This window comes from Pigmentiphaga sp. YJ18 (assembly GCF_038066655.1).
Taxonomy (GTDB): domain Bacteria; phylum Pseudomonadota; class Gammaproteobacteria; order Burkholderiales; family Burkholderiaceae_B; genus Pigmentiphaga.
This window is the reverse complement of the sequence record NZ_JBBUKU010000004.1, coordinates 390,189-446,008: the sequence shown is the minus strand read 5'-3', so window position 1 is coordinate 446,008 and position 55,820 is coordinate 390,189. Positions and strand designations below refer to the sequence as shown.

General features: G+C 67.7%; 54 protein-coding genes (2 of these 54 cut by a window edge). 29 read left to right on the top strand and 25 right to left on the bottom strand.

From position 1 onward, the window contains the following. The 11 genes from WKR98_RS24585 to WKR98_RS24535 form a co-directional block, all read left to right on the top strand. Window positions 1–46: the 3' end of an NAD(P)-dependent oxidoreductase gene (locus WKR98_RS24585; RefSeq protein ID WP_341434908.1), read on the top strand. 566 nt of this gene lie to the left of the window's left edge; only the last 46 of its 612 coding nucleotides appear in the window; the start codon falls outside the window, past its left edge; its stop codon occupies window positions 44–46. Window positions 47–184: 138 nt separating this feature from the next. After that, on the top strand, window positions 185–496 hold the full coding sequence (locus WKR98_RS24580) for a hypothetical protein (protein WP_341434907.1): 312 nt from the start codon (window positions 185–187) through the stop codon (window positions 494–496). 147 nt (window positions 497–643) lie between these two features. Further along, a complete protein-coding gene (cydD, locus tag WKR98_RS24575; protein ID WP_341434953.1) occupies window positions 644–2,371 on the top strand; it encodes a thiol reductant ABC exporter subunit CydD in 1,728 nt (575 codons plus the stop codon). Continuing rightward, complete coding sequence (locus tag WKR98_RS24570) at window positions 2,368–4,053, top strand: amino acid ABC transporter ATP-binding/permease protein (protein ID WP_341434906.1); 1,686 nt, start codon at window positions 2,368–2,370, stop codon at window positions 4,051–4,053. Before cydD ends, WKR98_RS24570 begins: the two co-directional genes overlap by 4 nt. A gap of 16 nt (window positions 4,054–4,069) precedes the next feature. Further along, on the top strand, window positions 4,070–5,659 hold the full coding sequence (locus WKR98_RS24565; RefSeq protein ID WP_124690167.1) for a cytochrome ubiquinol oxidase subunit I: 1,590 nt from the start codon (window positions 4,070–4,072) through the stop codon (window positions 5,657–5,659). A gap of 3 nt (window positions 5,660–5,662) precedes the next feature. Then, the gene (gene cydB / locus WKR98_RS24560) at window positions 5,663–6,817 is read left to right on the top strand and encodes a cytochrome d ubiquinol oxidase subunit II (RefSeq protein ID WP_341434905.1); all 1,155 of its coding nucleotides are present in this window, start codon (window positions 5,663–5,665) and stop codon (window positions 6,815–6,817) included. A gap of 20 nt (window positions 6,818–6,837) precedes the next feature. Next, a complete protein-coding gene (cydX, locus tag WKR98_RS24555) occupies window positions 6,838–6,933 on the top strand; it encodes a cytochrome bd-I oxidase subunit CydX (protein ID WP_087841421.1) in 96 nt (31 codons plus the stop codon). 27 nt (window positions 6,934–6,960) lie between these two features. After that, a complete protein-coding gene (locus WKR98_RS24550; RefSeq protein WP_341434904.1) occupies window positions 6,961–7,566 on the top strand; it encodes a class I SAM-dependent methyltransferase in 606 nt (201 codons plus the stop codon). 95 nt (window positions 7,567–7,661) lie between these two features. After that, a complete protein-coding gene (locus WKR98_RS24545; protein WP_124690170.1) occupies window positions 7,662–7,874 on the top strand; it encodes a hypothetical protein in 213 nt (70 codons plus the stop codon). Window positions 7,875–7,915: 41 nt separating this feature from the next. Next, window positions 7,916–9,052 (top strand): PepSY-associated TM helix domain-containing protein, encoded by a 1,137-nt coding sequence (locus tag WKR98_RS24540; protein WP_124690171.1) that lies wholly within the window; start codon window positions 7,916–7,918, stop codon window positions 9,050–9,052. Between the two features lie 74 nt (window positions 9,053–9,126). Then, window positions 9,127–9,858: a GntR family transcriptional regulator gene (locus WKR98_RS24535; RefSeq protein ID WP_341434903.1), complete on the top strand. Its 732-nt coding sequence runs from the start codon at window positions 9,127–9,129 to the stop codon at window positions 9,856–9,858. Between the two features lie 20 nt (window positions 9,859–9,878). On the opposite strand, the gene WKR98_RS24530 is transcribed toward WKR98_RS24535, so the two are convergent. Genes WKR98_RS24530 through WKR98_RS24515 form a run of 4 tightly spaced genes read right to left on the bottom strand, consistent with a single transcriptional unit; the run spans window position 9,879 to window position 13,345 of the window. Continuing rightward, a complete protein-coding gene (locus tag WKR98_RS24530) occupies window positions 9,879–10,619 on the bottom strand; it encodes a maleate cis-trans isomerase family protein (protein WP_124690173.1) in 741 nt (246 codons plus the stop codon). Window positions 10,620–10,629: 10 nt separating this feature from the next. Further along, window positions 10,630–11,244, bottom strand: coding sequence for an isochorismatase family protein (locus WKR98_RS24525; RefSeq protein ID WP_124690174.1), 615 nt, complete (start codon window positions 11,242–11,244; stop codon window positions 10,630–10,632). Further along, window positions 11,241–12,152, bottom strand: coding sequence for an isocitrate lyase/PEP mutase family protein (locus WKR98_RS24520; protein ID WP_341434902.1), 912 nt, complete (start codon window positions 12,150–12,152; stop codon window positions 11,241–11,243). Before WKR98_RS24520 ends, WKR98_RS24525 begins: the two co-directional genes overlap by 4 nt. After that, a complete protein-coding gene (locus WKR98_RS24515; protein WP_124690175.1) occupies window positions 12,149–13,345 on the bottom strand; it encodes an FAD-dependent oxidoreductase in 1,197 nt (398 codons plus the stop codon). The genes WKR98_RS24520 and WKR98_RS24515 overlap by 4 nt, the downstream gene beginning before the upstream one ends. A gap of 310 nt (window positions 13,346–13,655) precedes the next feature. Here WKR98_RS24515 and WKR98_RS24510 point away from each other — a divergent pair, with 310 nt between their 5' ends. Beyond that, entirely contained in the window at window positions 13,656–14,630 is a 975-nt protein-coding gene (locus tag WKR98_RS24510; RefSeq protein ID WP_124690176.1) for a Bug family tripartite tricarboxylate transporter substrate binding protein, read from the top strand. 30 nt (window positions 14,631–14,660) lie between these two features. Here the strand turns inward: WKR98_RS24510 and icd are convergent, their stop codons facing one another. After that, complete coding sequence (icd, locus tag WKR98_RS24505) at window positions 14,661–15,923, bottom strand: NADP-dependent isocitrate dehydrogenase (protein ID WP_341434901.1); 1,263 nt, start codon at window positions 15,921–15,923, stop codon at window positions 14,661–14,663. Between the two features lie 140 nt (window positions 15,924–16,063). On the opposite strand from icd, the gene WKR98_RS24500 reads away from it, so the two are divergent. From WKR98_RS24500 to WKR98_RS24485, 4 genes are all read left to right on the top strand, one after another. Further along, the gene (locus WKR98_RS24500) at window positions 16,064–16,489 is read left to right on the top strand and encodes a DUF1841 family protein (RefSeq protein ID WP_341434952.1); all 426 of its coding nucleotides are present in this window, start codon (window positions 16,064–16,066) and stop codon (window positions 16,487–16,489) included. A 46-nt stretch (window positions 16,490–16,535) separates the two neighbouring features. Continuing rightward, window positions 16,536–17,423, top strand: coding sequence for a LysR family transcriptional regulator (locus tag WKR98_RS24495; protein WP_124690178.1), 888 nt, complete (start codon window positions 16,536–16,538; stop codon window positions 17,421–17,423). A 111-nt stretch (window positions 17,424–17,534) separates the two neighbouring features. Further along, entirely contained in the window at window positions 17,535–19,091 is a 1,557-nt protein-coding gene (locus WKR98_RS24490; protein WP_341434900.1) for a sulfatase family protein, read from the top strand. A gap of 27 nt (window positions 19,092–19,118) precedes the next feature. Continuing rightward, window positions 19,119–20,099 carry a Bug family tripartite tricarboxylate transporter substrate binding protein gene (locus WKR98_RS24485; protein ID WP_341434899.1) on the top strand — a complete coding sequence of 327 codons (981 nt, stop codon included), beginning with the start codon at window positions 19,119–19,121 and terminating at the stop codon, window positions 20,097–20,099. Window positions 20,100–20,287: 188 nt separating this feature from the next. Here the strand turns inward: WKR98_RS24485 and WKR98_RS24480 are convergent, their stop codons facing one another. Beyond that, a complete protein-coding gene (locus WKR98_RS24480) occupies window positions 20,288–20,656 on the bottom strand; it encodes a c-type cytochrome (RefSeq protein WP_124690181.1) in 369 nt (122 codons plus the stop codon). An 11-nt stretch (window positions 20,657–20,667) separates the two neighbouring features. After that, window positions 20,668–21,024 (bottom strand): c-type cytochrome, encoded by a 357-nt coding sequence (locus WKR98_RS24475; RefSeq protein ID WP_341434898.1) that lies wholly within the window; start codon window positions 21,022–21,024, stop codon window positions 20,668–20,670. A gap of 285 nt (window positions 21,025–21,309) precedes the next feature. Here WKR98_RS24475 and WKR98_RS24470 point away from each other — a divergent pair, with 285 nt between their 5' ends. The 3 genes from WKR98_RS24470 (at window position 21,310) to WKR98_RS24460 (ending at window position 26,311) form a co-directional block, all read left to right on the top strand. Further along, the gene (locus WKR98_RS24470) at window positions 21,310–22,173 is read left to right on the top strand and encodes an AAA family ATPase (protein WP_130361724.1); all 864 of its coding nucleotides are present in this window, start codon (window positions 21,310–21,312) and stop codon (window positions 22,171–22,173) included. A 111-nt stretch (window positions 22,174–22,284) separates the two neighbouring features. Beyond that, the gene (locus tag WKR98_RS24465; RefSeq protein ID WP_124690184.1) at window positions 22,285–23,457 is read left to right on the top strand and encodes a vWA domain-containing protein; all 1,173 of its coding nucleotides are present in this window, start codon (window positions 22,285–22,287) and stop codon (window positions 23,455–23,457) included. A 76-nt stretch (window positions 23,458–23,533) separates the two neighbouring features. Beyond that, complete coding sequence (locus tag WKR98_RS24460; protein WP_124690185.1) at window positions 23,534–26,311, top strand: M16 family metallopeptidase; 2,778 nt, start codon at window positions 23,534–23,536, stop codon at window positions 26,309–26,311. Here WKR98_RS24460 and WKR98_RS24455 read toward each other — a convergent pair. The 5 genes from WKR98_RS24455 to WKR98_RS24435 all read right to left on the bottom strand — a co-directional run bounded on the left by WKR98_RS24455 (window position 26,308) and on the right by WKR98_RS24435 (window position 31,675). After that, complete coding sequence (locus WKR98_RS24455) at window positions 26,308–26,892, bottom strand: DUF2889 domain-containing protein (protein WP_341434897.1); 585 nt, start codon at window positions 26,890–26,892, stop codon at window positions 26,308–26,310. The genes WKR98_RS24460 and WKR98_RS24455 overlap by 4 nt on opposite strands. Before the next feature lie 147 nt (window positions 26,893–27,039). Then, window positions 27,040–28,551, bottom strand: coding sequence for a tripartite tricarboxylate transporter permease (locus WKR98_RS24450; RefSeq protein ID WP_341434896.1), 1,512 nt, complete (start codon window positions 28,549–28,551; stop codon window positions 27,040–27,042). Between the two features lie 11 nt (window positions 28,552–28,562). Next, a complete protein-coding gene (locus WKR98_RS24445; RefSeq protein ID WP_124690188.1) occupies window positions 28,563–29,021 on the bottom strand; it encodes a tripartite tricarboxylate transporter TctB family protein in 459 nt (152 codons plus the stop codon). Window positions 29,022–29,075: 54 nt separating this feature from the next. Continuing rightward, on the bottom strand, window positions 29,076–30,080 hold the full coding sequence (locus WKR98_RS24440; RefSeq protein ID WP_192901760.1) for a Bug family tripartite tricarboxylate transporter substrate binding protein: 1,005 nt from the start codon (window positions 30,078–30,080) through the stop codon (window positions 29,076–29,078). Between the two features lie 17 nt (window positions 30,081–30,097). After that, the gene (locus tag WKR98_RS24435; RefSeq protein ID WP_341434895.1) at window positions 30,098–31,675 is read right to left on the bottom strand and encodes a rhodanese-like domain-containing protein; all 1,578 of its coding nucleotides are present in this window, start codon (window positions 31,673–31,675) and stop codon (window positions 30,098–30,100) included. Between the two features lie 165 nt (window positions 31,676–31,840). Between WKR98_RS24435 and WKR98_RS24430 the strand changes: the two genes are divergently transcribed. Continuing rightward, complete coding sequence (locus tag WKR98_RS24430; protein WP_124690190.1) at window positions 31,841–32,719, top strand: LysR substrate-binding domain-containing protein; 879 nt, start codon at window positions 31,841–31,843, stop codon at window positions 32,717–32,719. Here WKR98_RS24430 and WKR98_RS24425 read toward each other — a convergent pair. Beyond that, on the bottom strand, window positions 32,716–33,636 hold the full coding sequence (locus WKR98_RS24425; protein WP_341434894.1) for a LysR family transcriptional regulator: 921 nt from the start codon (window positions 33,634–33,636) through the stop codon (window positions 32,716–32,718). The two genes, WKR98_RS24430 and WKR98_RS24425, sit on opposite strands and share 4 nt — an antisense overlap. A 146-nt stretch (window positions 33,637–33,782) precedes the next feature. Between WKR98_RS24425 and WKR98_RS24420 the strand changes: the two genes are divergently transcribed. The 3 genes from WKR98_RS24420 (at window position 33,783) to WKR98_RS24410 (ending at window position 36,586) form a co-directional block, all read left to right on the top strand. Next, on the top strand, window positions 33,783–34,574 hold the full coding sequence (locus tag WKR98_RS24420) for a class II aldolase/adducin family protein (protein WP_341434893.1): 792 nt from the start codon (window positions 33,783–33,785) through the stop codon (window positions 34,572–34,574). 70 nt (window positions 34,575–34,644) lie between these two features. Further along, window positions 34,645–35,616: a Bug family tripartite tricarboxylate transporter substrate binding protein gene (locus WKR98_RS24415; RefSeq protein WP_341434892.1), complete on the top strand. Its 972-nt coding sequence runs from the start codon at window positions 34,645–34,647 to the stop codon at window positions 35,614–35,616. 4 nt (window positions 35,617–35,620) lie between these two features. After that, window positions 35,621–36,586, top strand: a complete 966-nt coding sequence (locus WKR98_RS24410) for a D-2-hydroxyacid dehydrogenase (protein WP_341434891.1) — start codon at window positions 35,621–35,623, stop codon at window positions 36,584–36,586. 30 nt (window positions 36,587–36,616) lie between these two features. Here WKR98_RS24410 and dnaJ read toward each other — a convergent pair whose 3' ends face one another. The 6 genes from dnaJ to hrcA all read right to left on the bottom strand — a co-directional run bounded on the left by dnaJ (window position 36,617) and on the right by hrcA (window position 43,484). Then, a complete protein-coding gene (dnaJ, locus tag WKR98_RS24405; RefSeq protein ID WP_124690195.1) occupies window positions 36,617–37,738 on the bottom strand; it encodes a molecular chaperone DnaJ in 1,122 nt (373 codons plus the stop codon). 215 nt (window positions 37,739–37,953) lie between these two features. Then, on the bottom strand, window positions 37,954–39,888 hold the full coding sequence (dnaK, locus tag WKR98_RS24400) for a molecular chaperone DnaK (RefSeq protein ID WP_124690196.1): 1,935 nt from the start codon (window positions 39,886–39,888) through the stop codon (window positions 37,954–37,956). A gap of 106 nt (window positions 39,889–39,994) precedes the next feature. Further along, window positions 39,995–40,561, bottom strand: a complete 567-nt coding sequence (gene grpE / locus WKR98_RS24395; protein ID WP_124690197.1) for a nucleotide exchange factor GrpE — start codon at window positions 40,559–40,561, stop codon at window positions 39,995–39,997. Window positions 40,562–40,904: 343 nt separating this feature from the next. Further along, complete coding sequence (locus WKR98_RS24390) at window positions 40,905–41,285, bottom strand: RNA-binding S4 domain-containing protein (RefSeq protein ID WP_341434890.1); 381 nt, start codon at window positions 41,283–41,285, stop codon at window positions 40,905–40,907. Between the two features lie 4 nt (window positions 41,286–41,289). Further along, entirely contained in the window at window positions 41,290–42,396 is a 1,107-nt protein-coding gene (gene hemH / locus WKR98_RS24385) for a ferrochelatase (protein WP_341434889.1), read from the bottom strand. An 83-nt stretch (window positions 42,397–42,479) separates the two neighbouring features. Beyond that, window positions 42,480–43,484 (bottom strand): heat-inducible transcriptional repressor HrcA, encoded by a 1,005-nt coding sequence (gene hrcA, locus WKR98_RS24380; RefSeq protein ID WP_124690200.1) that lies wholly within the window; start codon window positions 43,482–43,484, stop codon window positions 42,480–42,482. A 216-nt stretch (window positions 43,485–43,700) separates the two neighbouring features. Here hrcA and WKR98_RS24375 point away from each other — a divergent pair, with 216 nt between their 5' ends. Both WKR98_RS24375 and recN read left to right on the top strand, forming a co-directional pair. Continuing rightward, complete coding sequence (locus WKR98_RS24375; RefSeq protein ID WP_124690201.1) at window positions 43,701–44,597, top strand: NAD kinase; 897 nt, start codon at window positions 43,701–43,703, stop codon at window positions 44,595–44,597. A 33-nt stretch (window positions 44,598–44,630) separates the two neighbouring features. Then, complete coding sequence (recN, locus tag WKR98_RS24370) at window positions 44,631–46,274, top strand: DNA repair protein RecN (protein ID WP_341434888.1); 1,644 nt, start codon at window positions 44,631–44,633, stop codon at window positions 46,272–46,274. Between the two features lie 29 nt (window positions 46,275–46,303). Here recN and fur read toward each other — a convergent pair whose 3' ends face one another. Next, on the bottom strand, window positions 46,304–46,723 hold the full coding sequence (gene fur, locus WKR98_RS24365; protein WP_087841463.1) for a ferric iron uptake transcriptional regulator: 420 nt from the start codon (window positions 46,721–46,723) through the stop codon (window positions 46,304–46,306). A 276-nt stretch (window positions 46,724–46,999) separates the two neighbouring features. Here fur and WKR98_RS24360 point away from each other — a divergent pair, with 276 nt between their 5' ends. Beyond that, on the top strand, window positions 47,000–47,611 hold the full coding sequence (locus tag WKR98_RS24360; RefSeq protein ID WP_370282431.1) for an outer membrane protein assembly factor BamE: 612 nt from the start codon (window positions 47,000–47,002) through the stop codon (window positions 47,609–47,611). Between the two features lie 5 nt (window positions 47,612–47,616). Continuing rightward, a complete protein-coding gene (gene dapB / locus WKR98_RS24355) occupies window positions 47,617–48,426 on the top strand; it encodes a 4-hydroxy-tetrahydrodipicolinate reductase (RefSeq protein WP_341434951.1) in 810 nt (269 codons plus the stop codon). A gap of 179 nt (window positions 48,427–48,605) precedes the next feature. Here the strand turns inward: dapB and WKR98_RS24350 are convergent, their stop codons facing one another. Continuing rightward, the gene (locus WKR98_RS24350) at window positions 48,606–49,262 is read right to left on the bottom strand and encodes a CheB methylesterase domain-containing protein (RefSeq protein ID WP_445936156.1); all 657 of its coding nucleotides are present in this window, start codon (window positions 49,260–49,262) and stop codon (window positions 48,606–48,608) included. A gap of 8 nt (window positions 49,263–49,270) precedes the next feature. Next, window positions 49,271–50,149, bottom strand: a complete 879-nt coding sequence (locus WKR98_RS24345; RefSeq protein ID WP_238160077.1) for a CheR family methyltransferase — start codon at window positions 50,147–50,149, stop codon at window positions 49,271–49,273. Window positions 50,150–50,223: 74 nt separating this feature from the next. Between WKR98_RS24345 and WKR98_RS24340 the strand changes: the two genes are divergently transcribed. Together WKR98_RS24340 and WKR98_RS24335 are read left to right on the top strand one after the other, a co-directional pair. Beyond that, window positions 50,224–51,846 (top strand): sensor histidine kinase, encoded by a 1,623-nt coding sequence (locus WKR98_RS24340; RefSeq protein ID WP_124690204.1) that lies wholly within the window; start codon window positions 50,224–50,226, stop codon window positions 51,844–51,846. Then, window positions 51,843–52,475, top strand: a complete 633-nt coding sequence (locus tag WKR98_RS24335) for a response regulator (RefSeq protein WP_124690205.1) — start codon at window positions 51,843–51,845, stop codon at window positions 52,473–52,475. Before WKR98_RS24340 ends, WKR98_RS24335 begins: the two co-directional genes overlap by 4 nt. A gap of 264 nt (window positions 52,476–52,739) precedes the next feature. On the opposite strand, the gene WKR98_RS24330 is transcribed toward WKR98_RS24335, so the two are convergent. From WKR98_RS24330 to flgK, 3 genes are all read right to left on the bottom strand, one after another. Then, a complete protein-coding gene (locus WKR98_RS24330) occupies window positions 52,740–53,639 on the bottom strand; it encodes a response regulator (RefSeq protein WP_124690206.1) in 900 nt (299 codons plus the stop codon). Between the two features lie 72 nt (window positions 53,640–53,711). Further along, window positions 53,712–54,926, bottom strand: coding sequence for a flagellar hook-associated protein FlgL (flgL, locus tag WKR98_RS24325; RefSeq protein WP_124690207.1), 1,215 nt, complete (start codon window positions 54,924–54,926; stop codon window positions 53,712–53,714). A 20-nt stretch (window positions 54,927–54,946) separates the two neighbouring features. Beyond that, on the bottom strand, window positions 54,947–55,820 hold the end of the coding sequence (gene flgK / locus WKR98_RS24320; RefSeq protein WP_341434887.1) for a flagellar hook-associated protein FlgK. The gene runs 1,028 nt beyond the window's last position; 874 of the gene's 1,902 nt are visible here — the last part of the coding sequence; the start codon falls outside the window, past its right edge; the stop codon is at window positions 54,947–54,949.

The window sequence follows — 55,820 nt, the reverse complement described above, 5'->3', positions numbered from 1 at the left end:
GGAAAAGCCCGCGCACACGGGCCGGCGCTTCACCGTGGGCTACTGATCGCGTCGCGGGCGAACAACGCGAAGCGCGATGCCCGCCCCGGGGGCGTTACATGTGGCGACGATTGCAACAGCCCGCACAAACCGCCGGCCGGGAATCGCCCATACAGTGGGGGCATCGCAGTCTCGGAGAATCTGTATGAAACGGCTGGCAATGGCAGGGCTGGTGGGCGCGGCCCTGTTGGCCCTCAGTGCGACGGCCCAGGCCCGCGTGAGCGTATCCATAGGCATCGGCATACCCGGTATCGTCTATGGTCCGCCTCCGGTGTACATGGCTCCCGCTCCGGTCTATATGCCGCCTCCTCCCGTCATGGTGGTCCCGGGGCCGGTCGGCTACGTGCCTTATGACCCGTACTGGCGCGAGCGCCGATGGGAACAGGAGCGGCGCTGGGAGCGTGAACGGCGCTATCGGGAAGAACGCCACTATCGGCGCCACGGCTACCGCGACTGAACGACGGCCCCTTGCACGGGGCCGTTTCCTTTTGCCGCCGGCCGCCGGGGGGCGCGACCGAATGTCGCGAGTTGAGGCAGATCATTGTCACGTCCTACCGAGCACTGATACCTTAGGGGCAGCCCAACGTACAACGGGAGTACGCCCCTGTCCCGCCCCGCCCGCGCGCGCTCCGGCGACGCGCTCCGCCCTTCCCCCGGCGACTGGCTGCAACTGGCCGGATCGCTGACGTGGCTGGTCCAGGCCGGCATCCTGGCCTCGGCGGTGCAGCGCATGGCGGCGGATCCGGGCGACGTGGCCGCGGGCCTGATCGCCGCCGCCTGTTTCCTGCTTGCCGGCGTCCTGCGCGCGGGCTGCGATGCGTGGGGGGCGCGCCTGAGCTTCCAGGTCGCGCGGCGCCGCCTGTCGACACTGCGCGCCACCGCGGTCGATGCGCTGGCGAACGGCTCTCCGCTGGACAAGCGGCGCCCCGCCGCCGGCCACGCGGCCAGCGTGCTGGCCGAACAGGCCGATGCCGCGCTGCCCTATCTGGCCCGCTACCCCGCCATCCAGTTGAAGATCCTGGTCGTGCCGCTGGCCATCCTTGCGGCCGTCGCGCCGCTGTCGTGGGTCGCGGCGCTGGTCCTGCTGGCCTCGGCCCCGCTGATCCCGGTGTTCATGGCGCTGGTGGGCTGGCGCGCCCAGCGCGCCAGCCAGGCCCATCTGGCCGAGATGGGCACGCTGAACGCCTTCCTGCTGGATCGCCTGCGAGGCCTGGCCACGCTGCGGGCGCTGGATGCCGTCGACGCCACCACCGGACGGCTGGCATACGTTGCACAAACGCTGCGTACGCGTACCATGGCGGTACTGCGCATCGCCTTCCTGTCCTCGGCGGTGCTGGAATTGTTTTCCGCCATCGGGGTCGCCATGGTCGCGGTCTACGTAGGATTCCACCTGCTGGGCACCTTGCCCTTCGGCACCTGGGGCAGTCCGCTCGCTCTCGGCCAGGGCCTCTTCGTCCTGCTGCTGGCCCCAAGCTTCTTCGAGCCGCTGCGCGATCTTTCCACGGCCTGGCATGACCGGGCCGCGGGCCGGGCGGCGCTGGAGGCGCTGCGCGCGCTTTCCTCTGCGCCGTCGAAGCTGGTGGGCGGCGCCGCGCCCTTCCCGCCGTCCGGCAACGGACCCGCGCACCGTCCGCCCCCCGCCGTCGAACTCGTTCAACTGCGCTTCGCCCACGCCGATGCGGCGCCGTCGGTCATCGACGGCCTGGACCTGCGCGTGGCACCCGGCGAACGAGTGGCCATCATGGGGCCGAGCGGGGCGGGCAAGTCGACGCTGCTGGCGCTGATCGCCGGCCTCGTGCCCGCCCAGTCCGGGGCCGTCGTCATCGACGGCGTGGCGCTGGATGACCAGAGCGCGCCGCGACTGCGGGCACGCATGGCCTGGATCGGGCAGAAGCCGCATGTCTTCGCCGGCACGCTGGGCGCCAACGTCGCCCTGGGCCGCCCGGACGTCAGCGTCCAGGCCGTGGGCCGCGCCCTGGAGGCTGCGACGCTGGGGCAGTTGGCGGGGCGCGAAGCCGGTCGCCCGCTGGGCGAATCCGGCATCGGCCTGTCGGGCGGCGAATGCCTGCGCCTGGCGATGGCCAGGGCGGCCGCCGCGCCCGGCAGCGACTTGTGGCTGGCCGACGAACCCACCGCCCACCTGGACGCCGCCACGGCCCGGGAACTGACCCGCCGGCTGCTGGCCGAGTCCGCGGGCAGGACCCTGATCGTCGCCACGCACGACCCCGAGCTGGCCGCGCGCATGGACCGCGTGATCGACCTGGCCGCGCCGCGCCTTGCGCCGGCCGGCACGGAAATGGCCGGATTGGCCGCCCTGGGAGCCGCCTCATGAAGGCCTCCATCCATGCCGTGCTGCGGCTGTTCTTCGCCGATCGGCGTAGCCTGTTGTGGGGCGGCGTCGCGCTGGCCGCGCTGACGGTTTGCGCCGGCATGGGGCTGCTGGGCCTGTCCGGCTGGTTCATCACCGCCACCGCGCTGGCCGGACTGGCCGCCGGCACCGCCCTCGCCTTCGACGTGTTCACCCCCGGCGCCGGCATACGGCTGCTGGCCCTGGTCCGCACCGCGGCCCGCTACGGCGAGCGGGTCGTCACCCACGACGCGGCGCTCGCGGTCATCGCCGCGCTGCGTCCGCGCCTGTTCGCGGGCTGGGCCCGGCCCGAGGCCGCGCGCAGGCTGCTCGCGCGGCCGGCCCGGCTGCTGTTCCGCCTGACCGCCGACGCCGACGCGCTGGACGCCCTATACCTGCGCCTGCTGGTGCCGGCCGGCGCCGCCTGTGCCGCGATCGCCCTGGTCGGCGTCATGCTGGGCGTGGTCAGCCTGCCGCTGGGCGTGGCCATGGCCGGCTGGCTGCTGGCCACGGGCGCCGGCATCCTGGCCTGGACCGCGCGCCGCAGCCGCCGCGCCGCCTGTCGCCGCGCCCATGCGATCGAAGCCCTGCGCGCGCAGGCCATCGACCTCGTCTCCGGCCAGACCGAACTCGCCATGGCCGGCCGCCTGACGGCGCAATGCCGGATGCTGGCCCGGACCGAGCACCGGCTGGCCTCCGCCGACGACACCATCAACCGCGCCGACGCACAAGGCGGTTTCCTTCAGGCCGTGGCGGGCACCGCGGCCCTGGCCGCCACGCTCGCGGCCTGCGTCCTGCTGGTCGCCGGTTCGGCCATCGGCGCCCCCGTGGCGGCGCTGGCCCTGCTGCTCGTGCTGGCAAGCGCCGAACCGTTGACGCCGCTGCGGCGGGGGACGCTGGAGCTGGGCCGCACCCTGCTGGCCATCCGCCGCCTGGCGCCTCGGCTGGACGCGCCGGCAACGGCCCCGGTCCGCGCCGCCTCCGGCGACATCCTGGTCGAACATGCCAGCCTGCGCCACGACAGCCGGCCCGGCGTGCCCGCCAACGTGGCCCTGGAAAACATCACCCTGACGATCCGGCCCGGCGAACGCGTGGCCGTGATCGGCCCCAGCGGCGCCGGCAAGTCGACGCTGCTGGCCCTGGTGGCGGGCGAGCGGCTGCCCTCCACCGGACGAGTCCAGGCCCCCGCCTCCTGCCTGCTGACGCAACGTACCGAGCTGTTCCAGGACAGCGTGCGCGACAACCTGCGCCTGGCCCGACCCGACGCCGGCGACGACGCATTGTGGGCCGCGCTGCAGGCCGCCGGCCTGGACCAGGCCATCGCCGCCCTGCCCGCCGGCCTGGACACGCGCCTGGGCGAAGGCGGCCTGGGCCTGTCGGCGGGACAGGCCCGCAGGCTCGCGCTGGCACGGCTGTTCCTGCGCCCCACGCAGTTGTGGCTGCTGGACGAACCCACGGAAGGACTGGACGCGCCGACCGCGCGCGACGTGGTGGCCCGGCTGGCCGGGCAGGCGCGCGATCGTACCCTGCTCATCGCCACCCACATCCGGCGGGAAGCCGCCCTGGCGGACCGCATCGTCGTGCTGGCCGACGGCACCGTGGCCGCCGACCTGCGCCGCGGCACCCCCGCCTTCGATCATCGACTTCACACCCTGCGCCCGGACTGAGGAGGAAGCTGGCACCATGGACCTCGACATCGTTTCACTCTCGCGCCTGCAGTTCGCACTGACGGCGCTCTACCACTTCCTTTTCGTCCCGCTCACGCTGGGCCTGTCGGTCGTCATCGCCATCATGGAGACGGTCTACGTCATGACCGGGCGCAAGATCTGGCGCCAGATGACCAAGTTCTGGGGCACGCTGTTCGGCATCAACTTCGTGCTGGGCGTGGCCACCGGCCTGGTGATGGAATTCCAGTTCGGCATGAACTGGAGCTATTACAGCCACTACGTAGGCGACATCTTCGGCGCGCCGCTGGCCCTGGAAGGCCTGATGGCCTTCTTCCTGGAAGCGACCTTCGTCGGCCTGTTCTTCTTCGGCTGGAACAAGCTGTCGCGCGTCGGGCACCTGGTGGCGACCTGGTGCGTGGCGCTGGGCTCGAACTTCTCGGCGCTGTGGATCCTGATCGCCAACGGCTGGATGCAGAACCCCGTGGGCTCGGCCTTCAACCCCGAAACCATGCGTATGGAAGTCACCGACTTCTTCGCCGTACTGACGAACCCGGTGGCGCAGGCCAAGTTCGTGCACACGGTGTCGGCCGGCTACGTGACCGCGTCGGTGTTCGTACTGGGCGTGTCGGCCTGGTACCTGCTGAAGGGCCGGCACATCGACGTGGCCAAACGCTCGATGACGGTGGCCGCTTCGTTCGGCCTGGCCTCGGCGCTATCGGTGGTGGTCCTGGGCGATGAAAGCGGCTACCTGTCGACCGAGCACCAGAAGATGAAGCTGGCCGCCATCGAAGGCATGTGGGAAACCGAACCCGCGCCCGCGCCCTTCACCATCGTCGGCATTCCCGACCAGCAGGCCCGCGAGACCCACTACGCCGTCCGCGTCCCGGCCGTCATGGGCCTGATCGGCACGCGCTCGCTCACCACCGAGATTCCCGGCATCACCACGCTGGTCGATCACGCGCGCGAGCGCATAGGCAGCGGCATCATCGCTTTCGACGCCTTGCAGCGCATCCGCGCGGCGGGCAGCTCCGCCGCCATCGCGCCGGCCGACCGCGACGCCTTCGAGCAGCATGGCAGCGACCTCGGCTACGCCCTGCTGCTCAAGCGCTACCTGGACGACCCGCGCCAGGCCACGCCCCAGCAGATCGACCAGGCCGCCTGGGACACCGTGCCCATGGTCCTGCCGCTGTTCTGGGCGTTCCGCATCATGGTCGGACTGGGCTTCTTCTTCATCCTGCTGATGGCAACGTTCTTCATCCTGTCGGCCCGCCGCCGGCTCGATGCGCACCGCTGGCTGCTCAAGGTCGCGGTGTTCGCCATCCCGCTGCCCTGGATCGCCGCCGAAATGGGCTGGATCGTGGCCGAGTTCGGCCGCCAGCCCTGGGTGATCGAAGGCGTGCTGCCTACCGCCGCGGCCGTCTCCGACCTGGGCGCGGGAACGGTGCTGATGACCATACTGGGCTTCACCGCGCTCTACACCGTGCTGTTCATCGTCGAGATGGGCCTGATGCTGCGCGCCATCCGCAAGGGCGTGGAGCCCGACCCCGATCCGGAAGTCCGGCTCGTGGCCCCGCACCTGTCCCAACGTCTGACCGCCCAGGAGTAAGCCATGATTCTGCACACACTCATCGACTACGACGTGCTGCGCCTGATCTGGTGGGCGCTGCTGGGCATCCTGCTGATCGCGTTCGCGCTGACCGACGGCTTCGACCTGGGGACGGGCATGCTGCTGCCCTTCGTCGGCCGCACCGACGTCGAACGGCGCGTGGTCATCAACACCATCGGTCCCGTGTGGGAAGGCAACCAGGTCTGGCTGATCCTGGGCGGCGGCGCGATCTTCGCCGCCTGGCCGCCGCTGTACGCGGTGTCCTTCTCCAGCTTCTACCTCGCGATGTTCGCCATCCTGTTCGCGCTGATCCTGCGGCCGGTGGGCTTCAAGTACCGCAGCAAGCGCGAAAGCACGCGCTGGCGCACGACCTGGGACTGGGCGCTGTTCGCCGGCGGCCTGGTACCCTCGCTGATCCTGGGCGTGGCGATGGGCAACGTGCTGCTGGGCGTGCCGTTCCGGCTCGACGGCGACCTGCGCATTTTCTACGACGGCAGCTTCTTCGGACTGCTGTCCCCCTTCGCCCTACTGTGCGGCCTGGTGTCGGTCACGATGCTGCTCACGCAGGGCGCGTGCTGGCTGGTCCTGAAGACGCGTGGCGAGGTGGCCGAACGCGCCCGCGGCTACGGCAGCGTGGCGGCGTTCCTGACGCTGCTGCTGTTCGCGCTGGGCGGCATCGCGCTGTGGGCCTGGGTGGACGGCTACCGCATCACCAGCACCATCGACCCGCTGGGTTCGTCCAATCCGCTGCGCAAGACGGCCGAAATCGCCTCGGGTGCCTGGTTCGACAACTACGCGGCCCACCCGTGGCTGATGCTGGCGCCGGCCGCCGGCCTGGCGGGCTCGGCGCTGGCCCTGCTGCTGCTCCGGCTGCGCAGCGAGATCGGCGCGCTGCTGGCAAGTTCACTGGCCATCCTGGGCATCATCCTGAGCGTGGGCGTCTCGATCTTTCCGTTCCTGCTGCCCTCGTCCGCCGACCCGCGAGCCAGCCTGACGGTCTGGGATGCCTCGTCCAGCCACCTGACGCTGTTCATCATGCTGGTCGCATCGGGAATCTTCATCCCGCTCATCGTCGCCTACACGTCCTGGGTCTACCGGGTCCTGTGGGGCAAGGTCGACGAAGCGTCCGTGAAGGATCCCGGCAATCACGCCTACTGACGCACCTGGGAGGAACGAGCATGTGGTACTTTTCCTGGATACTGGGGTTGGGTCTGGCGGCGACGTTCGCCGTCCTGAACGCCATGTGGTACGAGCTCAGAGAGCAAGACGAGTAAGTCCTTCCATCGGAGATATCGAGCAGTATGAAGACTTGGGATCAACGCTTTTCCGAACCTGGCTACAAGTACGGAACCGCGCCCAACCGCTTCCTGGCCGAGCAGGAACCCCGCCTGCCGGCGGGCAGCCGGGTGCTATTGCCCGGCGACGGCGAGGGCCGCAACAGCGTGTGGCTGGCCGAGCGCGGGCATCAGGTGCTGGCGGTCGACAATTCGCAGGTCGGCCTGGACAAGGCGCTGGCCCTGGCGTCGAACCGGGGCGTCACCATCACCACGCTGAACGCGGACCTGGCGGCCTGGGCGCCGCCTCCCGCCACCTGTGCCGCGGTCGTGCTGGTCTACGTCCACCTGCCCAGCGCCTTCCGGGCCGACGCCCACCGGCGCCTGGCGGGCGCGCTGGCTCCCGGCGGCTGGCTGGTCCTGGAGTCCTTCCATCCCCGCCAACTGGCCTACCAGAGCGGCGGCCCCCGCGACGCCGACATGCTGAGCGACCTCGCCACGATACGCGCGGATTTCAGCGGCCTGCTCGAGGAAGTGCAGGGCTGGGAAGGCGAGGTGGAACTGGACGAAGGGGACGGGCACCGCGGGCCGGCCTTCGTGACCCGCTACGTGGGCCGCAAGCCCACCGTCTGAATCCCTTTCGGGTACCACCTGGGCGTATCCGGCATTTCCCTTCTAGAATAAGAATAGTTATTATTTGCCTTTTCCTTATTCAAGACGGGAAACCCATGTCCACCTCCACCCTCCGTATCTGGGGATGGCCGCTCGTGCTGGGCGCGCTGACCGCGACAGGACTCATTTCCGCCCTGGTTTCCGATAGCTGGGGCGACGCCTGGTCTTGGGCGGGACTGGGCGTCCCGGTCGCCACCATGCTGTGGTTCGGCCTGCGGCGCCAGCCCGACCGCCCGCGTTTCCACGCCTCGACCCGCAGGCGCGCATGACAGGCCGCGCGCTCTTCCCGCCCTTCCAGGAACCCTGACCCATGCCCTCCGCCCGTGCCCTGAAGACCTGGTCCTGGCTGCACAAATGGAGCAGCCTGATCTGCACGCTGTTCATGCTGCTGCTATGCCTGACCGGCTTGCCGCTGATCTTCCATCACGAACTGGGCCACCTGCTGGGCACCGAGGTCGAGGCGCCCGACCGGACGGACGACCGGGCCCGTGTCAGCCTGGACCGGGTGCTGGAGGTCGCGCAGGCACGCCATCCCGATCGCGTCATCCAGTTCGTCTCGCAGGACGAGGAAGACGACCGCGTCTGGTTCGTCACGCTCACCCCCACGCCCGCGCCCACCGACGACTTCCGCTCGGTGGCGGTGGATGCCCGCACCGGCGAAGTACTGGCCGAACCGCGCTTCGACGAAGGATTCATGTACGTCATGCTCAAGCTGCACGTGGACCTGTTCGCGGGGCTGGCGGGCAAGCTGTTCCTGGGCTTCATGGGGCTTCTGCTGCTGGTGGCCATCGTCACCGGCGCGGTGCTGTACGGGCCCTTCATGAAGAAACTGGAATTCGGCGACGTGCGGCGGCACCGCGCGCCCCGCGTCAAGTGGCTGGACCTGCACAACCTGCTGGGCGTGGTCACGCTGGTCTGGGCCTTCGTCGTGGGCGGCACCGGCATGATCAACACCTGGGCCGACCTGATGATCAAGTATTGGCAGTACGACCAGTTGAGCGCGCTGCTGGCGCCCTACCAGGGCCAGCCGGTCACGCCGCCCGCCCAGCGTGCCTCGCTGCAGAGCTCGATGGAAGCCGCGATGGCCGTCGCGCCGCACACCCGGCTGTCCTTCATCGCCTTCCCCGGCACGGCTTTCTCCAGTCCGCACCACAACACCTTCTTCCTGGCCGGCAACGAGCCGCTTACTTCCAAGCTGTTGCAGCCGGTGCTGATCGACGCCCAGACCGCCGAGGTCACCGCCTCGCCCAAGCTGCCCTGGTACCTGACGGCACTGCTGGTATCCCAGCCGCTGCACTTCGGCGACTACGGCGGCATGCCCATGAAGATCCTGTGGGCGCTGCTGGATCTGGCCACGATCATCGTGCTGGGCAGTGGGCTGTACCTGTGGGTGAAGAGGCGGCAACCGGCCGCCGCTACGGCCCGGAACACGCGCGCCACGGCCTAGCGACAGCCTCGGAACAGCCCGCGCGGGTGTGGCGATCCGCTATAGTAGCCACACCCAGCTTGGTTGCCGCGTGCATGTCCCACCCCGCACCTTCCCCCGACGCCCATCCGGCGATTTCGCCCGACATCTATTCGTTCTCGGACCTGTCCTCGCGGCCGGCCTCCGTGCAGCAGGCATACGCCCACGTGCGCAACGGCATCCTGGCCGGCCGCTATCCCGAGGGCGCGCGCATCACGGAAAAGGAAGTCGCTGAGGCGCTGGGGCTGTCGCGCACTCCTGTGCGCGAAGGCATACGGCTGCTGGTGGCCGATGGCTTCCTGGTGCTGCGACCCAACGCCGGCGCCACCGTGCGGATCTGGTCGGCTCCGGAAATCCGCGAGATCTATGCGGCGCGCATCCTAGTCGAATCGGAACTGGCCGCGCTGGCGGCCGAACGCATGGATGCGGCGACGCTGGCGGAACTGCGCGAGGTCCAGGACGAGATGGAATCGCGCGGGCCGGACGTCAGCCCCGTCAACCTCGACCGCATCAGCACCCTGAACCGGCGCTTCCATGCGCTGATCTACGATGCGGCCGGCAACCCACGCCTGCGCAGCATGCGCGCCAAGGCCGTCGAGATCAAGGTCATCCTGGGCACGCGGCGCAGCTATGACCGCGAGCGCCTGGCACGCACCTTCCAGCATCATCGCGAATTGCTCGACGCCTTCACGGCGCGCGATCCCGCGTGGGCGCGCGCCGTCATGCACTGCCATCTGCGGTCCGCGCAGTTCGCGCTGCTCGAACATCCCCACGCCGCCCAGGATTGAGCCCTGCGGCGCGCTCTGCGTCAGTAGTGCGACAACAGCCGGCCCAGCCCCTGGACCTTGTCGGGAATGCCGACCTGGCGCAGGGCATGCCAGTAAGTGGCGGCGTTGATCGCGATCACGGGCTTGTCCAGATACAGCTCGGCCGCCGCAGCCAGCCTCACCATGGACAGGTTGGTGCCAACCTGCACGATGGCATCGACGTCGTCGCCATCGAGTTCGCGTATCGCCTCGCGGCACATCTGGTCGGTGGTGTGCGCGATCAGGACCGGGCTGGGGCGACGCAGGCAGATATCGCGCACCACGGTGAAGCCGCAGTCTTCGAAGAAACGCCGCACCTCGGCATTGGCCACCGGAAAGTACGGCGACAGGAACGCCACGCGTCTGGCGCCGTAGGCGTGCAGCGCCGCCTCCAGCGCGAAAGAACCGCAGCTGACCTCGACGCCGGCGCGCTCGCGTATGCCCCGCAGGTAGTCCTCGGCGCCCTTGCGGCCGTTCCAGAAGGTCACGGCCGACATCCCCATGACGAGGTACTGCATCTCGCAGCTCTTGAGGACTTCCGCCGCATGCAGCGTGTTGGACGAAATCGCTTCCACCAGACGCAGGAAATCCTCGTTGTCGTCCACCCTCATGTCGGGGATCTCGATACGGCTGTAGTGATTGGTGACCCCGACCGGCCGCATATCATCGAAATCCGGCTGCACGATGGTATTCGTGGACGGTCCCAATACCCCGAACTTCATCCGGTAACCCAGGTGATCCATCTTGGACTCCTCAAGAAATGGCGGCAAGCAGCGCGTCGCGGTCCATCACGTCCGCGTACTTCTGCCGCAAGTCGAACAGGCTGGCCTGGTGCGGGCCCTGCGCGCGATCGCCCACGCAGTCCTCCACCACCACCGTCATGAAATCGTGCTGCATGGCGTCGATGGCCGTGGCGCGCACGCAGCCGCTGGTCGTGCAGCCCACCACCACGGCGGTATCCACGCCCCGTGCGCGCAGCCAGTCGGCCAGGCCCGTGGCGAAGAAGGCGGATGCGCTCTGCTTGCGCACGATACGCTCTCCAGGCTCGGGCGCGAGCAGGGACAGGATCTGCGAACACTCGGCGTTCTCGGTGAAGCGGGTCAGCGCGGGCGCCTTGCGGCAGAACACATTGTGGTCGCTGCCGTCGTCGGCGAACACCACGCGGCTGTGCGCCACGGGCAGTCCCAGGCCGCGGAAGGCCTGCAGCAGGGTCAGCGAGCGCTCGGCCGCATCGGCCACGTGGCGGCCGCCCAGCAGCGCTGGATCGACGAATCCGTTCACGAAATCGACCAGCACCAGCCCACAGCGCCGCCCCACACCCGACGGCCGGCCCAGCCCTTGCCGTTCATAGACGTCGATTTCGCTCATGCCTGTCCCTCTTCGTCGAGCGTACGATACCGGGCATCGAAACGTTCTACCCAGTCGAAACCCATCAGTCGGGAAAAATCGGCGAACGGATAGCAGGGCCCAATGGGCAGGCGGCCCTCGCCCAGCGCCCCGTACGCGTCGGCGCAGGCCTGCGCCGACGCCAGCAGCGCGGCCGTCGGATAGATGACGAGCCTGGCGCCCAGTTCATGGAGCTCGTCCGGAGTCATGAGCGGCAGCCGCGCGCCATGCCCCATGTTGACCATGAGAGGAACCCCCATGCAGCCGGCGAACGCGCGGATCTCGTCGCGCGACTCCGGCCCTTCGACGAACACCACGTCGGCGCCGGCGCGCGCGTAGCGCTCGGCGCGGCGCAGCGTCTCGTCCAGGCCCAGGCCCAGGCCGGTGCGCGCATCGGTGCGGGCGATAATCACCGTGCCAGCGTCCTCGCGCGTGTCCAGCGCCACCTTGATGCGCGCCTCCATCTCGGCGGCCGGCACCACCTTGCGGCCCCGCATGTGGCCGCAGCGCTTGGGATAGACCTGGTCTTCCAGCTGGATGGCCGCGGCGCCCGCGCGCTCGTAGCCGCGCACGGTATGCATGACGTTGATCAGCCCGCCGTAGCCGGTATCCGCGTCGCAGATCAACGCGGCCTCGCTGACCATCGCCATTTGCCGGACCCGGTCCAGCATGTCGGTGCCGTTGGCCAGGCCGGCATCCGGCAGGCCCAGGGCCGCCGCGACCACGCCGTAGCCGCTCATGAACAGCGCTTCGAATCCCGCCCGCTCCGCCAGCCGTACCGAGATCAGATCGTGGACGCCGGGCGCGACGATGGGCCCGGGGCCGGCCAGCGCCGCGCGCAGCCGCTGCCGTCGCGCCGAGGGCGGGCGCGTCGCATAGCCATTGTTCACGCGATGCTCCCGGCCCGCTCCAGCGCGTCGAACATCGACGTCTTGCGGATGTAGGCCAGCGCGGCCTCGGGGTCCGCGGCCGTGGCGCGCAATTCGGCATGAATGCGCGAACGGACGGACTCGTCGCGCTCTTCGATGAGCTGTTTGTTGCGGGCCGTGTTGGCGTTGATGTATTCGATGGCGACCGTGCGCCGCTGACGCTCGTACTGATCCAGCAGGCTGTCCGGCGCCCGTCCCGTGATGACCTCGATCAGCTTGGCGGCAAGATTGAAGGCGTCGTGCACGCCGCCGTTCATGCCCATGCCGCCCAGGGGATTGTTGATGTGCGCGGCATCGCCCGCCAGCAACACGCGTCCCAGCCGGAACCGGCTTGCCACGCGTTGATGCACCTTGTAGAGCGTGCGGTGGACGATCTCGTAGGCGCCGGCGCGGGGCAGGAGGCCCTGCAGACGGGCCTCGATGACCTCGTCCGACAGCACGTGCTCGTCCGACTCATGTTCGGCGGTGGGAAACAGCACCCGCCACAGCGATGGCACTTTCAACATCACGCACCACTCGTCGGGGTCCGACACATAGTTCACCCACGACAGGTTGTCGAAGTGCGACTCGAACGGGAAATCGGTGGAAACGACCAGGAAGCGCTCGGGATAGGTATAGCCCTCGAACTCGATGCCCAGGCTGCGGCGGACCGTGCTCCAGGCGCCATCCGCGCCGATCAGGTAGTCGCCGCGCACGTCTTCCATGCCGCCCGCCGTCCGGATCCGGATCGTGGCTGACTCCTCGTCCTGCCGCGCCGCCTCGACGGCGCAGCCGAAGCGCAGTGTCACACGGGGATGGTTTTCCAGCTTCCTGACCAGTTCGGCATTGAGCTTCCACTGCTCGCACTGCAGACGAAACGGATAGCGCGTGCTGCCGGCCAGGCGTTCCAGGTCGAACTCGGCGATCAGGCCCTTGCGCCGGTCGCGCTGCTGAGTCATCCGCGCCTTCAGGCCCGAGGCCACCAGCACGTCCGAGATACCGTAGGGCGCCAGCATGTCGAGGGTGGGAGGATGGAAGGTCGACGCCCGCAAATCCTCCATGACGTCGGCGTTGCGCTCGAACACTTCCACGTCCACGCCCGCCTCGGCCAGCACCATCGCGCTGACCAGCCCCACCGGGCCCGCCCCAGCCACCAGAACCTTTGCCTTAGCCATTTTCCGCTCATTTTGTACACAATCCATTCGAATAGTGATACGAACGAGCGAAAAAGTCCAGCCATTGCATTTGCCTCACCGACATGGAGAGAACTCGTCAAAATGCGCACAAAACAAGGGAAAACTGCACCAATCCTGGAACCTATAGAGAACGGACTCAAACTCTCCGACCCTATCGATCTTTAATCCCGGAATTACGGATTAACACCGATTGTGTACAAAAAGAGCCCTTCCTACCATGGACACACAGCTGCCTGGCACGCCTCGTGCCTGTACCGAACCGCTCCCCCACGTTTGAGGAATACGCACCATGCGCACCAAGCTTCTCAAGGCCTGCTGTCTCGCCCTGGCTACCGCGGCCCTCGGCGCCGGTCCCCTGGCCCACGCCGACGACGCCTACCCTTCCCGCCCGATCCGCATGATCATCGGCGGTGCCGCGGGCGGATCCTCGGATGTGTTCGCCCGCGCGATCAGCGAGCACATGAGCGTGACGCTGGGCCAGCCCATCGTCATCGAATACAAGCCGGGCGCGGGCACCAATATCGGCACGGAGTACGTGGCGCGCGCCAAGCCGGACGGCTACACCATTCTGCTCAACGGCCTGCCCATGGTGGCTAATCCGCACCTCTTCCCCGATCTGTCGTTCAACCCCGCCACCGATTTCATTCCTATCTCGGGAGTGTCGAAGATGACCAACGTCGTCACGGTCAATTCGACAGTGCCGGTCAAGACCCTGGCCGAGCTCATCGCCGCCGCCAAGAAGGCGCCCGACCGCTTCGTCTACGGATCCCCAGGCGAAGGCACCTCGACCCACATCGCCGGCGAAATGCTGTCGGCGCGCACGGGCGCGCGCTTCACCCATACCCCCTACCGCGGCAATGCCCAGGCCATGACCGACCTGTTGGGCGGCACGCTGCAGATGGGATTCGTCAATACGCCCGTGGCCGCCCCCTTCCTGAAGGAAGGCCGGCTGCGCGCGCTGGCCGTCACGTCCAAGGTCCGCTCGCCGCTACTGCCGGACGTGCCGACCGTGGCCGAGGCCCTGAACATGCCCGACTTCGACTTCAATGGATGGTTCGGGCTGTTCGCCCCCAAGGGCACGCCCGCAGCGGTAGTCGCCAAGCTGGAACAGGCCACGGCGCAGGCCCTGGCCGACCCCAAGGTCAATAAGATATTCGTCGACGGCGGCGCGGCGACCATGGAACCCGGCTCGGCCGCCTTCGCCAGCTTCCTGGCCGACGAACGGCGCCGCATCGATCCTCTGCTGGAAAAGCGCAACAAATGACCGCCGCCAAGGGGGCTCGCCCCCTTGGACTCAGGCCATGTTGGCGATGACCGATTCCCCGAATCCCGAGCACGACACCTGGGTCGCGCCTTCCATCTGCCGCGCGAAATCGTAGGTCACGCGCTTGGACTGGATGGTGCGCTCCATGGCCGGCAGGATCAGTTCGGCCGCCTCGTGCCAGCCCATGTGCTGCAGCATCATGCGGCCCGACAGGATCTCGGAGCTGGGATTGACGTAGTCCTTGCCGGCGTACTTCGCCGACGTGCCGTGGGTGGCTTCGAACACGGCCACCGAATCGCTCATGTTCGCGCCCGGGGCAATGCCGGCGCCCCCCACCTGCGCGGCCAGCGCCGACGAAAGATAGTCGCCGTTCAGGTTGGGCGTGGCGATCACGTCGAACTCGACCGGGCGCAGCAGCATGGTTTGCGAGAACGCGTCGATCAGGCAGTCCTTGATGAGGATGTCCCGGCCGGTGCGCGGGTTGCGGATGCGGCAGAACGGCCCCGCGTCGATGGTCTCGGCGGCGAATTCGCGGCGGGCGATCTCGTATCCCCAGTCGCGGAACGCGCCCTCGGTGTACTTCATGATGTTGCCCTTGTGCACCAGCGTGACCGAACGGCGGTCGTGGTCCAGGGCGTACTGGATGGCCTTGCGCACCAGGCGCTCGGTCCCCTCGCGCGACACGGGCTTGATGCCGATGCCCGAGGTGGCCGGGAAGCGCAGGTGCTTGGCTCCGAGCTTTTCCTCCAGCACCGTGATCAGCTCCACCGCCTCGGGCGAACCCGCGGCGTATTCGATCCCGGCGTAGATGTCCTCGGAGTTCTCGCGGAAGATGACCATGTTGGTCTTTTCCGGCTGCTTCAACGGCGACGGCACCCCGCGCAGGTACTGGATGGGCCGCAGGCAGACGTACAGGTCCAGCGCCTGCCGCATCATCACGTTCAAGGACCGGAAGCCGCCGCCCGGCGGCGTGCCCAGCGGCCCCTTGATCGCCACGACGAACTCGCGCAACGCGGCCACGGTCTCGTCGGGCAGCCAGCCGCCTTCGCCGTACAGCGTGGTGGCCTTGCGGCCGGCGTAGATTTCCACCCAGTGGATGCGGCGGGCCTCGCCGTAGGCCTTGGCCACGGCCGCGTCGATGACCTTGAGCGCCACCGGCGTGATATCGCGCCCGGTGCCGTCGCCTTCGATATAGGCGACGATGGGCTGGTCGGGCACGTTAAGGGAGAAATCCGCGTTGACGGTGATGCGGCTGCCCTGGACGGGCACCTGGATATGCTTGTAGGAAGACATGCGGCGTGTTTCCGGAACGATCGTTGAAGCAAGCCGCGTCGCGGCCCTGGCACAGGCCTGGAATTATCCCGTATTCGGCGGACCGGCGCCACGCGGGCAACGGCGGACCGGACAGGCTCGGCGGGTACAATGTTCCGATGATGTTCAACCCTACCCGAGACCAGGTCCGCCAGTTCTTCGCCGAGACGTGGCGCAAGCATCGCGCCGGCGAAGTCCTGACGCCGCTCGAGGCGACCGCGCTGGACTGGATCCTGGAACACCCGGAATACCACGGCGACCTGGAAAATCCCGAGGCTGCCCAGGCCGACTACAGCGTCGAAGCCGGCCGCACCAACCCTTTCCTGCACCTGTCCATGCACCTGGCGATCGCCGAACAATTGTCGATCGACCATCCGCCCGGCATCCGCGACGCCTACCAGCGGCTCGCCCAGCGCAAGGGCGCCCACGACGCCGCGCACGAAATCATGGAATGCCTGGGCCGCGTCGTGTGGGAAGCCCAGCGCCTGGGCACGCCGCTCGATACCGATGCCTATATCGAACTGATCCGCCAACGCGCCGGCTCGTAGGCCGCCGCATCCCCGCCACGCGGTCCTTCAGCAGGCCGGCCACGACATGGACGTCAAGCAGCTCCGATATTTCGTCGCCATTGCCCAGCAGGGCAGCCTTTCCGCGGCGGCGCGGCGCCTGCACGTGGTCCAGCCGGCCTTGAGCCAGGCCCTGGCGGCCCTGGAAACCGAACTCGGCACGCCTTTGTTCACCCGCGGCCCCACGGGCGTGGTCCCGACCACGTCGGGAACGGAACTGCTGCACCATGCGCTGGCCATCCTCAGGCAGATCGACCGGGCCAAGGCTGCCATCCAGTCCACCCTGGACACCGCCAGCGGCCCGGTGCGCATAGGCATCCTGCACAGCGCCGCGCCGGTCGCCTGCGCCCCGCTGTTCACCCGCCTGCGCCAGGAGGCCCCCGGCATCCAGCCCCAGTTGGTGGTGGGCTATTCCGACGCCCTGGCTCAGCGGCTGCGCCGCGGCGAACTGGACCTGGCCATGCTGGTGCTGGCCAGTGACGAGCGGGGAGAATCCGACGCGCATCTGTACGAGGAAAACATCTGCCTGGTGACGCCGGCCAGCCATGCCGGCGGAACCCCGCCGCTGGAACTGCCGAGCCTCCAGGACTTTCCCCTGCTGCTGTCCATGGCACAGCCCCTGCACCAGTCGCTGCTTGCCCTGGCCCAGGCCCGGAAACTCCGGCTGAACATCATGGGCGGCGTGGAGGACATTTCCTCCCTCCTCCTCTTGTGCGAAGCCGGCCAATTCTCCACCCTGCTGCCCGAAGGACTGGCGGGCACGCTGACGCGAGGCACGTCGCTGGTCGTCCGGCGCATCGCCCACCCCGCCTTCTCCCGCCGCGTCGTCGTGCGCGCCTGCCCCGACCTGCCCAAATCCCATGCCGTCATCGCGGCCGAGCGCATCATGAAGGCCACGCTGGCAAGCCAGGCTTGACTGCCCGCCATCACGCGGGGTGATGGCGCTCTCAAAACTTCCTATTACCGGCTCGCCGGCCCCAGCCGCTAGGATCTCGGCTCCGAGACCCTTCCTTCCACGAAGCTAAGCATGCGGCCCAATTTCCTGATGTTCATCGTCGACCAGCTGTGCGCCGATCACCTCGGCTGCTACGGCAACACCACGGTGCGGACCCCGAATATCGACCGGCTCGCCGAGCGGGGCTGGACCAGCTCGAACACCTACGTCGCCACGCCGATCTGCATGCCCAACCGCTCCAGCCTGATGACCGGCCGCATGCCTTCGGCCCACGGCGTCCGCCACAACGGCCTGCCGCTGGGGCTGGAAGCCGTAACCTTCCCGGAGTTGCTGCGCGAGGCCGGCTACGCCACGGCACTGATCGGCAAGTCGCATCTCCAGACCATGACGGACCATGCGCCGCTTCCCGATCCCAGGACGCCCCGCCGGGCCCGTGACGGCGCCCGGCATTACCCCGGGGACTATCTGCAGGAAAGCGTCGCCAGCTGGCGCGGCCACGAACACCCCATGAGCCTGCCCTACTACGGCTTCGGCCATGCGGAGATCGGCATCGAACATGGCGACGACATCAACGGCCACTACCGGCAATGGCTGCGCGGTAAGTGCGCCGACGCGGAAACATGGATCGGCCGGTCCAATGCCCTGCCCAGCGACTACGAACTGGCTGCGGTCGGCCAGGCCTGGCGCACGCGCGTACCCGAAGCCTTGCACCCCAGCGCGTGGGTAGCCGAGCGGACCTGCGACCGTCTGCGCGCCTATGCGCGGAACGATGCGCCGTTCTTCCTGTATGCCTCGTTTCCGGACCCGCACCATCCCTATACGCCGCCGGGCCGATACTGGGACATGTACCGTCCGGAGGACATGGCGCTGCCCGCCTCCTACCGCTCGGACACTCCGCCGCCCCACCTGGCGTGGCTGCGCCGGCAGCGCGACGCGGGGCGCGCCCACAAGACCTCCATGGCCTGCTTTGCCGCCACGGAACGGGAAGTCCGGGAAGCGACCGCGCTGAACTACGGCTCGATCAGCTTCATCGACGCGAACATCGGCCGCGTGCTGCAGACCCTGGAGGAATGCGGGCTGGCCGACAATACGGTGGTGATCTTCACGGCCGACCACGGCGAATACGGCGGCGATCATCAACTGCTGTTCAAGGGCTCGCTGCACTACCGCAGCCTGATACGCACGCCGCTCATCTGGTCCGGACCCAACGCCCGGCGCATCCGGGAAGACGGTCTGCTCTCGACCATCGACATCGCCCCCACGATCCTGAAGGCAGCGGGCGTCGAGGCCTGCAACGGCATGCAGGGCATGTCCTTCCTGCCCTCGATCCAGGCGCGGCCGTTCCAGGCCCGCGACGCGGTGCTGATCGAAGAGGAAGGCCAACGGACCTATTTCGGCTTCGACGCCCCCGTCCGGATGCGAACCCTGGTCCATCCCCGCTACCGGCTCAGCGTGTATGACGGCGTGGAATGGGGCGAACTCTACGACCGCCTGGACGATCCGCTCGAATGCGCCAACCTCTGGGACAGCGCCGCCCACCGCGACATCCGCGACGCCCTGATCCAGCAGTTGCTGCGCCAGGCCATGGCGCACCCGGACACCGCCCTGTCGCCGCTGGCCGTGGCGTGACGGACAAAATACTGACAAGGAGACAACATGCCCCGCTTCGCAACATCCTGGCTGCTTTGCGCAGGCCTTGCCCCGCTCGCCTGGCAATCACCCGCCCTGGGCGACGACTGGCCGACGCGGCCGGTCAAGCTGGTCGTCTCGCACGCGCCCGGCTCGAGCACCGACATCGTGGCGCGATACATCGCGACCCAGCTTGCCCGCGGCTGGGCCCAGCCGATCGTGATAGAAAACAAGCCCGGCGGCCAGAACATCATCGGCGCCCAGGCCGTCACCCGCGCCTCGCCTGATGGCTACACGCTGTTCTACGGCACCACCGGCGCCCTGGTCAGCAATCTTTATACGATCAAGGGACTGCCCTACGATCCCGTCAAGGACTTCATCCCCATCCGGTTCATCGGCTACAGCCCGTTCATGATCGCGGCCACCGCCGGGCTGAAGGCATCGACGCTGAAAGAGGCCTTGTCGGCCCCCGGCAAGGACGGCGCCGGCCCTCGGGTCGCGACCGAAGGCGCCAAGACCTTCTCGGGCATACTGGCCAACACACTGGAATCGATGTCAGGGGCCCGCTGGACCACGGTGCCTTATTCGAAATCCTCGGAAGCGCTGCAGGACACCATAGCCGGCCGGACCGACCTCGTCGTCCTGCCTGCCATCGTGGTGATGAATCATGTCGGGCAAGGCCGGTTGAAGGCCCTGGCGGTCAGCACCGCATCGCGGCTGCCGTCGATGCCGGACGTTCCGGCCCTGGGAGAAACTTTTCCCGGCTTCGGACTGGCCGGCTGGCACATGCTCGCGGCGCCCGCCGGCACGCCCGCTTCCATCGTGGCGCGCCTGAACCGGGAACTCGACACGCTGCTGGCCAAGCCGGAAATCGCCCGGCACCTGGCCTCCCTGGGCCTGGACACCGACCCGGCCCTGTCCACCGCCGACCAGAACCGCCAGTTCCTGCAACACGAACACGCCACCTGGCAACGCATCACCCGGCAAACCGGCCTGCTGCCCGAATAAGCAAGGCTCCACACAGGAGCGAAATGGAAGACCCAGGATGCGGTGGATCCGGCTCCGCCAGTCCACCCGCATCGCCCCTCGGGACCCGGCGCCGGGCCGCCCCAAGGCGGGGCCCGGCCCCTTGGGGGCTGCCGCATAGCGGCTGGGGCCCGCTATTCCGGGCGCGCGTCAGCGCGTAGGGGGTCCTATTACTTCCGTACAGCCAGGTTACCCGGCAGGCTGGACAGATACGCCGCCACATCCTCGATGTCCTTGTCGGACAGCTGGACGGCGAAGGCGCCCATGATGGGATTCTTGCGGATGTTGGCCGACGGCGCGGCATTGGACTGGCCACGGCGATACGCCTTCAGCGCATGCGCGAGGTAGTCGGAATGCTGGCCCGCCAGCTGGGGATAGCTGGGATCGATGGAGGTCTTGGCATCGGCACCATGGCACGAGGCGCAGTTGATGCGGTCGAACACCGCCTTGCCGGCGGCGATGTCGCCAGCGGCCTGGGCGGCCGACAGCGAGAGCAATGCGCTGCCGACGAGGAAGGAAAGGCGCAGGGTGGTCTTCATGGTCGGACGGCTCACTTCAGGCTGGAGTAATAGGCGGCCAGATCGGCGATGTCCTGCTCGGACAGGCTCTTGGCGATGCCAACCATGGAAGGATGCGTCCGGGCGCCGCTGGCGTATTCCTTCAGCGCCGCCTCGATGTACTTGGCGTTCTGCCCAGCAATCATCGGAACGTGATAGACCTCGGGAAAGCTGGACTTGTAGCCAGGAATGCCATGGCAGCCTATGCACATGGAATTCTTGTCACGGGCGGCATCGGCGTTGCCCGTGATGGTGGCCGGAGCCGATTGGGCCACGGCCGAGCCGACGACCGCACAGGCGGCCAGGGCGGCCAACGCGGGCAGCGCCCGCTTCGTTATGCTCAACTTCATTAGAACGCTCTATCAGAATCAAGGAAATCCCGATACCGGGCGGCGAAACGACTGAGCGGCAACGCCCGGCCCCCACAGGCCAACGAAGCGTCTCCGTTTTATTCCATCGGGAAACCGTATTGTTGTACTGAAGTCCGGTTTCCGTCTTTATTTAACCCCTAATGATACATCAGGAACAACCTCCGTCCGTCCCTTTGCGGGGACGGGCGCCGGCGCCCCCTGCCCGTCCGGACTTTTCTTATACTGGGTGCTTCGCCCCTGCGGGGCCCTACCGCCAGCCCGACCATGCCCCAGTCCGTCTCGCCGTCCGCCGCCCGCTTCCAGGGCACCGACACCTACGTCGCCACCGACGACCTGACGCTTGCCGTCAATGCCGCGCTCACGCTCGAGCGCCCGCTCCTGATCAAGGGCGAACCCGGCACCGGCAAGACCATGCTGGCCGAGGAAGTGGCCCGGGCGCTGGGGCGGCCGCTGCTGCAATGGCACATCAAGTCCACCACCAAGGCGCACCAGGGGCTGTACGAGTACGACGCGGTCTCGCGCCTGCGCGATTCGCAGCTGGGCGACGAGAAGGTGCGCGACATCACGAACTACATCGTGCGCGGAGTGCTGTGGCAGGCCTTCGCCTCGCCCGAGCCGGTGGTGCTGCTGATCGACGAGATCGACAAGGCCGACATCGAATTCCCCAACGACCTGCTGCGCGAGCTGGACCGCATGGAATTCCACGTGTACGAGACGCGGGAAACCGTGCGCGCCGTGCACCGGCCGCTGGTCATCATCACCTCCAACAACGAGAAGGACCTGCCGGACGCCTTCCTGCGGCGCTGTTTCTTCCACTACATCCGGTTTCCCGAGAAGGAAACCATGGAGCGCATCGTCGGGGTCCACTACCCCGGCCTGAAGAAGGAACTGCTGTCGGCGGCGCTGGACAGCTTCTTCCAGCTGCGCGAAACCCCGGGCCTGAAGAAGAAGCCGTCCACGTCCGAACTGCTGGACTGGCTCAAGGTCCTGCTGGCCGAGGACATCCCCCCGGAAGCCCTGAAAAGCAACGACCGCGAAGCCGCCGTACCCCCGCTGCACGGCGCGCTGCTGAAAAACGAACAAGACGTCCACCTTTTCGAACGCCTCGTTCTCATGGCTAGAAGATGAACCCACCCCCTACGCGCTTCGCGCGCCCCCTCAAGGGGGCGGCACTGGCGGACCGGCAAAGCCGGATCCGCTGTGCCCTGGATAGAAAAACACCGGCTTGGCGTCAAACCCATGCTCATTGATTTTTTTTACCATCTGCGCAAGCACCAGTTGCCGGTCTCCATCAACGAGTACCTGACGCTGCTGGAGGCGCTGTCGCGCCGGGTGATCGCGCCGTCGGTGGACGAGTTCTATCTGCTGGCCCGGATGACGCTGGTCAAGGACGAAAGCCAGTTCGACCGCTACGACCGGGCCTTCGCCAGCTACTACAAGGGCATCGAGGCGGCCTTCCCGCCGGGCAAGGAGATCCCGGCCGAATGGCTGGTGCAGCGCTTCATGCGCGAGCTGTCGGCCGAGGACAAGGCCGCGATCGAGAAGCTGGGCTGGGACAAGCTGATGGAACTGTTCCGCCAGCGGCTGGAGGAGCAGAAGGAACGCCACGAGGGCGGCAGCAAGTGGATAGGCACGGGGGGCACCTCGCCCTTCGGCAGCGGCGGCTACCACCCCGAGGGCATCCGCATCGGCCAGGACAGCGCCGGCAACCACAGCGCGGTCAAGGCCTGGGACATGCGCAGCTTCCGCGACTACGACGACCAGGTGGAGCTGGGCACGCGCAACATCAAGGTGGCCCTGCGGCGGCTGCGCCGCTTCGCCCGCGAAGGCGCCGACCTGGAACTGGACCTGGACGACACGATACGCAGCACCGCGCGCAACGCCGGGCACCTGGACATCCGCATGGTGCCCGAGCGGCACAACACGGTGAAGGTGCTGATGATGCTGGACGTGGGCGGCACGATGGACAGCCACATCCAGCGGATCGAGGAACTGTTCTCGGCCGCGCGCAGCGAGTTCAAGCACCTGGAAGTCTATTATTTCCACAACTGCCTGTACGACTGGGTCTGGCAAAGCAACCGCCGGCGCCACGCCGAGCGTGCCCACACCTGGGACGTACTGCGCAAGTACAACCCGGACTGGCGCCTGATCTTCGTCGGCGACGCCACCATGAGCCCCTACGAGATCCTGCAGCCGGGCGGCTCGGTGGAATACCACAACACCGAGGCCGGCGCGGTCTGGCTGCAGCGCATGGCCGCGGCCTTTCCCCGTTTCGCCTGGCTCAACCCCGAGCCGGAGGGCCTGTGGCCCTACCGCCAATCCACCGACATCATCCGGAAACTGATGCAGGGCCGCATGTATCCGGTCACGCTGAACGGCCTGGAACAGGCCATGCGGCTGTTGTCCAAGTAGCCCTCCGGGCCGCGCGGCGGGAACGTTGTCGCGGTCCGGCACTCCAATCCACTTCCTGAACGGTTCGAGTCCGCCCATGCCATCATCGCTCACCGCCAACCGCTCCGGCCCCCTGGGCCGGGCCTTCGCCTGCGTGGCCCTGTCCCTGGCCACCCTGCTGCCGCCGGCCACCCAGGCGGCGCAAGCGCAGGCCGCCGTGCCCGCCGGCGTACAGAAGCTCACCTCGGTCGAGGGCATCAACGAATACCGGCTGAACAACGGCCTGCGCGTCCTGCTGGCGCCCGACCAGTCCAAGCCGACCACCACCGTCAACATGACCTATCTCGTGGGCTCGCGCCAGGAGAACTACGGCGAGACCGGCATGGCGCACCTGCTGGAACACATGCTGTTCAAGGGCACGCCCACCATGCGCAACGCGCTGTCCGAGTTCTCGCGCCGCGGCCTGCAGGCCAACGGCAGCACCTGGACCGACCGCACGAACTATTTCGCCAGCTTCGCCGCCAACGAGGCCAACCTGGACTGGTACCTGGGCTGGCAGGCCGACGCCATGGTCAACTCGCTGATCGCGCGCAAGGACCTGGACTCGGAAATGACCGTGGTCCGCAACGAGATGGAAAGCGGCGAGAACAACCCGTTCCGCGTGCTGATGAGCAAGATGATGGCCACGGCCTATCAGTGGCACAACTACGGCAAGACCACGATAGGCGCGCGCTCGGACGTCGAGAACGTCGACATCGGCCGCCTGCAGGCCTTCTACCGCACCTACTACCAGCCGGACAACGCGGTGCTGATCGTCTCGGGCCAGTTCGACGAGGCCAAGACGCTGGCGGTCATCGCCCGCACCTTCGGCAAGATCCCCAAGCCCAAGCGCACCCTGCCCCGCCTGTACACCGAGGAACCGGTCCAGGACGGCGAACGCAGCGTCACGCTGCGCCGCTCCGGCGGCTCGCCCATGGTCGCGGCCATGTACCACACGCCGCAGGGCGGCGCGGCCGATTCCGCGGCCATGGAAATGCTGGCCAGCATCCTGGGCGACGCGCCCTCGGGCCGGCTGTACAAGGCGCTGGTCGAAACCAAGCTGGCCGCCTCGACCTTCGGCTTCACCTTCGGCATGTACGACCCCGGCATGGTCATGATGGGCGCGCAGTTGCAGCCCGGCGCCAGCCTGGACGCCGCGCGCGACAAGATGCTGGAGACCATCGAGTCCATCAAGACGCAGCCGATCACCAGCGAAGAGCTGGAGCGCGCGCGCACCCGCTGGCTCAAGGACTGGGACATGGCCTACAGCGACCCGCAGAAGGTGGGCGTATCGCTGTCCGAAAGCATCGCCCAGGGCGACTGGCGCTTGTTCTTCGTGACGCGCGACCGCGTCCGCGACCTGAAACTGGCCGACGTCCAGCGCGTGGCCGAAAGCTATCTGCTGCAATCGAACCGTACCCTGGGCACCTACATCCCGACGGACGGTCCCCAGCGCGCGCCCGCGCCACAGCCCCTGGACCTGCAGGCCGAGCTGAAGGGCTACAAGGGCGACACCGATTTCGTGCAGGCCGAGGCCTTCGACGCCACCCCGGCCAACATCGACGCCCGCACCCAGCGCAAGACCCTGGACCTGCCCAACGGGCCGGTCAAGCTGGCGCTGCTGCCCAAGTCGACGCGCGGCCATCTGGTCAACGCCCGGCTGGTGGTGCAGTTCGGCGATGCCCAGACGCTGCGCGGCCAGCGCGACATCTCCCGCGCCGTGGGCGCCCTGCTCGACAACGGCACCGCCACGATGACGCGCCAGCAGATCGAGGACCGTTTCGACGCCTTGCGGGCGGACGTCGGCTTCGGCGGCGGCGGCACCAGCGCGGTGGTCGACATCTCCACCACCCGCGACAACCTGCCCGCCACGCTGGAACTCGCGCTGGACGTCCTGCGCAATGCCAGCTTCCCCGAGGATCAACTGGACGAGTACCGCCGCCGCGGCCTGGCCTCGGTGGAAAGCGCCCGGCAGGAGCCCACGGCGGTCGCGCAGCAGACCCTGGCGCGGCACGACAATCCCTGGCCTGCCGACGACCTGCGCTACACCCCGAGCTTCGACGAGCAGGAGGCCGCCTACAAGGCGCTGACGCGCGACGCGCTGGTGCAGTTCCATGACCGCTTCTACGGAGCGGGCCGCGTACGGCTGGCCGCCGTGGGCGACTTCGATCCGGCCGCGGTCGAGCAGTCCCTGACCAAGGGCCTGCAAGGCTGGAAGCAGGCTCCCGCCTATACCCGCGTGGACGATCCGTACCACACGGTACCGGCCAAGCGTTTCGACGTCTCGCTGCCCGACAAGGCCAACGCCTTCTACCTGTCGACCATGCCGATCAAGCTGCAGGATACCGACCCGGACTACCCCGCGGCCATGCTGGCCAACTACCTGCTGGGCAGTTCCGAGACCTCGCGGCTGTGGATGCGGGTACGCGAGCGCGAAGGCCTTTCGTACAACGTGCGCAGCCAGTTGGCCGCCTCGTCCTACGAGCCCTCGGGCCAGTGGACGCTGTACGCCATCTACGCGCCCAGCAACCGGGCGCGGCTGGAAACGGCCATCAAGGAGGAATCCGAGCGCGTGCTGCGCGAAGGTTTCAGCGCGGCCGAGGTCAAGGATGGCATCGATTCGCTGATGAACCTGCGCCACCTGGCCCGCGCGCAAGACCGGCGGCTGGTGGGAGCCTGGTCGGATTACCTGGACCTGGACCGCACCTTCGCCTTCGCGGCGGAATCCGACCGCAAGCTCAAGGCACTGACCGCCCAGCAGGTCAACGCGGCGCTGCGCAAGTACTTCAAGCCCGAGGACTTCAGCACCGCGGTGGCGGGAACCTTCAAGCCCTAGTCCGGGCGCCCTCGAGAGGCCCGTCCATCGGGCCTCTCGGCCGCATGCTGCGGCCAGAGCATCTTCACCACCTCCCGGTCGCGGCCGAAGGCGAAACAGGAATCGATCTTCTCCCGCGCCCGCTCCTCGCCCACCAGCAGGGGCATGTCGCGCTGCAATCCGCGTATGCCCTGCAACGCCGTGGTCGCCATCGGCACCAGCATTTCCATCAAGTGGGTACAACTGGCCGCGCCGCGCAGCCGGTCCTTGACCATGGCCGTCCAGCCCCGGGCAATGCGCTCGCCGATCAGCACCCGCAACGTGTCCGTCGCTTCCTTGCATAGCGGCCAGGGCGTCGAATCCGACGCCGCGACGATGTCCCGGATCACATACGCGTCATCCACGGTCAGGCGTATCCACAAGTCGTGCAGCGCCTCTCCCGCGGGCAGCGGTTCGTCCGAACTCATGAGCTGGAAGGGAAAAGGCTTGCGATCGACCAGCCGGGCCTCCACGTCGTAAAGACCGTCCTCGCGGGCGTAGGTCTGCATGTCGATGACGCGGTGGTGGACGGAGCGGCGGGCGGAGGGTTCCGGTAAAGGCATGATGGCAGGCTTCCTGGCTGGCGCCGAAGCGGTCGGCGACGCGACGGCGCGGCGCGGATCCATGCCCGCGGCGCCCGCATGTGCGGGCTATTGTAGAGGCACGGGCCCGCGCGGCCGAATCCGCGGGCCCGCCCTGGGGCCTGGAGGCTAGGCCTCGGCTTCGGCCAGCACCACGGCCCGCTTGCTCCGGATGGCCGGCGCAAGCGCCAGCACGATCAGCAGCGCCGTGGCGATCAGCAGCCCCAGCGAGATGGGCCGGGTGACGAACACCGAGAAATCGCCTCGCGCCACCATGAGCGTGCGCCGGAAACTCGTTTCCATCATGGGTCCCAGCACGAAGCCCAGCAGCAGCGGCACCGGCGATATCGACAGCTTGCCGAACAGGTAGCCGGCCACGCCGAAGCCGGCGACCAGGAACACGTCCGCCACCGAGTTCTGGATGGAATAGACGCCAACGCAGCAGAACACCAGGATGGCCGGATACAGCAGGCGATACGGCACCTTGAGCAGCCGCACCCACAGCCCGATCAGCGGCAGGTTCAGGACCACCAGGATCAGGTTGCCTATCCACATCGAGGCGATCAGGCCCCAGAAAAGCGCGGGGTGGCTGGTCATGACCTGCGGTCCCGGCTGGATGTTGTGGATGGTCATCGCGCCCAGCATCAGCGCCATGACGGCGCTGCCGGGAACGCCCAGCGTCAGCAGCGGGATGAAGTTGGTCTGCGCGGCGGCGTTGTTGGCGGCCTCGGGCGCGGCGACGCCTTCGATGGCGCCATGCCCCATTTCCGCCGACCGCGACGACAGTTTTTTCTCCATCGTGTAGGCCGAGAACGCGGAAATGGTCACGCCCGCTCCGGGCAGGATGCCGAGGGCCGACCCGAGCGCGGTGCCCCGGGCGATCGAGGGCGTCATGCGCCGGAAGTCTTCGCGGGTGGGCATCAGGCTGGCGATGGGCGCCACGGCCGTCGTCCCGGTGGTCTTCTGCATTTCCAGGTTCGCCACGATCTCGGCCACGCCGAACAGGCCCATGGCCAGGCAGGTGAACTCGATGCCCTCCATCAGTTGCGGGATCTCGAAGGCCAGCCGCACCGTGCCGCTGTTCACGTCGGTCCCGACCAGGCCGAGGATGATGCCGATGGCGATCATGCCCAGCGACACGTCCAGCGACTCGGAGGACAGCGCCACGGCACCGACCAGCCCCAGCAGCATCAGCGAGAAATACTCCGCCGGCCCGAACTTGAACGCCATCTCGGCCAGCGGCGCGGCGAACGCCGCCAGCAGCAGCACGCCGACGCAGCCGGCGAAGAAGGACGCGATGGCGGCCGTGGCGAGGGCCGGACCCGCCCTGCCCTGCGTGGCCATGGCATGTCCGTCGATCAGCGTGACGGCCGACGACGACTCGCCCGGCAGCTTCACCAGGATCGCGGTGGTCGAACCGCCATACTGGGCGCCGTAGTAGATGCTGGCCAGCATGATGAGCGCCGACGTGGGCGGCAGCGCATAGGTGATGGGCAGCAGCATCGCGATGGTCGGCACCGGCCCCAGGCCGGGCAGGACGCCGATCAGGGTGCCCAGCAGGCAACCCGTGAAGGCATAGGCAAGGTTCTGCCATGAAAGCGCCGTGGCGAAGCCCAGCGCCAGATGGTCCAGCAATTCCATTCGACGCTCCTTTAGTCCAGGAAGGCGGGCCAGAGGTTGAACGGCAACCCCAGCCCGTGGACGAACGCGCCGACGATCAGCACCACCATCACGGCCGCGTTGGCCAGCGCGCCGCGCCAGGTGAATTCATGGCTGGCGCGGCTGGCGACGACGACCAGCGTGGCGATCGCCAGCACCAGCCCCAGGGGCTTGAGCATGACGCCGAACAGCACCACCGACCCGGTCATCCAGGACAGCGACCTGAGGTCCCAGCGTTCCAGCTTTTCCTTCGGCGCGCCCGCCGCGTACGCCCTCACGGTGATGGACAGGCCCAGCGCCGCGAGCAGGAGGCCCAGCCAGAACGGGAAATAGCCGGGCCCGATGCGCGCGGACGTGCCCATGGGATAGCCCGAGGCGAGCAGCGACGTGCCAGCCCCCAGCAATAGATACAGCAGGCCCGTGGCCAGCCTTTTTTCACTACGCGGATACATGGTCCCCTCTTGGTCTTGTCGGTCGGTGCGCGGGCGCGATGGCCCGCGTCCCGTTTACTGCAAGGTGATGCGTGCGGCCTTGATGACCTGGGAATAGCGCTCCAGGTCCTGGCGCAGCGACCGGTCGAATTCGGCCGGCGTGCCGCCCGCGACGCCATATCCCATGCCCTCGACCTGCGCCTTGATGTCGGGCTGGCGCAGGATCTCCATCACGTCGCGGTTGATCTTCTCGACCACGGCCGCGGGGGTCTTGGCCGGCGCCAGGATGCCCTGCCAGGACTCGACGTCGAACCCGGGCACACCGGACTCCGCCACGGTGGGCACGTCGGGCAGCGCGGAAGAGCGATAGGAGGTGGTGACGGCCAGCGGCACCAGGCGCCCGGCCTTGATGAACTCGGTGACGGCGGCCATGGTGATCATGGTGGCGTCGATGTGCCCGCCCATGACGTCGACCGCGGCCGGACCGCCCCCGGGATACGGGATGTAGTTGACGTCGATGCCGGTCTGCGCCTGGATCATTTCGTGCGCGATGTGGGCGATGCCGCCGCTGGTCGGCAGGCCGACCGTCACCTGGCCCGGGGACTTCTTCGCCAGCGCCAGATATTGCTGGAAAGTCTTGACGCCCAGCGTGGGCCGAACCACCAGGATCTGCGGATTGGCGATGGCCCGCACGACGCCGGAGAAGTCCTTGAGCGCATAGGGCGGCTTCTTGAGCAGCGCGGTGTTCAGCACCACGGCATCGCTGTGCAGCAGCAAGGTATAGCCGTCGGGCGCCGCCTTGGCCACCTGCGCCGCTCCGATCGAGCCGCCGGCCCCGGTGACGTTTTCCACCACCACGGCCTGGCCCCACTTCGCATTCAGCTTTTCCGCCAGCAGGCGGGCGATCTTGTCGGTGCTGCCGCCGGCCGATACCGGCACCACCATCCGGACCGTCTTGGCCGGGAACGCTCCCGCATCGGCCGCCTGCCCCGGGCTGGCCCAGGCCACGGCCATTGCGGCCGCCAGGACCAGGCCGGATGTCGATACCTTGCCGCCCCGCTTCGTGTTCTTGATCTTCATGCTTTCCTCCTCAGGTTTCATGGCGAGATGCGATATGCGCCCCGCTCTCTTGCGTCGAGTTGTCCGATCAGGCCCGTTTCCCAGGCGAGATAGCGCCGGGCGGCCTCCTTGTTGCCGTCGTGCCTGTCGTGGACGAAAAATAGGAAATCGATGCAGTCCGCATCGGACGGCATATCGGGCGTGGCCTCGATCGCCAGCCCCGCCTCCCGCCACTGCGCGACGGGCGCGACCAGCGCGCGCGCGCCGGCGCGGACTTCGTCCGGCAGCTCGCCGGCCGCCAGCGCGGCCAGCTCGGCGCTGGCCGCCACGAGCACCAGCCCGCCTGTCCGCGCCTGACCCGCCATCCGGGGGCGGATGGCCCAGCGCGCCCCCGCGATGTGCGCCTGGCGATAGGCCATGCTGGGGCGCACGTCCAGGATCTGCGCCTTGCCCTCGGCCACCATTGCCGCCAGTTCGCCGGGGCCGATCACCGGCAGGCCGGGCACGGCGGTGGCCGGCACCGGCGTGGGCAGTTCCGCGCGCGCGCGGGCCCATTGCTCCGCGGGCAGCACGTGGATCTCACGCCCCATCTGCGCCAGCCAGCTCGCCACCACCCGTGCGCGGATGCCGTCGTCGTCCGCCACCACCAGCCGGGCGCCCTTGACCCCCACATACAGGTCCGTGCCCTGCAGGAGCTGCCCGCCCGGCGCGTGCTGCGCGCCCGGCAGCGTGCCGGCGACGAATTCCTCGCCGGTGCGCACGTCCAGCAGGAAGGTGGTGCGATCCGCCTGGCGCATCCAGCCGGCCAGCGTCGCCACGTCGACGTCGGCAACGCCGTGCCGGTCGGCCAGTTCCCGCGCCTGGTCCCGCCGCGCCTGCAAGGCCGGCTCCGCCGCGTCCACCTGCGGATAGCGCCGGTCGTTGCCGTGCTCCAGCGCCAGGTCGTTCAGATACCAGCCCTGCGTGCCATTCTCCAGGGCGTAGACGGGATTCGGGATGCCGATGTTGATCAGGGTCTGCGCGCCGATGATGCTGCGGGTACGGCCGGCGCAATTGACCACCACGGGCGTGGTGTCGTCCGGCACCAGCGCGTGGATGCGCAGCGCCAGCTCGCCGTTGGGGCAGCACACCGCGCCCGGGATGTTCATCTTGCGGAATTCGTCCAGCGGGCGGCCGTCCAGGACCACCACGGCTTCCCCGCGCGCCTGCATGGCGGCCAGTTCCGGGGCCTGGAGACGGGGCGTGTGATAAGCGTGCTCGACCAGTTCGCCGAAGGTCTTGGACGGCAGGTGCACGCCCTGGAACATTCCGTAGCCTCCGGCCTTCCAGGCGGCCACGCCGCCCCGCAGTACGTGCACCTGGCCGTAGCCCAGCGCCTCCAGCCGCGCGGCCGCGCGTTCGGCCACGCCATCGCCGTCGTCCAGCAGCACGACGGGCACGCTCTTGCGCGGCACCAGGCGCTCGGCATCCAGCTCCAGCCTGCTGTAGGGAACCGACACGACGAAGAAGGGATGCTCTTCGCCGTACTGCCCGTGCTCTCGCACGTCCAGGAAGGCGATCTCGCCGCCTTCGTCCAGCCATTGTTTCGCTTGCCCTGCGGTGATGGTTTTGCTCATGGGAGATATCTGTGGATGAGGCCGGTCGCTACCGCTTCCAACCTGGGGTGACATCGATAAAACTATCGTTGAAACTTATAATTTCATTGGCCGATCCACAGTCTATGTAGCGGAACCTCCCAGCACAATTTAGAAATCGACCCCCAAAATATAAGCAACTCTTATATGAAAAACTTCGATCTGACTCAGTTGCGCACTCTGGTGGCGATCGCGGAGCACGAGACCTACCTCGCGGCCGCCGAAAAGACGCACCGCACCCAGGCCGCGCTGACCCAGCAGATGCAGCGCCTGGAAGCGCAGGCGGGCGTGCCGCTGTTCGAGAAGGCCGGACGCTACAAGCGCCTGACGGCGCACGGGCGCAGGCTGCTGGACTACGCCAAGCACATGATCGCCATCAACGACGAAGCCTGGCGGGCGCTGAAGGACCGCGAACTGACGGGCTCGCTGCGCGTGGGTTCGCCGCAGGACGTGGCGGACAGCATCCTGCCCCCGCTGCTGGCGAACATCGCGCGGCTTTCCCCCAGGCTGCAGATGGAGATCCACGTGGGCCGCAGCCCTTTCCTGATGGAGTCGCTGCGCGTGGGCGAACTGGACCTGACAGTGTCCACGCGCGAGGATCCGGCGCTGGAGGGCATGGTGCTGCGCACCTCGCCCACGGTCTGGCTGTGCGCGGCGGACTACGTCTTCGAACCCGGCAAACCGGTGCCGCTGATCATCGCTGACGAACACAGCCTGTACCGGCGCCTCGCGCTGACCGCGCTCGATACGGCCCGGATGTCATGGCGCACCGCCTATCTCGCGCCGCACATGATAGGGATCAAGGCGGCGATACGGGCCGGCCTGGGCGTTACCGCCCGCTCGGTGGAACTGCTGGGGCCCGACATGCGGGTGCTGAGCGAGAAGGACGGCCTGCCCCGGCTGCCCGACGTGAGTTACTACCTCTGGATGCGCCCGGATTCGTTGAACCCGGTGCTGCGGCAGGTCTACGACGGGTTGAAGTCGACCTTGCGGCCGCTGGATCTGCGGGACGGAAGCGGCGCCTAAAGGATATCCATGCCCGCGAGTTCGTCGCGGGCGATTTCCACGAAAGCTTCGGCGGCCGGCGACAGGCTTCGTCCCCGTTTGTGCACCAGCGAGAAATCCATCGGCACCCGCGGGCCGACCAGCCGGCAGCGCGTCAGATTCTCGTAGTGCATGCGCCCCGCCAGCGCCGATGCCCAGATCGACACGCCCAGCCCGCTGGCCGCCATCCAGAATGCCGAGGACAGGAAGTTGACCTCGTGCACGACGTTGAGCGCAATGCCGGCACTGGCCGCAGCCGCCTCCATCCGGCCGCGCATGCCATAGGCCAGCCCTTGCCGCACCGCTATGACCGGCTCCTTGGCGAGTTCGCGCCAGCGCACCTGGCGGCGGCCCGCCAACGGATGGTCGGTCGCGCATACCAGGCAAAGGTGATCGCGCAACAGCCGCCGGGATACCAGCGGGGGATCCTCGCGCTCCGGCGTACCGATGCCGAAATCCACGGGCTCGGACGACACCCTGGCCAGGAACTGGTCCGGCGCGCAATCGTCCAGCACCAGTTGCACGCCGGGATAGGCATCGCGGAAACGCCGCACCACGCCCGGCATCAGGACGCTGCCTACGGTGGCGGTAACGGCCACGTGGACGCGGCCGATGCGGCGGTCGCCCAGGTCCTCGATCCGCGTGCCGAGCCACGCCACGTCGCCCAGTATGCGCTCGGCTCTCTCGACGATTTCCTGGGCGGCCAGGGTCGGCACCAGCGACCGCGAGGTGCGGTCGAACAGCCGCAGGTTCAACGTGGACTCCATCTGCCTGAGCATGGTACTGACGGCCGACTCGGTCACGGACAGGCGGCTGGCGGCGGTCGCGAGCTTGCCGAGGCGATAGACGGCGACGAAAGCCCGCAGTTGCCGCAGGCTCAACTGGGTCTCGATGCTCATTCAGATTTTTCTCAAGTTTCGAACAGAATGTTTTGATTGGCTTTGGCGCGGCCGGGCGATTCAATATGCGCAGGGCGGCGCGCCGGAAACACTCTACCCCAAGCGCGCCCCATGCGCCTCACCATATTGAACACGCTCAGGAATCCATGCAAACCGACCTTTCCGCCTCTTCCCGCCCCGCATCGCGCACCGAAGAATGGCAGATGCGCGTGGACCTGGCCGCCTGTTACCGGCTCCATGCCCACTACGGGTGGACCGATCTCATCTACACCCACATCTCGGCGCGCGTACCGGGTGCCGAGGAACATTTTCTGCTCAACCCCTTCGGGCTGATGTTCGATGAGGTCTGCGCCTCGAACCTCGTCAAGATCGACATCGACGGCAACGTCGTGGAACCCACGCAGCACCCCATCCATCGTGCCGGGTTCGTCATCCACAGCGCCGTCCACGCCGCGCGTCCGGATGCGCGCTGCGTCATCCATGCCCATACCCGCGCCGGCATGGCCGTGTCGGCGATGAAGTGCGGGCTTCTGCCGCTGACCCAGCACGCCATGCTGTTCCACGGCAAGATCGCTTACCACGACAGCGAGGGGCTGGCCAACCAGCTATCCGAACGCGAACGCCTGGCCGCCGACCTGGGCGACAAGCCGGTCATGATATTGCGCAACCACGGCACGCTGGTGGCCGGAGCAAGCATCGGCCAGGCCTTCGCCATGATGTGGCACCTGGAAATGGCGATGCAGGCCCAGGTCGATGCGCTGGCCAGCGGCCGGGAACTCACCTTCCCCGATTCCGCCCTGGCCGACAGGATTTCCTCGGCCAGCTTCCGCCCTCCCGGCACGGTGCGCTCGGACGGAACCGTCAGCCCCCTGGGCAATCTCGAATGGCCCGCGCTTTTGCGCATGCTGGACCGCAAGGATCCGTCCTATCGCACTTGACCCGCCACCGGCACAAGCCGGCTTCATGACAAGACGCAGCGCGGCCAAAGCCGCGCGCAAGGAGACAGGCATGTTCCATCGTTGCCGCAATCTGTTCGCCGGCATGGCCGCCGCGCTCGCCCTGGCGGCCGGACCCGTCCACGCTTATCCCGACAAGCCGATACGCATCATCATTCCCTACGCGCCGGGAGGCGGCGCGGATGGCCTGTCGCGCCTGCTTGCCCAGCGTCTGGAAAAAACCCTGGGCCAGGCCGTGCTGGTCGAGTCGCGCTCCGGCGGCAACACCGTGATTGCCGCGCAAGCGGTCGCGCGTGCCGCCCCCGATGGCTACACGCTGCTGATGACGGGCGGTTCGACCATGTCCCTGATCCCGCTTACCAGCAAGCAGGTGCCCTACGACGTCCATGCCGACTTCGCGCCCATCAGCATGCTGTCCAAGGGTCCGTACCTTCTCTGTGTATCGGCCGAACTCGGCGCCCATACGCTGGACGACGTGCTCGCGATGGCGCGGGCCAAGCCGGGCGCGCTGTCGTATGCCTCCAATGCCATCGGCGGCTCCGCCCATCTGGGCATGGAACTGCTGGCCCAGCGGGCCGACGTGAAGCTCAACCACGTGCCCTACAAGGGCTTCGCGCCTGCGATCGCCGACGTGGTGTCGGGACGCACGCCGCTGGCCATGCTGGACCAGGCCGCGCTGGGCGGATTCGGCAAGTCGGGCCGCATCAAGGTGCTGGCCGCCACGTCGCTGCAACGCTCCAGTATGTATCCGGACGTGCCTACGCTGGCCGAACTGGGATTCTCCGGCTATGAGCTGGAAACCTGGTTCGCGCTCTATGCCCCCGCGCGCACGCCAAGCACGATCATCGAAAAGCTGGGCGGCGAAATCCGGACGTGGCTGGCCACGCCCGAAGCCCGGCAGGCGCTGAGCGCGCTCGGCCAGGAAGCCGCGTCGTCCACGCCCGGCGCGGTACGGGCCCGCATCGAAAGCGAACAGCGCTCGTACGGGCCGTTGATCTCGGCGGCGAAGATCAGCACGGACTGACACCATGCAGGCGGCCTCTGGATCCCCGGACGATTTCCGGCTGCTCATCGTCAACGCCGATGGCGAGCACTATGCGCGAGAATTGGCGCGGCGCCTGCCTGACCTGGCGTTCGACTGGCTTTCCCCTGGCCAGCCGATAACGGACTCGGCGCGGCAGGCCACCGCGCTGGCGTGTTTCGCCAGCGCGTTGAACAACGGCTTGCTGCGTGCCTTGCCCCGCTTGCAGTGGCTGCAGGCCTTGTCCTCCGGAGTGGATGGCATCGCCGATCACCCCGACCTGTCGGCCGACGTGGCGCTGACGTCGGCCCATGGCATCCACGGCCCCGCGGTCTCGGAAATGGCATTGACGATGATGTTCGCCCTGGGACGCGATCTTCCGGCCATACTGGCGGACCAGCGCGCACGCCGCTGGCAGCGTCGACGCCAGCCGCTGTTGCACGGCAAGACCCTTGCCGTGCTGGGAACGGGCATGATCGCCCGTGAACTGGCGACCAAGTGCCAGGCGCTCGGCATGCGCACGCTGGCGGTCTCGTCCAGCCCCCGGCCGGTGGCGGGCTTCGATCAGGTGCATGCTCGCGGCATGCTGCGCAACGTGGCCGCGCAAGCGGATTTCCTGGTGCTTCTTGCGCCCCTGACGCAATCGACCCGGGGACTGGTGGATGCCGCCGTGCTGGCGGCGATGAAACCCAGCGCCTACCTCATCAACCTGGCGCGCGCGGGTCTGTGCGATACCACGGCGCTCTTGGACGCCTTGCACGGCGACAAATTGGCCGGCGCCGCGCTGGACGTGTTCGAACGCGAACCGTTGCCTGAAGACGATCCGCTGTGGTCAGCACCCCGACTGATCGTCACGCCGCACATCGGCGGCGAATCGGACCGTTATGCGGACCAGGTGCTGCCGCTGGTCGCACACAACGTGCTGGCGTGGACCAGCGGCGACCGGGCCAGCCTGCGCAACCGGGTGCGGTGAAATACCCGATGCCTGGCGCCCGATCCGAGATCAGCTGAAGAATTCCTTCACCCTGTCCGTCCACGACTTGCTCTGCGGCGAATGCTTGTCGCCGCCTTCGCTCAGCGAAGCCTCGAAGTCGCGCAGCATCTGCTTCTGCCGGTCATTCAGGCGCACCGGCGTTTCCAGCACGACGTGGCAATAGAGGTCGCCCGGGTAGCTGGAGCGCACGCCGCGTATGCCCTTGCCGCGCAGGCGGAAGACCTTGCCCGACTGCGTGCCTTCGGGGATGCTGATCTCGCCCCGGCCGCCCAGCGTGGGCACTTCCAGGTCGCCGCCCAGGGCCGCGGTGGTGAAGGGAATGGTCAGTTCGCAGTGCAGGTCGTCGCCGTCGCGCTGGAAGATGCCGTGCTGCTTGATGTGGATCTCGACGTACAGGTCGCCGGAGGGACCGCCGTTGACGCCGGGTTCGCCGTTGCCGGACGAGCGGATGCGCATGCCGTCGTCGATGCCGGCGGGTATCTTGACCTGCAGGGTCTTGTTGCGGCGGACCTTGCCCACGCCGTCGCAGGCCGTGCAGGGATCGGGAATGACCTTGCCGGTGCCATGGCAGGTCGGGCAGGTCTGCTGGACGCTGAAGAAGCCCTGTTGCATGCGCACCGCGCCGGTGCCGCCGCAGGTGTGGCAGGTCTTGGGCTGGGTGCCGGGCTTGGCGCCGGAGCCGTGGCAGGTGTCGCAGTTGTCCCAGCTGGGAACGCGGATCTCGGTGTCGAAGCCGGTGGCGGCCTGCTCCAGCGTGATTTCCATGCTGTATTTCAAGTCGGCGCCGCGGTACATCTGGGCGCCGCCGCGCTGGCGGCCACCGCCGAAGATCTCGCCGAAGATGTCGCCGAACGCGTCGGCGAAGCCTCCCGCCCCGCCGCCCATGCCGCCGGCGGCCGCCGCGTCGACGCCGGCATGGCCGTAGCGGTCGTAGGCGTCGCGTTTCTCGGCTTCGCAGAGGATCTCGTAGGCGTACTTGACCTCTTTGAATTTCTCTTCCGCTTCCTTGGAGTCGGGGTTGCGGTCGGGGTGGTATTTCATGGCCAGCTTGCGGTAGGCCTTCTTGATTTCTTCCTCGGTGGCGGTGCGGGCAACGCCAAGGACTTCGTACAGATCGCGTTTGGTGGACATGGTTCTTTCTTCGGTGGCCTGTTTTCAGGAGGCCGGCAATATCTCTGGTGAATAGCGGTTGTGTGCTATTGACGGGTTTGGGTAGGCCCCCTGCCTTCGCGGGGCAGCCAGGGGGCCTACCCAAACCCTGCACCGGGTCAGGCGCGGGCCCGGGCCGGTGCGGTCAAGACGAAAAGCGGAGCGGCCCACATTGTAGGCCGCTCCGCGGGTACTGCTTACTTGTCGTCCCTTTTGACTTCCTTGAAGTCGGCATCGACCACGTTGTCGTCGGCCTTGGCGCTGCCGGCGTCACCGCCGGGGGCCGCGCCCTCGGCCTGGGCCTGGGCTTGCATGTCGGCGTACATCTTTTCGCCGAGCTTCTGCGAAGCCTTGGACAGGGCCTCGACCTTGGCGTCGATGGCTTCCTTGTCGCCTTCCTTCAGGACATCCTCGAGGTCCTTGATGGCGGCCTCGATGGACTCCTTCTCGGACGCCTCGAGCTTGTCGCCGTATTCTTCCAGCGACTTGCGGGTGGCGTGCACCAGGGCGTCGGCCTGGTTGCGCGACTGCGCCAGTTCGGCCACGCGCTTGTCCTCGTCGGCATTGGCCTCGGCATCGCGGACCATGCGTTCGACTTCGGCCTCGGTCAGGCCGGAGTTGGCCTTGATCGTGATCTTGTTTTCCTTGCCCGTGCCCTTGTCCTTGGCCGACACGTGCAGGATGCCGTTGGCGTCGATGTCGAAGGTGACCTCGATCTGCGGCGTACCGCGCGGCGAGGGCGGGATGCCTTCGAGGTTGAACTCGCCCAGGCCCTTGTTGCCGGCGGCGATTTCGCGTTCGCCCTGGAACACCTTGATGGTCACGGCCGGCTGGTTGTCATCGGCGGTGGAGAACACCTGCGAGAACTTGGTCGGGATGGTGGTGTTCTTCTTGATCATCTTGGTCATGACGCCGCCCAGGGTTTCGATACCCAGGGACAGGGGGGTCACGTCCAGCAGCAGCACGTCCTTGCGGTCGCCCGACAGCACGGAGCCCTGGATGGCGGCGCCGGCGGCGACGGCCTCGTCGGGGTTCACGTCCTTGCGCGGATCCTTGCCGAAGAACTCCTTGACCTTCTCCTGCACCTTGGGCATGCGCGTCATGCCGCCGACCAGGATCACGTCGTCGATGTCCGAGACCTTGACGCCGGCATCCTTGATGGCGATGCGGCAGGGCTCGATCGTGCGGCTGATCAGGTCTTCGACCAGCGCTTCCAGCTTGGCGCGGGTGACCTTCAGGTTCAGGTGCTTGGGACCGGACGCATCGGCCGTGATGTACGGCAGGTTGATCTCGGTCTGGGTGGCCGACGACAGTTCGATCTTGGCCTTTTCCGCGGCTTCCTTCAGGCGCTGCAGGGCCAGGACGTCCTTGGACAGGTCCACGCCTTGTTCTTTCTTGAACTCGCCGATGATGTAGTTGATCAGCACCTGGTCGAAGTCTTCGCCGCCCAGGAAGGTGTCGCCGTTGGTGGACAGCACCTCGAACTGCTTCTCGCCATCGACGTCGGCGATCTCGATGATGGACACGTCGAACGTGCCGCCGCCCAGGTCATACACGGCGATCTTGCGGTCGCCCTTTTCCGACTTGTCCAGGCCGAACGCCAGCGCGGCCGCGGTGGGCTCGTTGATGATGCGCTTGACGTCCAGGCCGGCGATGCGGCCGGCGTCCTTGGTAGCCTGGCGCTGGCTGTCGTTGAAGTAGGCCGGCACCGTGATCACGGCTTCGGTCACTTCCTCGCCCAGGTAGTCCTCGGCGGTCTTCTTCATCTTGCGCAGCACTTCGGCCGACACCTGCGGGGGCGCCAGCTTCTTGTCGCGCACCTGCACCCAGGCGTCGCCGTTGTCGGCCTTGACGATGCTGTAGGGCATCAGGTCGATGTCCTTCTGCACGGCCTTTTCGTCGAACTTGCGGCCGATCAGGCGCTTGACGGCGTACAGGGTGTTCTTGGGGTTGGTAACCGCCTGGCGCTTGGCGGGCGCGCCGACCAGGATCTCGCCGTCTTCCATGTAGGCGACGATCGAGGGGGTGGTGCGGGCGCCTTCGGCGTTTTCGATGATTTTGACCTGCGGGCCTTCCATTACTGCGACGCAGCTATTGGTCGTGCCCAGGTCGATGCCTATGATTTTGCCCATAATCCTTGTTCCTGAAAGAAATCAGAAAAATTTCGCTTGATCAATAAATAGGTGGGAATTTCGTTATTTCAATGCCTGCGATAGCTTCTTTCGATCGCGGCGGGCCTTATTTGGCGGCCGCGACCGTCACCAGTGCCGGACGCAATACCCGATCGACGATCAGATAGCCCTTTTGCAGGGTCTGCAAGACCGTGTTGGCCGGCTCGTCCGACGGAACCGACGCGATGGCCTGATGGTGGTGCGGATTGAATTTGTCGCCCGGAACCGGGGCGATCTCGACCAGCTTGTTGCGCTCGAAGGCGCCAACCAGTTGCTTGAGGGTGACGTCCACCCCTTCGCGCAGGGTGTCGATGGACTGGTTTTCCTGGGCCAGGGCGGCCTCCAGGCTGTCTTTCACCGGCAACAGGTTTTCCGCGAATGCCTCGATACCGAACTTCTGCGCCTTGGAGACTTCCTCCTGGGCCCGCCGGCGGACATTGTCCGCTTCGGCGCGGGCGCGCAGCATGGCATCGTAATTGTCCTTGGCCTCGGCCTGGGCCGCGGCCAGCTGGGCCTGCAGCGCGACGATGGGATCCTCGGTGCCCGCGTCCTCGGGCGTTTCCGCCGCCGGGTTCGGGTTCACGTTTTCGGGATCCAGATTGGGTTGGTCGCCAGGCTTGTGCTCAGCCGACATTGGGTGCCTCCATGAAAAACCAGAAAAATCAGTGACTTGCTTGGACTCTATGCGCGAGATGGGGGTGAAATCCGCGGATTCAAGAGAGTATATAACCCCCCCTACGCCCTTCGGGCGCCCCCCAGGGGGCGATGCGGGTGGACCGGCGGAGCCGGATCCACCGCATCCTGGGTCTAGTACCGCTGTCTTGAGTTGTGGCGCCGGTGCTTCGCTGGCTGCCAGCGGTAGCAACCGTGCTTCTATCCAAGATAGTTTCCCTAGACCCAGGAAACCGCGGATCTGGCTTTGCCAGTCCGCCGGTTTCGCCCCCTGGGGGGCGCGCGTCAGCGCGTAGGGGGGGTCCTCAATTGGGGGTCCTCAACCTTTCGATTTTGCGGCGGTCTTGCTTGGTGGGGCGGCCTTTCAGGTTGGCGGCGGGGTCGGCGTTCTGGCGGCGCAGTTCGATGGCTTCCAGGCGGCGCTTGAGGCCTTGCTGGGTTTCGTCGTACAGGGTGCGCGCGAAAACGGCGGGGCCGCGCTGGGTGGACAGGGCGCGGACCAGGACCTCCCAATCCTGGTCTCCCGCGCGGATCTGCAGGATGTCGCCGGGGCGCACGGCGCGCGAGGGCTTGACCCGTTCGCCGGACACCTTCACCTGCCCTGCCTCGACCGCATCCTGGGCCAGTGTGCGGGTCTTGTAGAACCGCGCCGCCCAGAGCCACTTATCGATACGTAGTTCTTCCATCCCGTTACTGGCCCGTGGCCGGCGCCCCGTCGTTCTTGCGTTGCAACAAGACGGCTGCGTGCGCCGCATCGGCCGGCTGGCGGGCCGCGGGGCGCGTGATCCAGCCTTGCATGTGGCGCTCGGCCAGGTTGGCCAGGGCCTCCATCCAGGCGGCGGAATCGTTCAGCGCGTCGATGTAGCGCAGCTGCCGCCCCCCCGCCAGCAGGAACGCTTCCTTGCCCTGCACCGCGATCTCCTCCAGAGTCTCGATGCAGTCGGCCACGAAGCCGGGGCAGAATATGTCGACGTCGGACACCCCGCTCTTGGCCAGCTCCTTCAGCCGGGGTTCAGTATAGGGCTGGAGCCATTCGGCCGCGCCGAAACGGCTCTGGAAAGTCACCTCGACCTGCTCGGCGTACAGGCCCAGCCGCTCGGCCAGCAGGCGGCCGGTCTCCAGGCACTGCTCGTGATACGGATCCCCCAGCGCGATGGAACGCTTGGGCAGGCCGTGGAAGCTCAGCACCAGTTTCCGGCCCCGGCCGTTGTCGCGCCAGAAATCCAGGATGCGGACGGCCATCGCCTCGATATAGCCCGGATCGGCGTGAAAATCGCGCACGTACCGGACCTCGGGCACGTTGCGCACCCGGGCCAGGCAGGCACCCACCGCATCGGACACCGCGGCGGTCGTACTGGCCGCGTACTGCGGATAGAGCGGCAGGACCAGGATGCGCTCGCAGCCCGTCTCGCGCAGCGCGGCAATGCCCGCCTCGAGCGACGGATTGCCGTAGCGCATGGCCAGCGCCACTTCCACGCCCAGGCCCCGGCCGGACAGCACGCGCGCCAGGCCCTCGGCCTGGCGGCGGCTCCAGGCCAGGAGCGGGGAGCCCTCGGGCGTCCACACCGAGGCGTAGCGCGCCGCCGCGTCGCGGGGCCGCAGCGTCAGGACCAGGCCATATAGGATGGGCAGCCAGACCAGGCGGGGAATCTCGACCACGCGGGGATCGGACAGGAATTCGGCCAGATAGCGGCGCACGGCGGAGGCGGTGGGCGCGTCGGGCGTGCCCAGGTTCACCAGCAGCAGGCCGGTGCGGGTGGGATGGTGGGAGGACGGCGGCTCGGGAAGGAAGCGCATGCGTGGCGTTTTCCGGACTCAGGAATGACAGGGGAAACGGCGGCGGGCGGGAAGGCCGTCCGCCCATGCCGGCGGACGCCGGCTCAATGGTGGCTCAACGCGTTCGACAGCAGCCGCGCGGTGATGTCGACGATGGGAATCACCCGCTCGTACGACATCCGGGTAGGACCGATCACGCCCAGGGTCCCGACCACCTTGCCGTCCACGCCGTAGGGCGCCGTGATGACGCTGACCTCTTCGACCGGCACCAGCTGCGAGTCGCCGCCGATGTAGATCTGGACGCCCTGTGCCCGGCTGGACACGTCGAGCAGCTGCATCAGGTCGGTCTTCTTCTCGAACAGTTCGAACATCCGGCGCAGCTTGTCCATGTCGGCCGTGATGTCGGAGACGCCCAGCAGGTTCAATTCGCCCGAGATGACGACGCTGTCGTCCTCGGTGGCGGCCTCGGTGCTGGCGTCCACCGCCAGTTCCATCAGCCGGGAGATGTCCTCGCGCAGCTGGCTCAGTTCCCGCTGGAGGATCTGGCGGACGTCCTCGAACGCCTTGCCACTGAAATGCTGGTTGAAGAAATTGGCCGCCTCGGTCAACTCGGCGGAGGAATAGTCGCGCTGGACCATCAGCATGCGGTTCTGCACGTCGCCTTCGGGCGTCACGATGATCAGCAGTACCCGGGTGTCGGACAGCCGGATGAATTCGATCTGCCGGAACATCTGGCTGCGCTTGGGCGACATCACCACGCCGGCGAACTGGGTCAGCTTGGACAGCAGCGAGGCCGCGGCCGCGATGACGCGCTGGGGTTCGGCCGAAGGCAGCAGGGTCTGGATGTGGGTCGCCTCGGAAACTTCGTAGGGCTGCACCGTCAGCAGCGAATCGACGAACATGCGGTAGCCCCGGGGGGTGGGGACGCGACCGGCGGAAGTATGGGGGCTGTGGATCAGGCCATGGTCCTCGAGATCGGCCATGACGTTGCGTATCGTGGCCGGCGACAGGTCGAAGACCTTGGAGAGCGTACGCGAACCGACAGGTTGTCCGTCTGTGATGTAACGCTCGATAAGAGCCTTCAACAATGTACGTGCGCGATCGTCCATGGCCAATTGTACCCCTGGATGAGCCCACCCCCTACGCGCTTCGCGCGCCCCCTCAAGGGGGCGGCACTGGCGGACCGGCAAAGCCGGATCCGCGGTGCCCTGGCAACTGCCAGGCTGATGGAGGGGGTTGCTTTCTATTGTCGGCGTTTGACGCTGAGTGGGCAAAAAGGACCACATGGGGCCCCGTTGGGAGGTCTCCCCTCATATAATGCCTGCATGCATTTTCCCATCGTCGCCCTCGTCGGCAAATACCACGATACCGGCATCGCCGCGCCGTTGCGCGCGGTCGCGCAGATGCTGCGCGATGCCGGGCGCGAGGTCGTGTTCGAGAAGGACACCGCCACCAATATCGGCGTCCTGGACTACCCCGCGGCCACCGTCGAGGAAATCGGGCAGCGCGCGTCGCTGGCCATCGTCATGGGGGGCGACGGCACGATGCTGGGGGTGGCGCGGCAGCTGGCGCCCTGGGACGTGCCCGTGGTGGGCATCAACCACGGCCGGCTGGGATTCATCACCGACGTCCCCATCGAGGACGCCGGCACCGCCATCGCCGGCATCCTCGACGGCCAGTTCGAATCGGAAACCCGCACCCTGCTGGCCTGCAGCGTCATCCGGGGCGAGACCACGCTGGTGTCGGCGCTGGCGCTGAACGACGTGGTGCTGAGCCGGGCCGGCCTGGGCGGCATGCTGGAAGTCACCGTGCAGGTGGACGGGCTGTACATGTCCAAGCAGCGCGCCGACGGCCTGATCATCGCCACGCCCACGGGATCCACGGCCTATGCGCTGTCGGCCAACGGCCCCATCCTGCATCCATCGCTGCGCGGGCTGGTACTGGTGCCGGTGGCGCCGCAGGCGCTGTCCAACCGGCCGATCGCCATCCCGGACGACTGCACGATAGACATCACCCTTACCCGCTCTCCCGGCGGCCGCGACGAAAGCGCCAGCGTGCACTTCGACATGCAGAGCTGGTCGTCGCTGCAGGAAGGCGACCGCGTCCTGGTGAAACGCGCCGAACACACCATCCGCTTCCTTCACCCGGCCGGATACAGTTATTTTTCCACCCTGCGGCGCAAGCTGCACTGGAACCAGATTTCCGGCACCGCGATCGATTAGTCCTTCTCCGCCCTTTCCACCGGCTCCATTCGTATGCTGCGCGCCCTGCACATCAACGATTTCGTGATCGTCGACCAGACCGAGGTCGAATTCGGCCCAGGCTTCACCGTCTTCTCCGGTGAAACGGGCGCCGGCAAGTCGATCCTGATCGACGCCCTGGCCCTGGCCCTGGGCGAACGCGCCGATGCCTCGGTGCTGCGGGAGGGCGCCAGCCGGGCCGAGGTCAGCGCGGTATTCGACGTGCCGCCCGCGCTGCTGGACTGGCTGGCCGAGCGCGAGCTGGATACCGACAGCCTGGTGCTGCGGCGGATCATCGATGCCCAGGGGCGCAGCCGCGGCTACATCAACGGCGTGCCCGCCACGCTGACCCAGTTGCGCGAACTGGGCGAACACCTGGTCGACATCCATGGCCAGCATGCGCACCAAAGCCTGCTCAAGACCGACTCCCAGCGCGACATGCTGGACGACCATGGCGACCATGGCGCGCTGCGGCGCGACGTGGCGCAGGCGTGGAAGGCCTGGCGCGAACTGGCGCGCAAGCTCGAAGCGGTGGAACGCGACGCGGCTTCGCTGCAGCAGGAGCGCGAACGCCTGCAATGGCAGGCCGACGAACTCGACCGGCTGGCGCTGAAAGACGGCGAATGGGACCACCTCCAGGCCGAGCACGGCCGGCTGGCCCATGCCCAGTCGCTCATCGACGGCGCCAGCCAGACCATCGCCGCCCTGGAAGAGGACGATGACGCCGCCCATGCCCGCCTGGCCGCCGCCGCCCAGCGCATCGGCCAGCTGGCCGCGCACGACGCGGCGCTGGCCCCGGTATCCGAGGCGCTGGAATCGGCCCGCATCGCGCTCCAGGAGGCCGTCTCCGACCTGAACAGCTACCTGGGGCGCCTGGAGCTCGATCCTCAGCGCCTGGGCGAGGTCGAAGGCCGCCTGCAAGCGGTATTCGACACCGCCCGCAAGTTCCGCCTGCAACCCGAGGAACTGGCCGAACGCCACGCCACGCTGCTGGCGCAGTTGGAAACCTTGAAGGAAGCCGAGGACGTCCAGGCCCTGCGCACCAAGGTCGAGGCCGCCAAGGCGGCCTACGACACCGCCGCCGGCAAGCTGGGCCGGGCGCGCAAGAAGGCGGCGGGTTCGCTGTCCAAGGCGGTAACCCAGGCCATGCAGACGCTGGCCATGGGCGGCGGACGCTTCGAGGTCGCGGTCGAGGCGGCCGATCCCGGCGTCCACGGATCCGAAGCCATCGAATTCCGCGTCGCGGGCCACGCCGGCACCACCCCTCGCCCGCTGGCCAAGGTGGCCTCCGGCGGCGAACTGGCGCGGATCTCGCTGGCCTTGTCGGTCATCGCCAGCCGCGCCGCGCGGGTCCCGACCCTGATCTTCGACGAGGTCGACACAGGCATAGGCGGCGCGGTGGCCGAGGTCGTCGGCCGGCTGCTGCGCGAACTAGGCAGTTTGCATCAAGTATTGTGCGTCACCCACCTGCCCCAGGTCGCCGCCTGCGGCAATACGCACCTGCGGGTCGACAAACGCCAGGAAAAAGGCGCCGCGATCTCCACGGTCAATCAGCTGGACAGGGGGGGACGGGTGGACGAAATCGCCCGGATGCTGGGCGGCATAGAAATCACCGCCACGACGCGCAAGCATGCGCGGGAAATGATAGGCAACAACTGAGGCGGGCCGCCGGCCCGCCCCTGGCGGCCTCAGCGGCTCTTGGCGCAGTTCTGGCAGATGCCGTAGAGCGACAGCGCGTGCCCGGTCAGCACGAAATTGTGGTCCTTGGCGATCTTCTGCTGGCGTTTCTCGATTTCCGCGTCGAAGAACTCCTCGACCTTGCCGCAATTGGTGCAGACCAGGTGGTCGTGGTGATCGCCCTCGTTCAGCTCGAACACGGCCTTGCCGCTGTCGAACTGGCTGCGGACCAGCAACCCGGCCTGCTCGAACTGCGTCAGCACGCGATAGACCGTGGCCAGCCCGATCTCGACGCTTTCGCCGATCAGGGCCCGGTAGACGTCCTCGGCGCTCATGTGGCGCACTTCGGCCTTGCGAAAGACATCCAGGATCTTGAGCCGGGGGAAGGTCGCTTTCAGGCCTATACTTTTGAGTTCGCTTTGATCTGTCATGATGGTCCTTTCTGAAAGCGGTTTCGTGTGTCGAACCCTGCGAAACGGCAGGATCCGGCGTGGGTGCTGGATCTTCAGGCCCAGTCAGCCATCGGGCGCGCTGCGCCCGCAAGGCGCGGCCCCGGCATGGCAGGCGGCGAAACGGCTCGGCCCGGTGCACCCGGTTGCCCGTCCCGCGGCGGCCGCCCGGCAGTGCCGGGAAAGCTCCGGAAAAGCCCAGGCATTCCCCGAGGGCTTTATGATAACGGTTTCCCCAATCAAGACGAGTGCGGATCTGTGCCAAACGCTCTGATTTCCTTCATCCACGGCCAAGCCGGCACCCTGCGGCGGCTGGCCCCGGCCGCGCTGCTGGGCCTGGCGGCATGCAGCTCGGTCAACAACTACGTTCCGAACTTCGTCAAGCCCTACCGGGCCGACGTCCAGCAGGGCAACTGGCTGACCCAGGAACAAGTGGAACTGCTGCGCCCCGGCATGACCCGCGAACAGGTGCGTTTCGCCCTGGGCAGCCCCACCCTGACCAGCATTTTCCATTCGGACCGCTGGGACTATCCGTACCTGTTCACGCCCGGCCACGGGCAGACCGAGGAACGGCGCTTCACCGTCTATTTCGCCAACGACCGGCTCGAGCGCTGGACCGGCGATGAACAGCCCGCCCGCCAGCCGTTCCAGCAGAAGGACACGCGCAAGGCCCTGGGCTCTGCCACGCAGCCGGCCCAGCAGGCCCCGAACACGGCTCCGCTGACGGTCGAGGGCAATGCCGCCTCTCCCAGCCTGGACCCCGGCTCGGCCCCCGCCGTCGCCACGCCCGTCGCGCCGGTCGCTCCTGCCCCCGCGTCGCCCTCCGGCGACGCCGCCCCCCCCCAACCCGCCACGAATACCAAGGAATGACCTCGATGCGTATCGCCATTGCCGGGGCGACCGGCCGCATGGGCCACATGCTGATCGAAGCCGTGCTCGCCGCCCCCGACCTGGAACTCGCCGTCGCGCTGGACCGCGCCGGCAGCCCCGCCATCGGCCACGATGCCGCCGAGTTCCTGGGCAAGCAAAGCAAGGTCATGATCACCGACGACCTCGACGCCCTTGCGCAGGCCGACTGCCTGATCGACTTCACCCGCCCCGAAGCCACGCTGGCCCACCTGGAAGCCTGCCGGCGCCACGGCGTCAAGCTGGTGATCGGCACCACCGGCTTCGACGAGGCCGGCAAGGCCGCGATCGCCGCCGCCGCCGACAAGGTGGGCGTGGTCTTCGCGCCCAACATGAGCGTGGGCGTGAACGTCACCCTCAAGCTGCTGGACATCGCCGCCCGCATCCTGAAGGAGGACTACGACGTGGAAGTGTTCGAGGTCCACCACAAGCACAAGGTGGATGCGCCCTCGGGCACCGCGCTGAAAATGGGCGAGACCGTGGCGCAGGCCTGGGGCAAGCCGCTGTCCGAGGTGGCCGAATGGGCCCGCCACGGCGACACCGGCGCCCGCAAGCACGGCACCATCGGCTTTTCCTCGGCCCGCGGCGGCGACGTGGTGGGCGACCACACCGTCTTCTTCTGCGGCCCGGGCGAGCGCATCGAGGTCACCCATCGGTCGAACAGCCGCGTCAACTACGCCGAAGGCAGCCTGCGCGCCGCGCGCTACCTGGCCGACAAGCCCGCCGGGCTGTACGACATGCAGGATGTGCTGGGTCTGAGCCCCCCCCCTACGCGCTGACGCGCGCCCCCCAGGGGGCGATGCGGGTGGACCGGCGGAGCCGGATCCACCGCATCCTGGGTCTGGTGCCATATCCCCTCAAGGGGGCGGCGCTGGCGGACCGGCAAAGCCGGATCCGCGGCGCCCAGGCAACTGTTGGAACGGCCTCGTGTGGGGCCGTTCTGTTTTTGTAAGCGTCTTCAGGGGCCGTTGATGGCCTTGTTTTTGGCTTCTACGGCGAGGACCAGGCGTTGGGCCATCTGGGCAAGCGGGACGATCTCGTGGACGGCGCCCAGGGCGATGGCTTCGCGGGGCATGCCGAAGACCACGCTCGAGGCTTCGTCCTGGGCGAGGTTGTAGGCGCCCGCCTCGCGCAATGCCAGCATGGCCCGCGCGCCGTCCTTGCCCATGCCGGTCAGCATGATGGCCACGGTGCCGGCCCCGGCCGCGCGGGCGGCCGACAGGAACAGGACCTCGACCGAGGGGCGGTGGCGGTTGACCGGTTCGCCTTCGGACAATTGCGCGTGGTAGCCCAGCAGCGGCAGCGGCCGCACCGACAGGTGGGCGTGGCCGGGAGCCACGTAGACGTGCCCCGGGTGCAGCCGTTCGTTGTGTTCCGCTTCCTTCACGTGCAGCGGCGTGTGCTTGTCCAGGCGCTCGGCGAAGCTGCGCGTGAAGCCGGGCGGCATGTGCTGGGTGATGACGATGGGCGGCAGGTCGGCGGGCAGCGCCTCCAGCAGTTCGCGCAGCGCCTCGGTGCCACCGGTCGAAGCCCCGATGGCGACCAGCAGCCTGCGGTCGTACCGGGACGGCGCGGGCGCGCGGCCATCGGCGGGCCGGGATTGCTCGTCGCTCATGGATATGCTCAGCCCGGCTGCCTGGCGTAGACGGTACGCCCCTGGAGCACGAATCGCTGCTGCCCCTGGGAAAAACTCTCGGAATGGCCGACGAACAGCAGGGCCCCGGGCGGCATCAGCCCGGCCATGCGCTCGACGACCCGCAACTGGGTGGGTCGATCGAAGTAGATCAGGACGTTGCGGCAGAATACCGCGTCGAGCGGCCCGCGCACCGGCCACACGGGGTCCAGTAGGTTCAGCTGGCGAAAATTCACCAGCGCGCGCAGCTCGGGCCGCACGCCGTACTGGCCCTCGGCCTCCTCGACGAAATAGCGGCGCGCCTGCTGGTCGGGCACCTTGGCCAACTGGTCGCGCCGGTACACGGCTTGCCGGGCGCTGGCTAGCACATGGGTATCCAGGTCGGTCGCCAGGATGCGCACCGGCGGCGCCAGGGTGCCGAACACCTCGGCGGCCGTGATGGCCAGGGTCCAGGCCTCTTCCCCGGTGGAAGCGGCCGCGCACCAGAGCTGCAGCGTCTGGCCCGGACGTTCGGCGGCCAGACGCTTCAGGTAGGCGGCCAGGATCTGGAAATGGTGGCTCTCGCGGTAGAAATACGTGAGATTGGTGGTCAGCGCGTTGACGAAGTATTCCCATTCGGGCGCGCCGGCGCGCAACCCTTCCAGGTACGCGCTGAAGGACGGCCGGCCGGTGGCGCGCAGCCGACGGGCCAACCGGCTGTAGACCATGCTGCGCTTGGCGTCCGACAGCGAAATGCCGGTGTGCTGCCGCAGCAGGGCCCGTATCCGGTCGAAATCCTGGCCGCTGAAGGCGAATTCGGTGCCGACGAGGGAGTCGGCCGAGCCCGGTATAGCATCGGTCACGGCCAGGAGGCTGGTTCTGGATGTCACGCTTGGCCCTAAAGGAAATGCCCCCACGCTATCATTGACGGGATTATCGGCAACACTCACTGATTCATTAAGCAATGTTCAATCGCGGCCCCGTCTCCGTGCAGAACGCCGGCCCCTCCGCGGCCGGCCTGCCTCGCTTCATGACGGCGGCGCCCGGCCAGGCTGCATCCGGCCTGGGCCCCGACGCGCGCGAGGCCACCCAGCTCGCCATCCTGTTCATCGAGGACTCGCTCGCCGATTTCACGCTGATGCGCGCCGTGCTGGTCGACGCGGGCCTGAATGTCAGCGCCCAGTGCGTGGACACCGAAACGACCATGCGGCAGGCCCTGGCCGAACGGGCCTGGGACGCCATCATCAGCGACCACTCCCTGCCCACCTTCAGCGGCCTGCGCGCGCTGAAGGTGGCCAAGGAAGTCGGATTCCGCGGCCCCTTCCTGATCGTGTCCGGCGCCATCGGCGAGGAAACCGCGGTCGAAGCCATGCGGGCCGGCGCCGACGACTACGTGATGAAGAACAACCTGCGCCGGCTTCCCCCCGCGCTGGAGCGCGGCCTGCGCGAAGTGCAGACCCGCGACCAGCGGCAGCGGGCCGAAACGGCGCTGGCCTCGGCCCACGACCAGTTGAACGCCGTCTTCTCGGCCACGCCGGTCGCCCTGTTCGCCATCTCGCGCGAACGTACCGTCACCATGTGGAGCCCGGCCTGCGAAGACCTGACCGGACTGGGTTCGACCGACACGCTGTCCCGATCGTTCGCCCTGCCCTCGCAGCCCGATACCTGGAAACTGCTGACGCTGATCGCGCCCGCGCTGGACGGCACCGAAGTACGCGGTTTGCCGTTCAGCATAGAAACCAAGGGGGAAAACCGCGAGCTGCTGGTGTCGGCCAGCCCGCTCAGCGGCTCCCCGCCCTCGGGCTGCGTGGTCGCGCTGTCCGACGTCACCCACCTGGCCCACGCGCAGGCGGAGCTCAGCCGCTCCGAAAGCCAGTTGCGCGAACTTTCCCGCCACACCGAACGCGTGCGGGAGAACGAACGGGCCGAACTCGCGCGCGAAATCCACGACGACCTGGGCGCCCTCGTCACGCGGATACGCGCCGACCTCGCGCTGGCCCGCCGCCGCTCCCGCGAAAAGGAAACGGCGCAGTTGCTGGACGAAGCCGAACAGATGGTCGCCTCGCTGGGCGAGGCCATTTCCCGCATCGCCCGGGCCATGCGGCCGCCGGTGCTCGATTTCGGCATCGTCGCCGCGATCGAATGGCAGGCGCGCGATTTCGCGCAGCACACGGGCATCACCGTCAATGTCCATACCAACCAGGACGACCTGGCGCTCGAACTGGAACAATCCATCGCCGTCTTCCGCATCTTCCAGGAAGCCCTGACCAACGTGTTCAAGCACGCGCAAGCCACGCGCGTGGACGTCGATCTCTTCGCCGACGACAGCACGCTCAGCCTGGAAGTCCGCGACAACGGCATCGGCCTGTCGTCCGACTCGCTGCGCAAGCGCACCTCGTTCGGCCTGCGCGGCATGATGGAACGCGTCCACGGCCTGGGCGGCTGGATGGACATAGGCGGCTCGCCCCAGACCGGCACGCCGCCTTTCCGAGGAACCACACTCATGATTTCGATTCCGTTGAATCCCCCCACCCTGTCCCTGCCGGGAGGAAAGTCCCCCCACCACGAACCGGAGGACCAGGAATGATCCGGCTGGTGCTCGCCGACGATCACGCCATCGTGCGCTCGGGCCTGCGGCAGATCGCGCAGGCCGAGGAAGGCATCTCGGTGGTGGGAGAAGCGGCCGACTGCGGCGACCTGCTCGACGTGCTGCGCAAGACCGAGGCCGACGTCGTACTGATGGACATCTCCATGCCCGGCAAGAACGGGCTGGAAGGACTCAAGCAGGTGCGCGAGCGCTGGCCGCGCATCGCCGTGCTCATGCTCAGCATGTACCCCGAGGACCAGTACGCGGTGCGCAGCGTCAAGGCCGGCGCGGCCGGCTACCTGCACAAGAACTCGCCGCCCGAGACCGTGATCGCGGCCATCCGCGCCGTCGCGCGCGGCAAGAAATACATCACTCCGGAATTGGCCGAACAACTGGCCACCCACCTCAGCCAGGGCGACGAACGTCCGCCGCACGAACTGCTGTCCGACCGCGAATACCAGACCATGGTAATGATCGCCTCGGGCCGCACCCTGACCCAGATCGCCGAGGAAATCTCGCTGTCGCCCAAGACCGTATCGGTCTACCGCGCGCGCCTGCTCGAAAAGATGAAGCTCAAGAACAACGCCGAGCTGACCCACTACGCGCTGAAGCACAAACTGGTCGAGTAGAAGCGGAGCCCACCCCCTACGCCCTTCGGGCGCCCCCCAGGGGGCGAAACCGGCGGACTGGCAAAGCCAGATCCGCGGTTTCCTGGGTCTAGGGAAACCATCTTGGACTGAAGCACGGTTGCTATCGCTGGCAGCCAGCGATAGCACCGGTGCAACAACCCAAGACAACCCCACTAGACCCAGGATGCGGTGGATCCGGCTCCGCCGGTCCACCCGCATCGCCCCCTTGAGGGGGCGCCCGAAGGGCGTAGGGGGTGGGTTTCCCTAGGGGGTCTCTATACTGCCTATAGCCTCCCGGCCGTTGTCGGTGTAGGCCAGGTCCTTGAAGGTCAGGGCGCGGGCCATGGCGATGCCACGGCCGTGCATGTCGAAGGCGCGGTCGGGAGAGATTTCCAGGTAGGTTCGCCAGTCGAAGCCGGGGCCCTGGTCCTTGACGCGAAAACGGATGCGGCCGGGTTCGCGTACGAAGCTGACGCTGGCGGTGCGGTCGCGATACGGGGGCAAGGACAGGCGGCGCTGGATTTCCGCGGCCCAGCGGCCCTCCATGCTCAGGCGCCCCTTGTCCACGAAGCCGATTTCCAGGTTGCCGTGCTCGACCGCGTTGACCATCAGTTCGGCCAGGCCGATCACCGCCACCTCGGGCGCGGGGCACAGCTTGGCCAGAAAGAAGGCCAATTGCCGGGCCTCGGCCAGGGACACGAAGCCGAAGTCGGCCTGTCGCATGTGGCCGAACACGTCGTGCACATCCGACAGGCGGCGGCGCAAGCCCTTCTGCCGCGCGCGGAATTCGATGGCCGCGCCGACGACCGCGATCAGCATGTCGTGCTCATACGGCTTGGTCAGATAATAGTAGGCGCCCCGGTGTATGCCTTCGAGCACGTCGGCCGGGTGCGAGGCAGCGGTTTGCATGATGACCGGGATGTCGGCCAGGCGGCGGTCCGCGCGTATGCGGGTCAGGAGTTCGATGCCGTCCAGCCCCGGCATCATCCGGTCGAGCACGATCAGGTCATAGTCGACGCCCGCCTCCTGCAACAGGTCCCAGGCCTGGATGCCGTCCTGCACGCACCGGAGCCGATAGCGCGGATCGGACAGGTGCTCGGAAATGATTTCCAGGTTGAGCGGCTCGTCATCGACGACGAGGATGTTGAACGGTTCCTGCGACATGAAGCATCCGGTGGGGCCAGGTGAACGCGCCGGCGGCACCCTCGCATCCGTCCGCCGCCGGAACCTTCCTGTTTACAGGAAATTGAAAATGGACATCCGGGCGATCTGCGTATAAGTCTGCTGCGCGGCCTGCACAGTGTACGTGCGTTTGGCCAGTTCGCCGGTCAGTTCCGTCATGGTTTCCAGGTCGGATCCCACCACCCGCGAGATCTCGCCGGTGATCTGTTCGCCACGGGTTTCGCCGGCGGTGGTGGCCGCCTCGACCTCGGTCAGGCGGCTGCCGATGGACGAACGCGCCTCGAGCAGCCGGTTCAGCGCCGAGTTCAGGTTCAGGTTGGCCTCGTACAACGCGTTGGCGCGCGAGACGGACTCGGTCTCGGATGCGGGCTGCCCCAGGGCCGCGATGGCCTGGTCCAGCGTATCGAACACGCTTTGCGAGCGCGACGGACCGAAGCTCAGTTTGTCGCCTTCGGCGGGACGGCCGCTGAAGCCGATCTGCACGCCGGCGACGTCTATCGTCTGGCCGTCCTCGCCCAGGGTGCCGGTACCGACCTCGGCCCCGTCCTTGTCCGAAACGGTATAGGCGCCGTCGGCGCCGAACTCGATGGTGTACGGGCCGTAGGCCGCCGCGGCCGACCAGGCCTGGCGATCGGTGACCGTGCTGGCGGTCAACGTGGCGCTGCCGGTATTGCCGCTACTGGCGCTGGCATCGAGTCCGTTGCGGCCGGTGGGAATGTCGCCGAACAGGTAGCTGCCGCTGAAGCTGACGTCGATCACGCGGTTGGGGCCGATCTGGCTCTGGCGCACGCCGGCGTCGCCCTGGTAGACCACCCCGGAGGCATTGCGCACGAAAGGCTGGCCGTCGCGCTTGTAGCCGGCGAAGACGTAGCTGCCGTTCTCGTCCTGGGTATTGGCCACGCTCATCAACTGATCGCGCAGCCCCTTGAGATCGGCCAGGATGGACTGCCGGTTTTCCTCGTTCAGCCCGCCCCCGCCCGCCTGGACGATGCGGGTCAGCGCCAGTTGCAGGGTATTGCCGGCTTCCACCAGATAGTTCTCGGTGCCTTCGAGCAGGCCCTTGGCGTCGGCCTGGTTCTTCAGCATCTGTTCGTTGGCCTTGAGCGTGGCGTCCAGCGCCACCTCGCGGCCGGCCGCGACCGGATCGTCGGACGGGCTGAGCAGCTTGCGCTGGGCGGACAGCTGCTGCGAGACCTGCAGCAGCGCGCTCTGCTGGCTGTTGATGGCCCGGATGCTGTTGTCGTAGAACTGATTGGTGCTGACTCTCATGGCGGTCCGTAGGCGTATCGTTAATGGATGGCGGCGAGCAACTGGTCGAACAGTTCGGAAGACATGCCCAGCACCTTGCCGGCGGCCGCGTAGGCCTGCTGGTAGCGCAGCAGGTTGGCGCCCTCTTCGTCCAGGTTCACGCCCGACAGCGACTGTTCGCTGGCCACCGCCTGGTCGAAGGCGGTCTGCTGCGCGGCCTTGCTGATGTTCAGCGAAGCCGCTCGCGTGCCGACCTGGGAAATCAGCCCGGCATAGGCATCGGTCAGCGTGCTGCTGCCGGCGATCCGGGTAGTCCCCAACCCGGCCATGGCCAGCGCGTTGCGGTTGTCGCCCGCGGGCGCGCCCGCATCGGCCTTGACGGTAATGGTGTCCCCGGCGGCCGGGATGCCGGCCAGGTCGAAGGCCCAGCCGTTGTGGGAAATGGTCTGCTGCGGCGGTTGCAGAAGGCCCGTCGACAGGACGGTGCCATCTTCGCCCAGCAGTTCGTAGCCGGTGGCGGACGTGAAGCGGACGGTAACCGAGGTGCCGTAGTCGGGGCTGCCGGACTCGACCGAGCGCAGGCGCGACGCCTGCGCCGTGCCGGTATTGGTGTCCGCCGTCACCAGGCCCATGGGGGCCGCGGCGGCCAGCTTGCCGGGGTCGGCAAGTGTCACCTCGACGCCCGCCGCGGCCTGGCTGGCGACCTTGATCGTGAAGGTGTCGCCGTCGGCCAGGTCGCCGTCGGCCAGGCCGATGGTCAGGCCGTCCACGTTCTGCGGCAGCGACGAGAACGGGCCCAGCTCGGTACCGTCGTCCAGCCGGGTCACGACGTACTCGCTGCCCACCCGGGTCAACTGGTAGTCGCTGCCGGTCAGCGAGCGCGTGTCGGCGATACCCACCGCCAGCCGCGCATCG

What these genes read in the sequence shown, in the direction of transcription:
- WKR98_RS24580 (WP_341434907.1), top strand. Translation starts at nt 185, where the DNA reads ATGAAACGGCTGGCAATGGCAGGGCTGGTGGGCGCGGCCCTGTTGGCC.
- WKR98_RS24570 (WP_341434906.1), top strand. Translation starts at nt 2,368, where the DNA reads ATGAAGGCCTCCATCCATGCCGTGCTGCGGCTGTTCTTCGCCGATCGG.
- WKR98_RS24565 (WP_124690167.1), top strand. Translation starts at nt 4,070, where the DNA reads ATGGACCTCGACATCGTTTCACTCTCGCGCCTGCAGTTCGCACTGACG.
- cydB (WP_341434905.1), top strand. Translation starts at nt 5,663, where the DNA reads ATGATTCTGCACACACTCATCGACTACGACGTGCTGCGCCTGATCTGG.
- cydX (WP_087841421.1), top strand. Translation starts at nt 6,838, where the DNA reads ATGTGGTACTTTTCCTGGATACTGGGGTTGGGTCTGGCGGCGACGTTC.
- WKR98_RS24550 (WP_341434904.1), top strand. Translation starts at nt 6,961, where the DNA reads ATGAAGACTTGGGATCAACGCTTTTCCGAACCTGGCTACAAGTACGGA.
- WKR98_RS24545 (WP_124690170.1), top strand. Translation starts at nt 7,662, where the DNA reads ATGTCCACCTCCACCCTCCGTATCTGGGGATGGCCGCTCGTGCTGGGC.
- WKR98_RS24540 (WP_124690171.1), top strand. Translation starts at nt 7,916, where the DNA reads ATGCCCTCCGCCCGTGCCCTGAAGACCTGGTCCTGGCTGCACAAATGG.
- WKR98_RS24535 (WP_341434903.1), top strand. Translation starts at nt 9,127, where the DNA reads ATGTCCCACCCCGCACCTTCCCCCGACGCCCATCCGGCGATTTCGCCC.
- WKR98_RS24530 (WP_124690173.1), bottom strand. Translation starts at nt 10,619, where the DNA reads ATGGATCACCTGGGTTACCGGATGAAGTTCGGGGTATTGGGACCGTCC.
- WKR98_RS24525 (WP_124690174.1), bottom strand. Translation starts at nt 11,244, where the DNA reads ATGAGCGAAATCGACGTCTATGAACGGCAAGGGCTGGGCCGGCCGTCG.
- WKR98_RS24515 (WP_124690175.1), bottom strand. Translation starts at nt 13,345, where the DNA reads ATGGCTAAGGCAAAGGTTCTGGTGGCTGGGGCGGGCCCGGTGGGGCTG.
- WKR98_RS24510 (WP_124690176.1), top strand. Translation starts at nt 13,656, where the DNA reads ATGCGCACCAAGCTTCTCAAGGCCTGCTGTCTCGCCCTGGCTACCGCG.
- icd (WP_341434901.1), bottom strand. Translation starts at nt 15,923, where the DNA reads ATGTCTTCCTACAAGCATATCCAGGTGCCCGTCCAGGGCAGCCGCATC.
- WKR98_RS24500 (WP_341434952.1), top strand. Translation starts at nt 16,064, where the DNA reads ATGTTCAACCCTACCCGAGACCAGGTCCGCCAGTTCTTCGCCGAGACG.
- WKR98_RS24495 (WP_124690178.1), top strand. Translation starts at nt 16,536, where the DNA reads ATGGACGTCAAGCAGCTCCGATATTTCGTCGCCATTGCCCAGCAGGGC.
- WKR98_RS24490 (WP_341434900.1), top strand. Translation starts at nt 17,535, where the DNA reads ATGCGGCCCAATTTCCTGATGTTCATCGTCGACCAGCTGTGCGCCGAT.
- WKR98_RS24485 (WP_341434899.1), top strand. Translation starts at nt 19,119, where the DNA reads ATGCCCCGCTTCGCAACATCCTGGCTGCTTTGCGCAGGCCTTGCCCCG.
- WKR98_RS24480 (WP_124690181.1), bottom strand. Translation starts at nt 20,656, where the DNA reads ATGAAGACCACCCTGCGCCTTTCCTTCCTCGTCGGCAGCGCATTGCTC.
- WKR98_RS24475 (WP_341434898.1), bottom strand. Translation starts at nt 21,024, where the DNA reads ATGAAGTTGAGCATAACGAAGCGGGCGCTGCCCGCGTTGGCCGCCCTG.
- WKR98_RS24470 (WP_130361724.1), top strand. Translation starts at nt 21,310, where the DNA reads ATGCCCCAGTCCGTCTCGCCGTCCGCCGCCCGCTTCCAGGGCACCGAC.
- WKR98_RS24465 (WP_124690184.1), top strand. Translation starts at nt 22,285, where the DNA reads ATGCTCATTGATTTTTTTTACCATCTGCGCAAGCACCAGTTGCCGGTC.
- WKR98_RS24460 (WP_124690185.1), top strand. Translation starts at nt 23,534, where the DNA reads ATGCCATCATCGCTCACCGCCAACCGCTCCGGCCCCCTGGGCCGGGCC.
- WKR98_RS24455 (WP_341434897.1), bottom strand. Translation starts at nt 26,892, where the DNA reads ATGCCTTTACCGGAACCCTCCGCCCGCCGCTCCGTCCACCACCGCGTC.
- WKR98_RS24450 (WP_341434896.1), bottom strand. Translation starts at nt 28,551, where the DNA reads ATGGAATTGCTGGACCATCTGGCGCTGGGCTTCGCCACGGCGCTTTCA.
- WKR98_RS24445 (WP_124690188.1), bottom strand. Translation starts at nt 29,021, where the DNA reads ATGTATCCGCGTAGTGAAAAAAGGCTGGCCACGGGCCTGCTGTATCTA.
- WKR98_RS24440 (WP_192901760.1), bottom strand. Translation starts at nt 30,080, where the DNA reads ATGAAGATCAAGAACACGAAGCGGGGCGGCAAGGTATCGACATCCGGC.
- WKR98_RS24435 (WP_341434895.1), bottom strand. Translation starts at nt 31,675, where the DNA reads ATGAGCAAAACCATCACCGCAGGGCAAGCGAAACAATGGCTGGACGAA.
- WKR98_RS24430 (WP_124690190.1), top strand. Translation starts at nt 31,841, where the DNA reads ATGAAAAACTTCGATCTGACTCAGTTGCGCACTCTGGTGGCGATCGCG.
- WKR98_RS24425 (WP_341434894.1), bottom strand. Translation starts at nt 33,636, where the DNA reads ATGAGCATCGAGACCCAGTTGAGCCTGCGGCAACTGCGGGCTTTCGTC.
- WKR98_RS24420 (WP_341434893.1), top strand. Translation starts at nt 33,783, where the DNA reads ATGCAAACCGACCTTTCCGCCTCTTCCCGCCCCGCATCGCGCACCGAA.
- WKR98_RS24415 (WP_341434892.1), top strand. Translation starts at nt 34,645, where the DNA reads ATGTTCCATCGTTGCCGCAATCTGTTCGCCGGCATGGCCGCCGCGCTC.
- WKR98_RS24410 (WP_341434891.1), top strand. Translation starts at nt 35,621, where the DNA reads ATGCAGGCGGCCTCTGGATCCCCGGACGATTTCCGGCTGCTCATCGTC.
- dnaJ (WP_124690195.1), bottom strand. Translation starts at nt 37,738, where the DNA reads ATGTCCACCAAACGCGATCTGTACGAAGTCCTTGGCGTTGCCCGCACC.
- dnaK (WP_124690196.1), bottom strand. Translation starts at nt 39,888, where the DNA reads ATGGGCAAAATCATAGGCATCGACCTGGGCACGACCAATAGCTGCGTC.
- grpE (WP_124690197.1), bottom strand. Translation starts at nt 40,561, where the DNA reads ATGTCGGCTGAGCACAAGCCTGGCGACCAACCCAATCTGGATCCCGAA.
- WKR98_RS24390 (WP_341434890.1), bottom strand. Translation starts at nt 41,285, where the DNA reads ATGGAAGAACTACGTATCGATAAGTGGCTCTGGGCGGCGCGGTTCTAC.
- hemH (WP_341434889.1), bottom strand. Translation starts at nt 42,396, where the DNA reads ATGCGCTTCCTTCCCGAGCCGCCGTCCTCCCACCATCCCACCCGCACC.
- hrcA (WP_124690200.1), bottom strand. Translation starts at nt 43,484, where the DNA reads ATGGACGATCGCGCACGTACATTGTTGAAGGCTCTTATCGAGCGTTAC.
- WKR98_RS24375 (WP_124690201.1), top strand. Translation starts at nt 43,701, where the DNA reads ATGCATTTTCCCATCGTCGCCCTCGTCGGCAAATACCACGATACCGGC.
- recN (WP_341434888.1), top strand. Translation starts at nt 44,631, where the DNA reads ATGCTGCGCGCCCTGCACATCAACGATTTCGTGATCGTCGACCAGACC.
- fur (WP_087841463.1), bottom strand. Translation starts at nt 46,723, where the DNA reads ATGACAGATCAAAGCGAACTCAAAAGTATAGGCCTGAAAGCGACCTTC.
- dapB (WP_341434951.1), top strand. Translation starts at nt 47,617, where the DNA reads ATGCGTATCGCCATTGCCGGGGCGACCGGCCGCATGGGCCACATGCTG.
- WKR98_RS24350 (WP_445936156.1), bottom strand. Translation starts at nt 49,262, where the DNA reads ATGAGCGACGAGCAATCCCGGCCCGCCGATGGCCGCGCGCCCGCGCCG.
- WKR98_RS24340 (WP_124690204.1), top strand. Translation starts at nt 50,224, where the DNA reads ATGTTCAATCGCGGCCCCGTCTCCGTGCAGAACGCCGGCCCCTCCGCG.
- WKR98_RS24335 (WP_124690205.1), top strand. Translation starts at nt 51,843, where the DNA reads ATGATCCGGCTGGTGCTCGCCGACGATCACGCCATCGTGCGCTCGGGC.
- WKR98_RS24330 (WP_124690206.1), bottom strand. Translation starts at nt 53,639, where the DNA reads ATGTCGCAGGAACCGTTCAACATCCTCGTCGTCGATGACGAGCCGCTC.
- flgL (WP_124690207.1), bottom strand. Translation starts at nt 54,926, where the DNA reads ATGAGAGTCAGCACCAATCAGTTCTACGACAACAGCATCCGGGCCATC.